At 34.0% G+C, this 57,671-nt stretch carries 49 protein-coding genes (1 of these 49 running past the window's edge); 32 read left to right on the plus strand and 17 right to left on the minus strand.

The annotated features are described in order from the left end of the window. Positions 1 to 256: 256 nt before the first annotated feature. The gene (locus ABXQ82_RS12565; protein WP_367060070.1) at positions 257 to 1,177 is read right to left on the minus strand and encodes a homoserine kinase; all 921 of its coding nucleotides are present in this window, start codon (positions 1,175 to 1,177) and stop codon (positions 257 to 259) included. A gap of 274 nt (positions 1,178 to 1,451) precedes the next feature. Next, the gene (thrA, locus tag ABXQ82_RS12570) at positions 1,452 to 3,896 is read right to left on the minus strand and encodes a bifunctional aspartate kinase/homoserine dehydrogenase I (protein ID WP_367060073.1); all 2,445 of its coding nucleotides are present in this window, start codon (positions 3,894 to 3,896) and stop codon (positions 1,452 to 1,454) included. A gap of 341 nt (positions 3,897 to 4,237) precedes the next feature. On the opposite strand from thrA, the gene ABXQ82_RS12575 reads away from it, so the two are divergent. Then, positions 4,238 to 5,815: an NAD(P)H-hydrate dehydratase gene (locus ABXQ82_RS12575; RefSeq protein ID WP_367060075.1), complete on the plus strand. Its 1,578-nt coding sequence runs from the start codon at positions 4,238 to 4,240 to the stop codon at positions 5,813 to 5,815. A gap of 49 nt (positions 5,816 to 5,864) precedes the next feature. Here the strand turns inward: ABXQ82_RS12575 and ABXQ82_RS12580 are convergent, their stop codons facing one another. The 6 genes from ABXQ82_RS12580 to ABXQ82_RS12605 form a co-directional block, all read right to left on the minus strand. Then, positions 5,865 to 6,902: a TlpA disulfide reductase family protein gene (locus tag ABXQ82_RS12580; RefSeq protein WP_367060078.1), complete on the minus strand. Its 1,038-nt coding sequence runs from the start codon at positions 6,900 to 6,902 to the stop codon at positions 5,865 to 5,867. A 71-nt stretch (positions 6,903 to 6,973) separates the two neighbouring features. Further along, on the minus strand, positions 6,974 to 7,834 hold the full coding sequence (locus ABXQ82_RS12585) for a substrate-binding domain-containing protein (RefSeq protein WP_367060080.1): 861 nt from the start codon (positions 7,832 to 7,834) through the stop codon (positions 6,974 to 6,976). Beyond that, positions 7,835 to 8,698: a nucleoside phosphorylase gene (locus tag ABXQ82_RS12590; protein ID WP_367060083.1), complete on the minus strand. Its 864-nt coding sequence runs from the start codon at positions 8,696 to 8,698 to the stop codon at positions 7,835 to 7,837. Further along, positions 8,688 to 9,629 carry a DUF1835 domain-containing protein gene (locus tag ABXQ82_RS12595; RefSeq protein ID WP_367060085.1) on the minus strand — a complete coding sequence of 314 codons (942 nt, stop codon included), beginning with the start codon at positions 9,627 to 9,629 and terminating at the stop codon, positions 8,688 to 8,690. Before ABXQ82_RS12595 ends, ABXQ82_RS12590 begins: the two co-directional genes overlap by 11 nt. Positions 9,630 to 9,632: 3 nt before the next feature. Next, on the minus strand, positions 9,633 to 9,962 hold the full coding sequence (locus tag ABXQ82_RS12600) for a translation initiation factor (protein ID WP_367060087.1): 330 nt from the start codon (positions 9,960 to 9,962) through the stop codon (positions 9,633 to 9,635). Positions 9,963 to 10,038: 76 nt separating this feature from the next. Then, the gene (locus ABXQ82_RS12605; protein ID WP_367060089.1) at positions 10,039 to 10,989 is read right to left on the minus strand and encodes a 2-oxoglutarate and iron-dependent oxygenase domain-containing protein; all 951 of its coding nucleotides are present in this window, start codon (positions 10,987 to 10,989) and stop codon (positions 10,039 to 10,041) included. 109 nt (positions 10,990 to 11,098) lie between these two features. On the opposite strand from ABXQ82_RS12605, the gene ABXQ82_RS12610 reads away from it, so the two are divergent. Both ABXQ82_RS12610 and ABXQ82_RS12615 read left to right on the plus strand, forming a co-directional pair. Next, complete coding sequence (locus ABXQ82_RS12610; protein WP_367060091.1) at positions 11,099 to 13,090, plus strand: dehydrogenase E1 component subunit alpha/beta; 1,992 nt, start codon at positions 11,099 to 11,101, stop codon at positions 13,088 to 13,090. Positions 13,091 to 13,128: 38 nt separating this feature from the next. After that, positions 13,129 to 13,533, plus strand: coding sequence for a hypothetical protein (locus ABXQ82_RS12615; RefSeq protein ID WP_367060093.1), 405 nt, complete (start codon positions 13,129 to 13,131; stop codon positions 13,531 to 13,533). A gap of 626 nt (positions 13,534 to 14,159) precedes the next feature. On the opposite strand, the gene ABXQ82_RS12620 is transcribed toward ABXQ82_RS12615, so the two are convergent. Continuing rightward, positions 14,160 to 14,717 (minus strand): biopolymer transporter ExbD, encoded by a 558-nt coding sequence (locus ABXQ82_RS12620; protein WP_367060095.1) that lies wholly within the window; start codon positions 14,715 to 14,717, stop codon positions 14,160 to 14,162. A 195-nt stretch (positions 14,718 to 14,912) separates the two neighbouring features. On the opposite strand from ABXQ82_RS12620, the gene ABXQ82_RS12625 reads away from it, so the two are divergent. Continuing rightward, positions 14,913 to 15,587 carry a hypothetical protein gene (locus ABXQ82_RS12625; RefSeq protein WP_367060098.1) on the plus strand — a complete coding sequence of 225 codons (675 nt, stop codon included), beginning with the start codon at positions 14,913 to 14,915 and terminating at the stop codon, positions 15,585 to 15,587. Between the two features lies 1 nt (position 15,588). On the opposite strand, the gene mgrA is transcribed toward ABXQ82_RS12625, so the two are convergent. Continuing rightward, positions 15,589 to 16,602 (minus strand): L-glyceraldehyde 3-phosphate reductase, encoded by a 1,014-nt coding sequence (gene mgrA / locus ABXQ82_RS12630; protein WP_367060100.1) that lies wholly within the window; start codon positions 16,600 to 16,602, stop codon positions 15,589 to 15,591. A 285-nt stretch (positions 16,603 to 16,887) separates the two neighbouring features. Here mgrA and ABXQ82_RS12635 point away from each other — a divergent pair, with 285 nt between their 5' ends. Next, positions 16,888 to 17,520, plus strand: a complete 633-nt coding sequence (locus ABXQ82_RS12635; RefSeq protein ID WP_367060103.1) for a DUF6088 family protein — start codon at positions 16,888 to 16,890, stop codon at positions 17,518 to 17,520. After that, on the plus strand, positions 17,517 to 18,521 hold the full coding sequence (locus tag ABXQ82_RS12640) for a nucleotidyl transferase AbiEii/AbiGii toxin family protein (RefSeq protein WP_367060106.1): 1,005 nt from the start codon (positions 17,517 to 17,519) through the stop codon (positions 18,519 to 18,521). The genes ABXQ82_RS12635 and ABXQ82_RS12640 overlap by 4 nt, the downstream gene beginning before the upstream one ends. Before the next feature lie 240 nt (positions 18,522 to 18,761). On the opposite strand, the gene ABXQ82_RS12645 is transcribed toward ABXQ82_RS12640, so the two are convergent. Continuing rightward, the gene (locus tag ABXQ82_RS12645; RefSeq protein ID WP_367060109.1) at positions 18,762 to 20,075 is read right to left on the minus strand and encodes a sulfatase-like hydrolase/transferase; all 1,314 of its coding nucleotides are present in this window, start codon (positions 20,073 to 20,075) and stop codon (positions 18,762 to 18,764) included. 158 nt (positions 20,076 to 20,233) lie between these two features. Here ABXQ82_RS12645 and ABXQ82_RS12650 point away from each other — a divergent pair, with 158 nt between their 5' ends. The 7 genes from ABXQ82_RS12650 (at position 20,234) to ABXQ82_RS12680 (ending at position 27,709) form a co-directional block, all read left to right on the plus strand. Further along, the gene (locus tag ABXQ82_RS12650) at positions 20,234 to 21,787 is read left to right on the plus strand and encodes a DEAD/DEAH box helicase family protein (RefSeq protein ID WP_367060112.1); all 1,554 of its coding nucleotides are present in this window, start codon (positions 20,234 to 20,236) and stop codon (positions 21,785 to 21,787) included. A 135-nt stretch (positions 21,788 to 21,922) separates the two neighbouring features. Beyond that, positions 21,923 to 22,609 (plus strand): hypothetical protein, encoded by a 687-nt coding sequence (locus ABXQ82_RS12655; protein WP_367060115.1) that lies wholly within the window; start codon positions 21,923 to 21,925, stop codon positions 22,607 to 22,609. A gap of 162 nt (positions 22,610 to 22,771) precedes the next feature. Next, positions 22,772 to 23,617: a DMT family transporter gene (locus ABXQ82_RS12660; RefSeq protein WP_367060118.1), complete on the plus strand. Its 846-nt coding sequence runs from the start codon at positions 22,772 to 22,774 to the stop codon at positions 23,615 to 23,617. 247 nt (positions 23,618 to 23,864) lie between these two features. Further along, the gene (locus tag ABXQ82_RS12665; RefSeq protein WP_367060121.1) at positions 23,865 to 24,965 is read left to right on the plus strand and encodes a Re/Si-specific NAD(P)(+) transhydrogenase subunit alpha; all 1,101 of its coding nucleotides are present in this window, start codon (positions 23,865 to 23,867) and stop codon (positions 24,963 to 24,965) included. Positions 24,966 to 24,972: 7 nt separating this feature from the next. Beyond that, complete coding sequence (locus ABXQ82_RS12670) at positions 24,973 to 25,281, plus strand: NAD(P) transhydrogenase subunit alpha (protein ID WP_367060124.1); 309 nt, start codon at positions 24,973 to 24,975, stop codon at positions 25,279 to 25,281. Further along, positions 25,281 to 26,660 (plus strand): NAD(P)(+) transhydrogenase (Re/Si-specific) subunit beta, encoded by a 1,380-nt coding sequence (locus ABXQ82_RS12675; RefSeq protein WP_367060127.1) that lies wholly within the window; start codon positions 25,281 to 25,283, stop codon positions 26,658 to 26,660. The genes ABXQ82_RS12670 and ABXQ82_RS12675 overlap by 1 nt, the downstream gene beginning before the upstream one ends. Next, entirely contained in the window at positions 26,660 to 27,709 is a 1,050-nt protein-coding gene (locus tag ABXQ82_RS12680) for a glycosyltransferase family 9 protein (protein WP_367060130.1), read from the plus strand. The genes ABXQ82_RS12675 and ABXQ82_RS12680 overlap by 1 nt, the downstream gene beginning before the upstream one ends. Here the strand turns inward: ABXQ82_RS12680 and ABXQ82_RS12685 are convergent. Beyond that, positions 27,706 to 30,078, minus strand: a complete 2,373-nt coding sequence (locus tag ABXQ82_RS12685; protein ID WP_367060133.1) for a TonB-dependent receptor — start codon at positions 30,076 to 30,078, stop codon at positions 27,706 to 27,708. The two genes, ABXQ82_RS12680 and ABXQ82_RS12685, sit on opposite strands and share 4 nt — an antisense overlap. Before the next feature lie 155 nt (positions 30,079 to 30,233). Here ABXQ82_RS12685 and ABXQ82_RS12690 point away from each other — a divergent pair, with 155 nt between their 5' ends. From ABXQ82_RS12690 to ABXQ82_RS12705, 4 genes are all read left to right on the plus strand, one after another. Next, positions 30,234 to 31,541 carry an MFS transporter gene (locus ABXQ82_RS12690; RefSeq protein WP_367060136.1) on the plus strand — a complete coding sequence of 436 codons (1,308 nt, stop codon included), beginning with the start codon at positions 30,234 to 30,236 and terminating at the stop codon, positions 31,539 to 31,541. Between the two features lie 72 nt (positions 31,542 to 31,613). Continuing rightward, entirely contained in the window at positions 31,614 to 32,162 is a 549-nt protein-coding gene (locus tag ABXQ82_RS12695) for a DUF4251 domain-containing protein (protein WP_367060139.1), read from the plus strand. Positions 32,163 to 32,323: 161 nt separating this feature from the next. Then, a complete protein-coding gene (locus ABXQ82_RS12700; RefSeq protein WP_367060142.1) occupies positions 32,324 to 32,947 on the plus strand; it encodes a hypothetical protein in 624 nt (207 codons plus the stop codon). A gap of 429 nt (positions 32,948 to 33,376) precedes the next feature. Then, positions 33,377 to 33,838, plus strand: a complete 462-nt coding sequence (locus ABXQ82_RS12705; RefSeq protein ID WP_367060145.1) for a cold shock domain-containing protein — start codon at positions 33,377 to 33,379, stop codon at positions 33,836 to 33,838. 79 nt (positions 33,839 to 33,917) lie between these two features. On the opposite strand, the gene rlmF is transcribed toward ABXQ82_RS12705, so the two are convergent. After that, positions 33,918 to 34,787, minus strand: a complete 870-nt coding sequence (gene rlmF / locus ABXQ82_RS12710) for a 23S rRNA (adenine(1618)-N(6))-methyltransferase RlmF (protein WP_367060148.1) — start codon at positions 34,785 to 34,787, stop codon at positions 33,918 to 33,920. Positions 34,788 to 34,985: 198 nt separating this feature from the next. On the opposite strand from rlmF, the gene ABXQ82_RS12715 reads away from it, so the two are divergent. The 8 genes from ABXQ82_RS12715 (at position 34,986) to ABXQ82_RS12750 (ending at position 44,414) form a co-directional block, all read left to right on the plus strand. After that, complete coding sequence (locus ABXQ82_RS12715) at positions 34,986 to 35,573, plus strand: hypothetical protein (RefSeq protein WP_367060151.1); 588 nt, start codon at positions 34,986 to 34,988, stop codon at positions 35,571 to 35,573. A gap of 47 nt (positions 35,574 to 35,620) precedes the next feature. Beyond that, the gene (locus ABXQ82_RS12720; protein ID WP_367060154.1) at positions 35,621 to 36,592 is read left to right on the plus strand and encodes a formyltransferase family protein; all 972 of its coding nucleotides are present in this window, start codon (positions 35,621 to 35,623) and stop codon (positions 36,590 to 36,592) included. Positions 36,593 to 36,612: 20 nt separating this feature from the next. Next, positions 36,613 to 37,167 (plus strand): tail fiber protein, encoded by a 555-nt coding sequence (locus ABXQ82_RS12725; protein ID WP_367060157.1) that lies wholly within the window; start codon positions 36,613 to 36,615, stop codon positions 37,165 to 37,167. A gap of 37 nt (positions 37,168 to 37,204) precedes the next feature. Continuing rightward, positions 37,205 to 37,759, plus strand: coding sequence for a tail fiber protein (locus tag ABXQ82_RS12730; protein WP_367060160.1), 555 nt, complete (start codon positions 37,205 to 37,207; stop codon positions 37,757 to 37,759). A gap of 35 nt (positions 37,760 to 37,794) precedes the next feature. Next, positions 37,795 to 38,808: a hypothetical protein gene (locus tag ABXQ82_RS12735; protein WP_367060163.1), complete on the plus strand. Its 1,014-nt coding sequence runs from the start codon at positions 37,795 to 37,797 to the stop codon at positions 38,806 to 38,808. A 14-nt stretch (positions 38,809 to 38,822) separates the two neighbouring features. Then, complete coding sequence (locus tag ABXQ82_RS12740) at positions 38,823 to 41,603, plus strand: T9SS type A sorting domain-containing protein (RefSeq protein WP_367060166.1); 2,781 nt, start codon at positions 38,823 to 38,825, stop codon at positions 41,601 to 41,603. Between the two features lie 151 nt (positions 41,604 to 41,754). Next, positions 41,755 to 43,092, plus strand: a complete 1,338-nt coding sequence (locus ABXQ82_RS12745; RefSeq protein WP_367060169.1) for a DEAD/DEAH box helicase — start codon at positions 41,755 to 41,757, stop codon at positions 43,090 to 43,092. Positions 43,093 to 43,100: 8 nt separating this feature from the next. Further along, positions 43,101 to 44,414, plus strand: a complete 1,314-nt coding sequence (locus ABXQ82_RS12750; RefSeq protein WP_367060172.1) for a DEAD/DEAH box helicase — start codon at positions 43,101 to 43,103, stop codon at positions 44,412 to 44,414. Between the two features lie 26 nt (positions 44,415 to 44,440). Here ABXQ82_RS12750 and ABXQ82_RS12755 read toward each other — a convergent pair whose 3' ends face one another. The 3 genes from ABXQ82_RS12755 to ABXQ82_RS12765 all read right to left on the minus strand — a co-directional run bounded on the left by ABXQ82_RS12755 (position 44,441) and on the right by ABXQ82_RS12765 (position 46,759). Next, positions 44,441 to 45,181: an acyl-CoA desaturase gene (locus ABXQ82_RS12755; RefSeq protein WP_367060175.1), complete on the minus strand. Its 741-nt coding sequence runs from the start codon at positions 45,179 to 45,181 to the stop codon at positions 44,441 to 44,443. 180 nt (positions 45,182 to 45,361) lie between these two features. Then, positions 45,362 to 45,931 carry a Crp/Fnr family transcriptional regulator gene (locus tag ABXQ82_RS12760; protein WP_367060178.1) on the minus strand — a complete coding sequence of 190 codons (570 nt, stop codon included), beginning with the start codon at positions 45,929 to 45,931 and terminating at the stop codon, positions 45,362 to 45,364. 75 nt (positions 45,932 to 46,006) lie between these two features. Next, positions 46,007 to 46,759, minus strand: a complete 753-nt coding sequence (locus ABXQ82_RS12765) for a slipin family protein (RefSeq protein ID WP_367060181.1) — start codon at positions 46,757 to 46,759, stop codon at positions 46,007 to 46,009. Between the two features lie 419 nt (positions 46,760 to 47,178). Here ABXQ82_RS12765 and ABXQ82_RS12770 point away from each other — a divergent pair, with 419 nt between their 5' ends. Together ABXQ82_RS12770 and ABXQ82_RS12775 are read left to right on the plus strand one after the other, a co-directional pair. Then, on the plus strand, positions 47,179 to 49,209 hold the full coding sequence (locus ABXQ82_RS12770; protein ID WP_367060184.1) for an IPT/TIG domain-containing protein: 2,031 nt from the start codon (positions 47,179 to 47,181) through the stop codon (positions 49,207 to 49,209). Continuing rightward, positions 49,209 to 50,372 (plus strand): IPT/TIG domain-containing protein, encoded by a 1,164-nt coding sequence (locus ABXQ82_RS12775; RefSeq protein WP_367060187.1) that lies wholly within the window; start codon positions 49,209 to 49,211, stop codon positions 50,370 to 50,372. Before ABXQ82_RS12770 ends, ABXQ82_RS12775 begins: the two co-directional genes overlap by 1 nt. A gap of 86 nt (positions 50,373 to 50,458) precedes the next feature. Here ABXQ82_RS12775 and ABXQ82_RS12780 read toward each other — a convergent pair whose 3' ends face one another. Beyond that, complete coding sequence (locus ABXQ82_RS12780; protein ID WP_367060190.1) at positions 50,459 to 50,761, minus strand: hypothetical protein; 303 nt, start codon at positions 50,759 to 50,761, stop codon at positions 50,459 to 50,461. 234 nt (positions 50,762 to 50,995) lie between these two features. On the opposite strand from ABXQ82_RS12780, the gene ABXQ82_RS12785 reads away from it, so the two are divergent. The 5 genes from ABXQ82_RS12785 to ABXQ82_RS12805 all read left to right on the plus strand — a co-directional run. Continuing rightward, on the plus strand, positions 50,996 to 53,284 hold the full coding sequence (locus tag ABXQ82_RS12785; protein WP_367060193.1) for a leucine-rich repeat protein: 2,289 nt from the start codon (positions 50,996 to 50,998) through the stop codon (positions 53,282 to 53,284). 149 nt (positions 53,285 to 53,433) lie between these two features. Beyond that, a complete protein-coding gene (locus tag ABXQ82_RS12790; protein WP_367060196.1) occupies positions 53,434 to 55,620 on the plus strand; it encodes a tetratricopeptide repeat protein in 2,187 nt (728 codons plus the stop codon). Next, positions 55,620 to 56,357, plus strand: a complete 738-nt coding sequence (locus ABXQ82_RS12795; RefSeq protein WP_367060199.1) for a LytTR family DNA-binding domain-containing protein — start codon at positions 55,620 to 55,622, stop codon at positions 56,355 to 56,357. The genes ABXQ82_RS12790 and ABXQ82_RS12795 overlap by 1 nt, the downstream gene beginning before the upstream one ends. A gap of 79 nt (positions 56,358 to 56,436) precedes the next feature. Further along, entirely contained in the window at positions 56,437 to 57,636 is a 1,200-nt protein-coding gene (locus ABXQ82_RS12800) for an acyl-CoA dehydrogenase family protein (protein WP_367060202.1), read from the plus strand. Positions 57,637 to 57,665: 29 nt separating this feature from the next. Beyond that, positions 57,666 to 57,671, plus strand: the start of a protein-coding gene (locus tag ABXQ82_RS12805) for a Crp/Fnr family transcriptional regulator (RefSeq protein ID WP_367060204.1). Its footprint extends 591 nt past the window's final position; the window shows 6 of its 597 coding nt (coding positions 1-6); the start codon lies at positions 57,666 to 57,668; its stop codon lies beyond the right edge, outside the window.

The raw sequence follows: 57,671 nt of genomic DNA on the forward strand, positions 1-57,671 counted from the left end.
GTCTTCGTTTAATAAATCTTCTGGTTTCATAAGTGTGTAAAATTTAAAGTTAATAAAATAAAAAACTCAGGATTGAATTCAATCCTGAGTTTTTGAAACTTACACACTTTATGGGTTAGTGCCCAGCAGACACTTCCCGTCTCCCGTCACCGGTCTTCCGTCTTCCGTCAAATTATTTTACATTTTTTCTCCAACAGACACCTCCCGTCTCCCGTCATCCGTCTCCCGTCATCCGTCTTCTGTCATCCGTCTTCTGTCAAATTATTTTCACCCCCCCAGTATTAATCTTCGACACATGCATATCAAAATCAATTACTAAATCGGAATACACATTTTCAATCACTTCTTTAACTTTTAGTGCGACATCTTTTCCTTTACATATGGAAAAAATCGATGGACCTGAACCTGAAATACCGCAGCCTAAAGCACCTTCGGATAAGGCGGCATATTTTACATCTGCAAAAAGCGGAATAAGTTTGCTTCTATGGGGCTCTATAGCTACGTCGTGCAATGAATCTTTCATTAAGTCATAATCGCTTGTATGTAAGGCGTGCACTAAACTTCCAAGGTTTGCCCATTGCGCTATCGCATCGCTTAAATCGATTTTTTTTGGTAGTAAGCTTCTGGCTTCAGATGTTTTTATTTCAATTTGCGGATGAATGATGGTTGCATACAAATCATCTGGAGTTGGAATTTCTAAAATCTGTAAAGGCGACACACTTTTAACCAAAGTAAATCCACCAAAAAGGGCGGGAGCGAGGTTGTCGGCGTGCTCACATTTACTTGCGATTGCTTCTCCTTTTATCGCAAATTGGGTTAACTGTGTTTTGTTGAATGGCTTTCCTAATATTTCGTTCATTCCAAAAACACTACCAACGGCACTTGCAGCACTACTACCAATACCACTTCCAGGTTTTATGTTTTTATAGATTTCAATTTCAAAACCAAAATCAACATCAATCGCTTCATACATGGCCAATGCCGAAACACCTGCAACATTCAATTCCGCTTCAAAAGGCAAATCGAAACCTTCAATTTTAGTAATAAAAATTCCTTTTTTGTCGGTTTTTCTAATGACCATTTCATCGCCAACAGTGTCTAGGCAAAAGCCCATAACATCAAAACCACAAGCTACATTGGCGACTGTTGCTGGAGAAAATATTTTTATTTCGTTCATTTAATTATCTCTTTGTCATTCCCGCGAAGGCGGGAATCTCATAAAATTGATTTCAATTCAAAATTTACTCGTCTTTATTCTCTTCTCTTTATTCTCTTCTCTTTATTCTCTATTCCTTAGCCCCATTTCTTTCATTTTATTCCCAGGCTTTTATTTTTTATTTGTTTTTTACTCCTAACTCCTAACTCCTAACTCCTAACTCCTAACTCCTAACTCCTAACTCCTAACTCCTAACTCCTAACTCCTAACTCCTAACTCCTAACTCCTAACTGAATTAATCATTCCCCAATCTAATAATATCCGCAAATAATCCAGAAGCTGTTACATCTGCACCTGCACCAGCACCCTTAATAATCATAGGTTGTTGCGAATAGCGTTGTGTGTAAAACATCACGATATTATCGCTGCCTTCTAAATTAGAAAACGGATGACCTTCCGGGATTTCCTGCAAACTCACACTCGCTTTTCCATCATCAAATTTAGCGACATATTTTAACTGACAGTTGTTCGCTTTCGCGGAAGCATATAAACTTTGGTAATGTGCTTCGTCTGCAATTAAAGTGTCGTAGAAATCATCAACAGAATCGCTTTTTAATCCTGATGGCGATAAGAACGGTGTGTTTTCAATATCTTCTAAATTCATTGCGACACCACTTTCCCTAGCCAAAATTAAAATTTTACGCGCCACATCTACACCGCTTAAATCTATCCTTGGATCTGGTTCTGTATAACCTTCGGCACCAGCTTGTTTTACAACATCGTAAAACTTAGTGGTATCATTAAAATTATTAAACACATAATTTAAACTTCCTGATAAAACGGCTTGAATGGACGTTACCTTATCGCCCGAAGCAATTAAGTTATTTAGTGTATCAATTATGGGTAAACCTGCGCCCACATTGGTTTCAAATAAATATGGTGCGTTATATTTAAGCGATAATCGTTTTAATTCTTTATAGTTATTAAATTCACTTGAACAGGCAATTTTGTTACACGCTACAACAGCGATGCTTTCCCTTAAATATTTTGCGTATAGCCCTGCAATGTCTTTATTAGCAGTAACATCAACAAAAATACTGTTCCGTAAATTTAATGCTTTGGCCTTTTCGAAAAAGCCTTCCAAAGATGCTTTTTCGCCATTTGCCAATTGTTCTTTCCAGTTTTTTAAAGCGATGCCACTTTCACCAAAAATCATGGTTCTAGAATTTGATAATCCTGCAACGCGCAAGTTGATTTTAAGGTTTTCTTTTAAATACTTTTTTTGTTGATGAATTTGTTCCACTAATTTTTCTCCAACATTTCCAACGCCCGTAATAAATACGTTTAGTTGTTTTGTCATGGTTTCAAAAAATGCTTCATGCAACGTATTTAAAGCTTTTTTTACATCAGTTTCATCTATAACTGCCGAAATGTTTTTTTCTGAAGCACCTTGGGCAATCGCTCTAATATTTATGTTATTCTTACCTAAAGTGCTGAACATTTTTCCACTAATACCTTGATGGTTTTTCATGTTTTCGCCTACCAAAGCTATAATAGATAAATTGGTTTCAACAATTATAGGATCTATTTTATGAAGCTCAATTTCATTTTCAAAGGTAATATCAATAGCCGTTTTTGCGATTTCAACATCTTTTTCCTCTATACCCAAACAAATAGAATGTTCCGAAGATGCTTGGGTTATTAAAATCACATTAATTTTTTCGTTGGATAATGTCTCAAAGAGACGTCTTGAAAACCCAGGAATACCAACCATTCCAGTACCTTGAAGTGTTAAAAGTGCAATATTTGAAATATTGGAAATACCCTTAACAGGAGAACTGGACCCGTTTGCATCCTTAGAAATAATAGTACCTACCGCTTCTGGATCCATAGTGTTTTTTATATGAATGGGGATATCTAAATCCAACACAGGTTGCACCGTTGGTGGATAGAGTACTTTAGCACCAAAGTGTGATAACTCCATGGCTTCCTGATACGAAATAGTTTCGATAGGGTAGGCCTGTTTTACCAATTTAGGATTTGTTGTAAACATACCGCTTACGTCTGTCCAAATCTCTAATTGTTTTACATGTAAAGCTGCGGCAACTATAGCAGCAGAAAAATCTGAACCACCACGACCAAGCGTTGTTTGTTCTCCATTAGCAGAATTCGCCACAAACCCAGGAAGGATTGTGATTTTTTGTGCAGCAGATTTAAAATAGTCTATAATATTTTTGTTTGTATCCTTAAAATAAACTTCAGCTTTTGTAAAATTAGAATTTGTTACAACAAGCTCTTGGGAATTTTTACGTTCAGCAGAAAGTCCTCTGTTTTTCATTGTTTCAGCAATGATAAAAGAGGATAACAATTCGCCGAAACTTACCAGTTTATCTGATGTTTTAGGAGATAATTCATTAATTAAATAAATACCTTCCAGCAAACTTTTAAGGGCCTCTAATCTTTCTTCAACAAAACTTAAAATCGAGCTATTTCCGTTAGGGTTTAACTCCTTAATAATACTGAAATGACTATTTTTTATGATATCAAACGTGTCCTTAAAAGCCTCGTCTTTATTTTGTGCCTGTTGTCCAGCAAGCAGTAGTTTATCTGTAATGCCGCCAACTGCGGAAACCACACATACTACGTTACTGTCTTTTGAATAGGCATCTAAAATGTTTATGACTCTATTTATATTTTTTGAAGAACCTACAGAAGTTCCTCCGAATTTCAAAACCTTCATTTTTTAATGAATTGATAGTTAAAATAATTACTTGTGAAATTGCAATTAAAAAAATTGCAACAATAGCCCGAAGAATATATAATTAGTAACCCCAAAGGGTTGTAGTATTTGTAGTGAATCCATAAATAAAAGTAGTTCCTCTAAGATTAGAAGAACTTAAAACACTCATATTTTGATTTGATAGATTCATTATAATTATACAATATCAGCCCAAAAGTATTACATTTAGCCTAATAAAAAAACTAAAAACAATTTTTTGTAAAATTCTTATGGAGAACGTTTTTGATTTTAAGAAAACCAATGATATCTCCACAGAATTAAAAAATCAATAATATAAGTACATGAAGATATTTTCTAAAGAACAAATCTACGAAGGAGATAGGCTAACGGCAGAGCGTCAAAACATAACTTCAACAGAATTAATGGAACGTGCAGGCATCCAAATTTTTAATTGGATGCATATGCGGATGCAAGGTGCGCAAGTGCCTATCCATATTTTTTGTGGGATTGGTAATAATGGAGGCGATGGTTTGGTTTTAGCCCGGCATTTAATTTTAGATGGCTATAACGTGAAAACTTATGTAGTGAACTGTAGCGATAAGCGTTCGAAAGATTTTTTGGTTAATTACGACCGTATTAAAAATGTGACTAAAGAATGGCCCACACTTTTAAGTTGTCAAGAAGATTTTCCTGAAATGCACCCAGATGATATTATTGTTGATGCTGTTTTTGGAATAGGGCTTAACCGTCCCGTGGATGATTGGGTAAAAGGATTATTTATGCATTTTAGGACTAGTAAAGCATTTACGCTTTCGGTTGATATTCCTTCAGGATTACATACAGATGACGCTGTTGAGGATGAAGATGCTGTAGTTTGGGCAGGGTTTACATTGAGTTTTGCATCTCCAAAATTGGTATTCTTTTTACCTGAAACTGCAAAATTCACACTCCAATGGGAAATTTTGGATATTGGGTTAGATCCAGAATATTTGCACACCACGGAAACTGAAGTTGAGCTTATTGGAAAGCGTGAAATTTTACCTAATTACATGCCAAGAGATAAGTTTTCGCATAAAGGACAGTTTGGTCATGCATTAATTATTGGGGGAAGTTATGGGAAAATAGGTGCTGTTACCTTGACAAGTAGGGCCGCTTTGTCTGCTGGTGCTGGTTTGGTTTCTGCGTATGTTCCAAAATGCGGCTATGTGCCTTTGCAAGCGTCTTTTCCTGAAGCTATGGTAATTACCGATACAGATGAAGCGAAAATAACTGCCATTAAATTTGACATTGAACCTACCGTGGTTGCTTTTGGAATAGGAGCGGGGGCGGATACAAAAACAGTTAATGCTTTTGAAGCGTTTCTAAAAACGAATGAAGCACCATTGGTTATAGATGCCGATGGTTTAAATATTTTAGCGAAAAAGAAAGCATTATTGAAATTGTTACCAGAATTATCTATTCTAACACCGCACCCAAAAGAACTTGAAAGATTGGTTGGGAAATGGAAAGATGATTTTGATAAATTGAAAAAAGTAAAAGCTTTTACTAAAAAATATAAGCTTATAGTTGTTGTAAAAGGGGCAAATACGATTACTGCTTTTAATGATTCATTTTATATAAATACCACAGGAAACCCTGGTTTAGCAACAGCAGGAAGTGGCGATGTTTTAACTGGAATTATTACTGGTTTAATTGCCCAAGGTTATCATCCATCAGTTGCTGCGATTTTTGGTGTGTATTTACATGGGAAATCTGCGGATATTGCAGTTGAGGATTTTGGCTATCAAAGTTTAATAGCGAGCCATGTGATTGAGTATTTGGGCGAAGCATATATTGATTTGTTTAAGCAGCCAGAGCAGGTGCATCAGCCTCAGGAAGAACCTGACGAAACACAAAGGAAACAAAAACAGAAAAAATAAAAAAGTCGCAATTTGCGACTTTTTTTATGGAATCCTATTTAGTGTTAAACTATATATCCAATTCAGAAAATAAATCTTTCAATCCTGGACTCGAAGGTCTAGGTGCATCGGGATTTACAATATTTCCTGCTGGATCTATTAAGATAAATCGGGGAATGCCTTGAATCTTGTAGTCCAGTACAAATTGTGACATGCCTCCTTTAGGTGCAAATAATTGAATACCGCCTAATTGTTTATCTTTTATCATTTTTTTCCAATCTTCACGCGCTTTATCCCAAGAACCGCCGTGTGTTCTGTCATCATCAATGGACAAGCTTACAAACTGAATATTTTTACCATGGTATGCTTTCTCTAAACGTTTCAATGCTGGAATTTCAGCTTTACATGGGCCGCACCACGTAGCCCAAACATCAATGTAAGTGTATTTTCCTTTTAAATCGGATAATGACGTTGTTGTGCCATCATAATTTTCGTAATCTTCAAAAACTGGCGACGGACTTCCTTTTGATAAAGTCTCTAAAAGACCAACTCTTTCATCTAAAAATCTGTTATACATGGTTTTTAACTTTTCAAAATCGCTATCCGGACTTTTAAAAAATTCAGCCCCTAAATCTTTGTTTTTTTCTTTTAAATCTGCATATCCTTGGGTTAGGTTTTTTAAAACATCTTTAAGTTCTTCAGGAGATTTAGACATTAAATTCGCACTTAAATACTTTTTTTGAAGCAGTACATTTTCGGCATAAAAATTACTTTTATTGGCATCGTAACCAGTAAATTTTAAAGTCTCATCAAAATTATCAATATCAAATGCAACTGAAGATTCGGTATCATTTTTCAAATAAAGATTTCCAAATTCGTTGCCTAACTTAAAGGTGTATCTTCCTGCTTCAACTTTAAGGGTATCACTAAAAGTACCATCTTCATTAATCGTGATGTCTTTTTTAAAACCACTAGCTTGATTAAAAACCGTGAATTTAGAAATAGTGCCTTTGTTATCTATTTTTCCAGATAAGGTTGCATAATCTTTTGGCTCTGTTTTACAGGCTAAAATTGTTAGTATGGATAGTAGGCTAAGTAATTTATTCATAATCGATGTTAATTTTTAAAAGTGCAAAATTAAATAAAAAGGGGATTGTTTCATTGAATTTTAACACTAGTTTAGGTGTTTAGCGTATGTGTTAACGACTCATAATCAACTATTTTAGGAATAATATCCAAAGCTTTTAATTGTTTTTGAACATTCATAATAGTTGACTCGTCAATCAATTCTTGAGACCATTCGGTAATTTCCAACCATTCTTGAACATCTTCTATTTGTTGTTTGTAGCGGTTTGCAATTGTTCTGTCAATACTTGGAATATCCTTAAATTCTGAAGTGGTAGCATTTACAATTTTCAAAATAGTTTTAAGTATGTCTTCATCGTTTTTTATAAAATCTTCCCGAACGGCAATAACAAAACAGGGCCATGGCGACGGGCAATCATCAATGCGTCTAAAAACACCATTGTCAACTATGGGTTTGGTGGTGTATTTTTCCCAAAGGAAATAATCTGCTTTATTATTCGTAAGTCCTTCAATAGCGCCTTCCAAATTATTAATCACTTCAAAATCCAAATCTTTTTCTAAATTCCAATTGTTATTCTGGGCATTGATATAAGCCATTAAATGAGACCCCGAACCATAGCGACTTATAGCCGCTTTTGTGCCTTTTAAATCGTCATTTTTTTTATAAGGAGAATGGTCTGCTACATGCACACCCCAAATAAGTGGTGTTTCCACGAAAGTCTGCACTATTTTACTCGGGTTTCCAGCAATGATATCTTTAATGATGCCTTCGGTTAAAATGACGGCAATATCAATATCTCCGTTTCTTAAACCTTTGCACATGGCTCCCGTTCCTCCTGGGTAATCGTGCCACCTTAAATTAATGCCTTCGTCCTTATATTCTCCATTTTTTAAGCTTAAATACCAAGCTAAATTGAAATGCTCTGGCACACCGCCAATATTTACTGTCTTCATTTAAATGCGTTCTAAAGTATATGTAATTAAACGTTCTATAGTTTCGGTTGGATTAGTGCTAAAATCGCCAGTAGTACGATTTGCTATAATGGCGTTTAGTGATATTGCTTTATGCCCCAGTAGTTTCGCTAAACCATAAATGCCCGAAGTTTCCATTTCTAAATTGGTAACTCTTAATCCGTTGGAATTAAAACTATCAATTTTACTGTTTAAGTCTGGATTATTAAGCGGTAAGCGTAACACCCGACCTTGAGGGCCGTAAAACCCGTTTGCAGTAGCAGTAATTCCGTGGTGTGTTTTGTTACTTTTGAATTTGTCTATAAGTTCCTTGGAACCTTCAACAATAATAGGTTTTGCTTTGTTGCTATCCCAATTTGTTTGGGTAACAAATGCGTCTTCCAATTCTGGGTTTGCAATAGTTTCGGTTTGGTAAGCATGCAACATCCCATTAAAATCGATAGCGTGAGAACTGATTAAAAATGAATCTACAGGAATATCTTTTTGTATTGACCCCGAAGTGCCAATTCTTATAATATCGAGGTTTTTGAGTTTGTCGTTTACTGTTCTAGTATCAAAATTAATGTTTACCAGCGCGTCGAGTTCGTTTAAAACAATATCAATATTATCGGTTCCAATACCTGTTGAAATAACTGTAATTCGTTTGTCTTTATAAGTTCCTGTATGTGTTTTAAATTCTCGTTTTTGAGTTTCAAAATCGATGTTATCAAAATGTTTTGTTACTAGAGAAACACGATCTTGGTCGCCAACAAAAATTATGGTATCCCCAATATCTTCAGGTTTTAAATTCAAATGATAAATACTGCCATCTGGATTTAAAATCAATTCTGATGCTTTAATTGACATTAAACGGCGATTTAATGAGCTTGTTTTCAGACTTACTAAACTGAAAATCTAATTTTTTAACACCTCCAAAAACCATATCATTTTCAATGTCTTTTGAAAAATTATGTTGCCCAAGTAATGCTTCGTGTCCTTTTCTATTTAGCTCAATACTTTCATCTTTAATGGTGAAAAAGATACTTAAACGATTGATGATTCTTTCTAATTGTAAATCGATATACCCATAATAACCTTGATAATTTAAAGCATAGCCCAATAAATGATGTTTGGATTTAATCTCATTATTAATAACCAGATTAAGGATGTTGGTTTCCAAAATATTCAAGCCGGTTTTAGAATCTGGAAAACGCTCTAAATGTGCTTTTAAGCAATTACTTAAATATTTGAAAGAAGAACTTTTAACAATAAAAGGTTTTAAAAGATTATGGTCTTGTCCATTGTAAATTCCCCAAAGCGTGCCTGCTAAATCAATATCTTCTGGAGTCAATTTCACTTTATTTTTGTAAAGCTTCACAAGCTGATTGGATTTTAGTTCAGAGAAACCTTTTAAGCTCTTGCTTCCAGCAACTCTACCGCTAGAAACTAGGTAAATAGGTAAGTCTATGTGTTTTTGACGCAGTAGATTTATCACAGCAATCATATTAATATGACAAAACAAATCGTATTCAAACCACAATACTATTTCCGAATAGCGCTCTGGATTGGCCAACTGGCCCATTGCAAATTCAACTTTGTTTAAGTCTAATTCAATGTTGTAATAATCATTAAGAAAAGACTGTCTTAACCCAATAAATTCATCTGAATGAATAATTTCCTGTGTAGGCCCTTCGCATAATATTTCTTGCCAAGTGAGTTTCTCGCCTTCAATCTCTAATTCTTTTAAAACCCCGGTGAGATTGCCACCATTGGTAATATGTAATGTTTGCGTTTCCATAATTTATCCTCCAACCCGTTTTACTGCAAAGCCTTTGTCTTTTAGCATTTGCATTATTTTATCTCTATAATCTCCCTGAATGATGATTTTATCTTCTTTAAAACTCCCGCCAACGCTTAATTTGGTTTTAATCTCTTTGGCTAAAGCTTTAAAATCTTCTGCAGCACCAGTATAGCCTTCTAAAATTGTAGTTGCTTTGCCCTTTCGTTTTTCGTATTTACAAATAATGGGATCATCTTGCATCCAAATATCCGAAGCGTTGTTTGTTGTTTCATCAGCCTCTTCTGGAGTATGTTCTGGGAAAAGGTTTTTTAATTGGTCTTGTAAATCCATCTTTATAAGTTTACAGTCGCAGTCACAGTCTCAGTAATCACGATTTGCGACTGTTTACTGAGACTGTGACTGAAAACTATTTTTTTATCAATCCTAATTCAATTAAGCGTTCTGTTAAAAATTCGCCTGCTGTAATATCCTCAAATTGTTTTGGGTTGTTTTCGTCTATACATTCCTCTAAAACATTCAATTTCATGGCACTTATCGGGTGCATAAAAAACGGAATGGAATATCTTGAAGTGCCCCAAAGTTCCTTCGGCGGATTCACAACACGATGAATCGTAGATTTTAGTTTATTATTAGTGTGTCTTGATAACATATCGCCAACATTTATCATTAATTCGTCAGGTTCTGCAATGGCGTCAATCCATTCGCCTTTATGGTTTTGCACTTGTAAACCTTTGCCTTGAGCGCCCATTAATAATGTAATTAAATTGATGTCGCCATGTGCGGCAGCTCTTTCAGCTTCTTTAGGTTCCTGCGTAATTGGTGGGTAATGGATCGGTCTTAAAATTGAATTTCCGTTGTGGATATAAGCGTCAAAATAAGTTTCTTCCAAACCTAAATGTAACGCTAATGCCCTTAGTACATATTTTGCTGTTTTTTCGAGCATTTCATAAGCCTGCTTGCCAATTTTATTAAATTCAGGCAATTCCTTGACTATAAGATTACTTGGATATTCTGCTTTTAATTTTTCATCATCTTCAACATACTGTCCAAAATGCCAAAATTCCTTTAAATCGCCTTCTTTTTTACCTTTTGCGCTTTCTTTTCCAAAGGAAACATAACCGCGCTGACCAGCAATTTCAGGGATTTCATATTTCTTTTTAATGGCAACTGGTAAATCAAAAAACCTTTTAACTTCTTTATATAAATTTTCAACTAGCGCTTCATCTAAAAAATGACCTTTTAGGGCCACAAAACCAATATCTTCATAAGCTTTTCCTATGGCATCAACAAAATCTTGCTTCTTAGTTGTGCTATCAGAAGTAAAATCACGCAAATCTACACTTGGGATGGAATTCATAAAGAAATGATTAAATAGATTGAATCACAAATGTACAAAAGATTGTAAAGAATTTGAATAGATTAAAAGCGGTCTTTTTGTTCTATATTTGAAATATTAAATGATACTGATGCACAATCTAAACTTCAATTATAACATTGAAAAGCTAAAAAAAGACACATTAATTGGTCTTTATACAAACATGCTGAAATCAAGGTTGATTGAAGAAAGAATGCTTGTATTGCTCCGTCAGGGGAAAGTGAGCAAATGGTTTTCTGGGATTGGACAGGAAGCCATTTCTGTAGGTGTGACCCTGGCATTAAATCCTGAAGACTATATTTTGCCAATGCACCGAAATTTAGGTGTTTTCACTACTAGAAACATTCCGCTTTATAGGTTATTTGGACAATGGCAAGGCAAAGCGTCTGGATTTACTAAAGGAAGAGACAGGTCTTTTCATTTTGGAACACAAGAGTACAATATTGTTGGGATGATTTCCCATTTGGGACCACAGTTGGGTGTTGCAGATGGTATTGCTTTAGCTTCAAAAGTGAAAAGCAAAAATCAAGTCACAGCAGTATTTACAGGAGAAGGAGGTACTAGTGAAGGCGATTTCCATGAAGCCTTAAATGTGGCTTCCGTTTGGCAATTGCCAGTTTTATTCTGTATTGAAAACAATGGATATGGTTTGTCAACGCCGACCAACGAGCAGTATAATTGTGAAAATCTAGCCGACAGAGGATTGGGTTACGGCATGGAATCCCATATTGTTGATGGAAATAACATAGTTGAAGTGTATTCCAAAGTTTCAGAAATAGCAGAAAGCATCCGCGAAAATCCACATCCTGTTTTAATTGAATTTAAAACGTTTAGAATGCGAGGGCATGAAGAGGCGAGTGGTACAGAATATGTCCCCCAAACACTTTTAAGCGCATGGGAAACTAAAGATCCTATTTTAAATTTTGAATCCTTTTTACTGAATGAAGCTATTTTAAGTGAAGCTGATAAAACTAAAATTAAAGATGAAATCATTGCTGAAATACAAGAACATTTAGAGCTTGCATTTAATGAAGAAGATATTATTCCAAATGAAATAAAAGAATTAAATGATGTGTTCAAATCTTTTGAATATGAATCAATTACTCCAAATAATAATTCAAAAGAAATTAGATTTATTGATGCTCTTTCCGAAGGTTTAAAACAAAGTATGGAACGCCATAATAATTTGATACTCATGGGACAAGATATTGCGGAATACGGTGGCGTTTTTAAAATTACCGAAGGTTTTGTCGAGGAATTTGGAAAAGAAAGAGTTAGAAATACACCGATTTGTGAATCGGCAATTGTAGAAACGGCTATGGGTTTATCAATCGCGGGCATCAAAAGTGTTGTAGAAATGCAATTTGCGGATTTTGCATCTTCGGGATTTAATCCTATTGTAAATTATTTGGCAAAATCCCATTACAGATGGGGACAAGAAGCCGATGTTGTGATAAGAATGCCTTGTGGAGGTGGCGTTGCTGCGGGCCCGTTTCATTCGCAAACCAATGAAGCTTGGTTTACCAAAACCCCCGGATTAAAAGTTGTCTATCCAGCATTTCCTTATGATGCTAAAGGTTTATTGGCAACTGCTATTAACGATCCAAACCCGGTATTGTTTTTTGAGCATAAAGGCTTGTACAGAACTATTAAAGAAGATGTGCCAACCGATTATTATACATTACCCTTTGGAAAAGCATCAGTTATTCAATGCGGAAATGCTATTACCATTATTAGTTATGGCGCAACGGTTCATTGGGCGTTGGAAACCCTAAGCAATAACCCAGGAATTTCGGCAGATCTTATTGATTTGAGGACGTTACAACCTTTGGATACTGAAACCATTTATACTTCGGTTAAAAAAACAGGACGCGCCATTATTCTTCAAGAAGATTCATTATTTGGTGGGATTGCTAGTGATATTTCAGCATTACTAATGGAACATTGTTTTGAGTATTTAGATGCACCGGTTAAGCGTGTTGCAAGTATGAAAACGCCAATACCTTTTGCGAGCCAATTAGAACAACAGTATCTTTCTAAGAATAGATTTGAAGTGGCGTTGAAGGCATTATTAGAGTACTAGTTTTAATTCTTTATCTTTAAAAGAACTAAAACCATGTTTTGAAAATTTTCCCATTACTTATTTTACTAGTGCTTTTTAATTGTAAGAAAGCAGAAGATAGCTTTAAAGATGCCTTCAATTGGCATTCAAGAACAGTTACTGCAACAGCCTATAATTCATTAGCCTATCAAACCGATTCAAACCCAAATATTACTGCTTTTGGTGATAGTTTAAAACCCGGAATGAAATATATAGCCGTGTCTCGGGATTTACAACGACTGGGTTTAAAACACAATACCCCCGTAATCATTGAAGGATTAGAAGGGGTATATCTCGTTAAAGACAGAATGCATTCGCGCTGGACAAACCGCATTGATATTTACATGGGCGTGGATGTAAAAGCTGCAAAAGAGTGGGGCAGACGAAAAGTTTGCATTGATTATGGGATTCCTAAGAAAAATTAAGTGCTTGACAAAAATTAAATTAAGCTTCAATACATAACAGTAAAAATCACACCTTCTTAGAAGGTGGCTTTGAATTGCCCCTAAAAGGGGCTTTTACAAACTATAAGCAAACAAAATGGCTGCCTCTGGTTGAAACAAAAAATACAAACGGTTTCATTTCAGGCAAAGCCATATGAACATGACCACCACCAAAGGAGGTGGTTTTTTAAGATGAAATAAATTAGAGTAAAATTGAGAGCTTCATAAGTTTTTAAACCCCGAAGGGGTTGCATGTATATAGACTAATTGTTTTTTATGTTCGACCCCGATGGGGTCGTATCTTTTTTAGTCATAGATGTTATAAATATGTGAATCCATCGGATTCATGAATGTTATAAATTAAAAACTCCGAGGATTTTAGAATGTGTTTACCCAATCTAAATAGGTTTGTTTTTTGAACTCCCTAAGCTTAGGTAAAGGTGTATTTTAATGCGTATTAATACCCTATTAAAGTTGAAATGCTATAACTGCAAATCTCTAATTGTCAAACCCCGAAATTTCGGGGCTAACAGGTCTAGGAGTTTATCAAAGAGAACTTAATGACTCTTTTTATCTATTTTCTTTATCTATTCTCATTTATCTTTATTTCATCTCGTTTCTGCTTCCGAAAGAATAAAAGGATAAGCATCCTTAACCTGTTTCAACTCGTCTTTTGTTAAATTATCAATTTGTTTGTTGAGCACTTTTTCAGCATAAGTTTTACGTAATTCAAAATAGGCTTTAGTGAGTTCATCCTGTACTTCAATAAATTGATTGTAATTTGAGTTTCTATCGGTTTGCAATGAAATTACTGCTTTACTTGGATTGTCAGATGATGTTTCGTTTTTATTACCATTACAATAGGTGCAACTTCCATCGCCATTATTGTCTAAAAAAGTCTTTGCTAAATCTTTAATGTCGTCCACAGTAGCTATTTCGTTATCGACCATAATTTCATTTTTAGCGTTTATGGCAATTTTCAGAATATTCCGTTCGGCTATAATAGAATTGCAATCTATTCCGGGAGGACATTCTTTGGGAAGTTGTCGATTGATGCCTGTGTCCTTCGGAATTGCGGCAGTGACCAAAAAAAAGATTAATAATAAAAATGCGATGTCTGCCATAGATCCGGCATTTACTTCTGGGCTTGAATTTGTACGTCTCATGATTTTTATGTTTTTGTTAGACAATTGTTAATGCCATGTTAAAACACAAAAACGATACCATAAAAATCAAATTCTATTTAGGAACAGTTATTGTTAACATAGTTATAAATTTTGAAAGGTAGAGGGCTATGTTTAAGATAAAGAAATATCTTTGTCACATATTTCGATGCTTTTAAAACACAAAGTAGAAGAATAATGAGATTTTTAATTACTTGTTTTATAGTTATTGTTTTTGCGGCAAGCGGAAACGCACAAATAGATTCTAAGAAAAATTCTGGTATCATAATACCCGCAATAGAAGCTCCCAAAGATTCATTGGATAACAAAAAAATAGTACCCGAAGAACCGAAAGAAAATAATCAATTTGATGGTGTTTCTGCTCCAAAAGTAGTGGGTAGGCTAGAATTTCCTAAAAAGGAATTTTCAATGTTTCCACAGGAAGAGTTTAAAAATCCTGGGGAATTATACACCAAGAAATTGGACAAACTAGAAAAGGAATTGTTGCCAGAAGGCCATGGCTTAAATGCAGGAATTAAGGAAGATGCTTATTGGGGGGATTATAGAACTACTTCTAAGTCAGTAACCATTTTGGTTCGGGACCATTCTGCTATCGATGGGGATTTGTTACGTATTTTAGTAAACGATGATATCATTCAATCCAATATTTATTTGACTCAAAATTACAAAGGCCTTAAATTAGATTTGATAGATGGGATTAATAAAATTGACTTTTTTGCTATAAATACAGGATCATCAGGACCTAATACCGCAGAATATAAAATTGTAGATGAAAATGTAAAATTAATTTCAAGAAAAGTATGGGCTTTAGCTAAGGGTGTTAGAGTGACTTTTATTGTTATTAAGGAATAAATTACCTTACAATCCCATCAATCAACTGCAACTCTTCATTAGTAAAACTCAAATAATCCAAAGCTTTAACATTTTCCTTTAACTGATTGGAAGAACTAGCACCAACTAAAACAGATGCCACTTGTTGGTGTCTTAAATTCCAAGCAATAGCCATTTGTGATAATTTTTGGTCACGACTTTCGGCAATAGCATTCAGTTTCTGAATTTTCTCAATATTACTATTAACGGTTTCTTCGTTTAAATACGTTAAATTTTTAGCAGCTCTGGAATCTTTTGGGATGCCTTTTAAATATTTATCGGTCAACATGCCTTGTGCTAAGGGCGAAAATGTAATACAGCCCACGCCGTTTTTTTCTAAAGTATCTAGAAGTCCATCTTCCACCCAACGGTCAAACATGGAATATCTCGCTTGGTGCAGTATAAAAGGTACATTGAGCCTTTTTAAAATCTCTGCTGCTTGTTGTGTTTCTTTGGGTTGGTAATTTGAAATGGCTACGTACAATGCTTTTCCTTGGCGCACAATATCTGCCAAAGCACCCATGGTTTCTTCTAAAGGTGTATCAGGATCTGGTCTGTGATGATAGAACACATCTACATAATCCAATCCCATACGTTTTAAACTTTGGTCTATACTAGCCATTAAATATTTGCGAGACCCTAAATTACCATAAGGTCCAGCCCACATATCATAACCTGCTTTTGTGGCTATAAATAATTCATCACGGTAGGATTTAAAATCTTTTTTAAAAATGGTGCCGAAATTTTCTTCAGCAGAACCATATGGAGGGCCGTAGTTGTTTGCTAAATCAAAATGGGTAATTCCTAAATCGAATGCAGTTCTTAAAATCTCCCTGCCGTTTTGGATGTTATCTACAAATCCGAAATTATGCCAAAGCCCCAATGAAATAGCGGGTAATAACACACCGCTTTTTCCAGACCTTTTGTAGGTCATTGTATTATAGCGTTCAGATGAAGGGGTATATGCTGTGGTTTGGGATTTATCGTTGATTTGCATGCTGTTCTGTTTTTTTCAAAAGTAAAAATTAATTTTTGAGTAGGGTAGGATGAATAGCTAATTTTGTGCAACACTTGATAAAAAGTAATGAAACGATTTTTTGTCAGGGAATCATTAGAGCCAATATTATTAATATTTTGTTTATAAAATTTATTATAATTCTTTCAAATACATTGATTCTCATTTTTGAAACAAATAACTTATGTAAATTATGAAGGAAACATCTATTATAAATTAATTAAATCAAGATTTCTTATTGTTATAAATATTTACTAAATTTATAACATGAATAAAACAAGAAATCACCCTTTATCCGTTAAAAATAAGATAGTTAAAAGTATTAAAAACTATAAGCGTGGAAAGATATTTTTCCCAAAAGATTTTATCGAATTGGGAAGCACAAATGCAATAAATAATGTATTAAACAAGCTAGAAAATGATGGTTTTTTAATTCGTCTTGCCCACGGAATTTACTTATATCCAAAAAACGACAACATTTTAGGGATTCTTTTTCCTTCAATGGATGAAATTGCAAAAGCGATCGCCAAGCGAGATAAGGCTAAAATTATTCCTACGGGGATTAATGCTCTAAACAAGCTAGGATTGTCAACTCAAATACCTATGAATATTGTGTATTTAACCGACGGTTCACCACGAGATATACAAATAGAAAATAGAAAAATAAAATTTAAAAAAACTACACCGAAAAATCTTGCTGTTAAAGGTGAAATATCAGGTTTAGTAATTCAAGCACTTAAAGAAATTGGTCAAAAAAATATTACTGAAGAAATTATTCAAAAAATTGAATCTATATTATCAAAAGAAAAAGTTGATTTAGTAAAACATGACGCAAAATTAGCACCTGCTTGGATAGCAAAAATATTTTTTTCAACACTAAACAAAAGACTGGATAAATGAAAGAATGGTTTAATTTAACTCAAGATAGACAAAAAACAATTATAGCTCAGGTAAGTGCTAAAACAGGTCTTCCTTCTTTTGCAGTAGAAAAGGATTTTTGGGTAACTCAATGCTTAAACGCAAGTTTTAACTTGGAAGTTTCCTCTAATCTTATATTTAAAGGTGGAACATCACTTAGTAAGGCATGGAGCATAATTGAAAGGTTTTCAGAGGATATTGATTTATGTATTAACAGAAAAGTATTAGGTTTTGAAGGAGAACTAAGTAAAACTCAAATTTCAAGATTAAGAAAAGCTTCATGCAAATATACCAGTACCGAACTACCCAAGTTATTAGAAACTGAACTTTTAAAAAATGGTCTTAAAACATTTAAGATTGAAGTCCGAGAAACAAATGATTCCGACAAAGACCCTCAAGTAATAGAAATTCATTACAACTCTATAACTGAACCAATTCCCTATATGCTTCCAAAAGTAATTGTTGAAGTTGGAGCTAGATCATTAATAGAACCAACAGAGAGTAGAGAAATTCAATCTTTAATAGGTATCCAATACCCAGAACAAAAATTTTCAGGCATACCATTTTCTATTCCAACCGTCCTGCCTAAAAGGACTTTTTTAGAAAAAATATTTTTATTACATGAAGAATTTCAAAAAAGAGATGAATATATTAGAACAGAAAGAATGACTAGGCACCATTATGACTTGGAAAAACTAATGGATACTGAGCATGGAATGGAAGCATTATTGGATGAAGATTTATATTCAATTATTGTAAAACATCGATCCAAGTTTAATCTACTTCGTGGTCTTAATTACTCTAACCATTCACCAGAAAAAGTTTCTATTTTACCACCAAAGGGGAAACTAAAAGAATGGAAGAATGATTATGAAATTATGAGGGAAAGTATGATCTATGGTGAAAGTTTAAATTTTGAAGGACTAATTGATAGAATTACTGAATTAGAAGTGAGATTGAAATCATGTAAATACAGGCTCTAATAGCGTAACTATTAATTGATAATCAAGTATTTAATTTAAAATTCTAAAGGTTAAATTTTGGTTCGTTTTCTTTTGCTAACTTTAGTGCTTAAACCACGTAACTTTCTTAGACAACAACGTTAAATAAACCTACACCAAACAAGTCAACCTTAAATTCAAAACCCAACCCAAGCAAACACACGCGCTAGGGATTGAAACGGCGCCCAAATAAACCAAAACCCTCTAAATATTTCAAAAAACCTAATCCCTAATCTCCTGAACCTTTGCCGTCAAAACATCTTTTATTTCAGCATCAGCACTACTTAATGGTAATTGATTTGCATTTAAAAGATTCGGGTTTTCTAATGGGTTATTTCCTAAATTGTATAAAGCTTCGGAACCATCGCTGAAATAAATGTATTTGTGGGTGCTGTTTCGGATGGTGTAATCGTCGTTTTCTGAATAAACGTAATCGCGATTCCCGGTACTTGAAGTAGTGCTCAATAATTCTTTAAAACTTTTGCTATCGTTAATTTCTGTGGTGCCCGTGCCTGCTATATCTGCGATGGTTGCAAATAAATCTGTAGCGTTTATAAGTGCATCCTCTGAAGCATTGGCCCTGGTAACGTCTTTACCTGAAATTACCATAGGCACATTTACACCACCTTGGTAAATACTGCCCTTGGCACGTCTGCGATGGTGTTCTTGGACAACTTGTCCCGGTGTGCCGTTATCACCAATAAAAATGATAATTGTATTTTCTTTTTCTTCTGCTGAAAGCGAATTTATCAATCTTCCCATTTCTGTATCCATAGCTTCTATTGCAGCCATATAATAGGGTAGTGGGTTTGCGTTGATACTCGCATCATCTGAAGCTAAAGTACCTTGGGAATGTAAATTATTTGGTGGTACGTGAAAAGGTGTGTGTGGTGCATTGTATGCCAACCATAAAAACCATGGTTTGGTTTGTGCGCCAACCCAGTCTATGGCTAAATCGGTAAATTTTGTGGTGGTATAGTCGGTTGACGAGCTTGTTGTACCGTTTGTATTTAAAGTCCAATCAAAATAAGACCTGAGTCCGCCACCACTAAAACCAGCATAATAATCTACACCCATATCGTTTGGATGATTTAGGTCTGTGGATAAATGCCATTTACCAATTACGGCGTGTGCATATGCGTTATTTGTGTTCGTATCTAAATATTTTTGCAATGAAGTTTCGGAAGTGGATAATACATCATCAACTGCCAATACGTTGGTTCTAAAACCATATTTTCCAGTAATAATAGTGCCTCTAGATGGTGTACATACTGGGTTAGCCCATAAATTATTGAATTTAATCCCAGAATTCATCAAGCTTTGAAGATCGGGCATATTTGGTTTGATGTTACCAATATTATAGCCTGGAGTTGCGTCTAGACCCATATCGTCTGCGATAACCAGCAAAATGTTTGGAGATGTGCTTTCAGGGTTTTCCATTTCCATGTCGTCATCATCATCGCTATTCGCCTCTGGATTAGTACTACAAGCTGTAAAAGTCAGTAGTGCTAAAAAAATATAGAAGTACTGTTTCATGGGTTTTGAATTTAAGGTCATGTTATTTTAGATGTGCTTTTAAAAATAAACTTGCGGATATAAACATAAATAGTTGAAATTCCTTAATAACTTTAAGTCCAATCCTCTTTATAATACCCGATAAAGGTGTTATTTTTGCAACTTACCAAAATTTAAGTATGGCGATTTCGAAAATAGAACTGCAAGAGCGAAAAACGGGGAAAGATTTATATAGTTACCAAAAAGGAGCGATAGATAAAATTTTTAAGAGTTTTGAAGAGTCTCCTGAAGATTATCACTTATTATATCAATTACCAACTGGTGGTGGTAAAACAGTCATTTTTTCTGAAATTGTTAGACAGTTTTTAAAAACCCATAAAAAGAAGGTGCTGGTAATGACGCACCGTATTGAATTGTGTAAGCAAACCTCTAATATGCTTACGGAATTTGGTGTGATAAATAAGGTGGTGGATAGTAAGGCAGATTTAAGCGATCAAGCAGATTATAGCTGTTTTGTAGCCATGGTTGAAACCTTAAACAATAGGCTGAATGATGATAAACTGGATATTTCTGATATTGGTTTAGTTATTATTGATGAAGCGCATTACAACTCCTTCACAAAATTATTCAAGTTTTTTAGTCAGTCGTTTATTTTAGGCGTTACCGCAACACCTTTAAGTTCTAGTATGGAATTACCGATGACGGATAATTATGATGAACTTATTGTAGGTGAAACTATAGAATCTTTAATAGAACGGGGGTTTTTGGCGCGCGCCGAAATGTTTAGTTATAACGTAGGTTTAACATCGCTTGTAGTTGGGGCAAATGGAGATTATACGGTAAAGTCTTCAGAAGATTTATATACCGATAATGATATGTTGAGTAAGCTTTTACGAGCTTATGAAGAACGTTCTAAAGGCAAGAAAACACTAATTTTTAATAACGGTATTACAACGTCTTTGCACGTTTACGATACCTTTAGAAGAGCAGGTTATCCTGTGGCACATTTGGATAATACCAATACCAAGAAAGAGCGTGCCATGATTTTAAAATGGTTTAAAAAGACTCCTGATGCCATTTTAACTTCCGTTAGTATTTTAACCACGGGATTTGATGAGCCAACTGTTGAAAGTATCATTTTAAATCGTGCCACAAAATCGTTGACCTTATATTATCAAATGATTGGTCGTGGGTCTCGTGTTTTAGAAAATAAAGACAAATTCTCTGTAATTGATTTGGGAAATAATTTCCACAGATTTGGGCCTTGGGGAGATAATCTGGATTGGCAACGGATCTTTAAGTCACCTAATTATTATCTGGATGCGATTTTAAGTGATGAAGAATTAGAGAGCAATTTTAGATATGAAATGCCGGACGATTTACGTCAGGAGTTTGCTAAATCTAAGGATGTGTATTTTGACATTCAAAAAACGTATGTGGAGTCCATTAGAGCAGGAGAATCCTCTAAAGTGGTTTTAGAACGTTCTATAGCGCAACACGGAAGAATCTGTATTGAAAATAGCGAAGATGTTTATGATGCATTGGCTTTAGCAAAAAAATTAGGAGATGATATTGACTTCAGGGTAAAGCGTTACACCAAGTGCATTAGTAAAAGTACGTTTAACTTTGTGGAGTGGTTAAGAGGGGAATACCGTAAAAAATTGAATTCCTATTTGCGTGTGAACTTTGATGAAGTTTTTGAGGAAATTCATGGGTATGCGCCTAAAGAATAATTTTGTGTGTTGAACTGGTTTAAACTTTTTGAAGTTAAAAGGAAAATTATACTAAGCCACGTATTTCACTAATATTCACTATTTTTTTTAAATCTTTTAGGAGTTAAAGAGACTTAGCATTCATTTAAGAAAAAAATGACAGAAAGAGAAATTAGGAAATATATTGACCGCCTGAATAACAAAAAAGGTCAAGAATCAATTTTTACTCGACCAATTAGCGAAACTGTTGATGTTGGAAAAGTATGGCGTGAACAACCAAAACAAAAAGACTCCGTTAGCAGTTTTAGCTCATCAAGATTCTTTTTTATAAAAAATACTTTAGGAGTTTATGTCGGTGCTGTATTAGATATGGATTATGACTTACATTGGTACGTTCTTCCAAAGCAAAGAAAGAAAGGGATTCTAACAAAATCATTAAAAGAAACAATTTTACCTTATCTCTTTTACGAAAGAAAGGAACAAAGAATAACCATTGAAAACGGAAGGGGAGTCAGAGAAAAAAACTATAACAATTCTTTAAAAGTTGCATTAAATTTAGGATTTAAGCCAATAAATAAAGAACAAACTAAGTTTATATTAAAAAAATCTGAATTTGATTGGAGTGTTGAAAATCTAAATGAAGAAGATAATTTGATTGAAGAAGATAGAATTAAAATACTAAAAAAACGTATAAATTATGCTTCGAAAATCTTACTAAAAATTAGTGATGAACTTTTAATGTCATATGCGAATGACAAAGAATTACTTGAAGTTTCAAGAAAAGTAAAGGATTATACTTGGAAAATAGAAGATCTGATGTGGGAATATAGAAAGAACGAATAAAACCGAAATACCTACAATAAATGCTTAACTTTAAACTAAATATTAGTTCCAAAAATTCTAATAAACTAATTTTACATTCCCTGAAAATCTTCGATTTTATAGCCGCACAAATCTTAAACTAGCCAATACCTACGTAACAACTAAGTTTAATCCTACTAACATTTGGAAATTAAAAACGCCATAAAATTCATGCTTTTCAGCACTTTGGCATTTGCATGTATGAATGGTATTGTGAAACATTTGGTGCATATGAATGCATTTCAAATTGTGTTTTTTAGAGCTTTTAGCTGCTTGTTTTTTACCTTCGGATTTCTTCTGAAAAATAACATTCCAATATTAGGAAACAAAAGAGGGTTACTCATAATTAGAGGTTTAGTTGGTTTGACTTCAATGGCGTTGTTCTTTATGTCCACCAAATACTTACCCATTGGTACTGCGGTTTCATTACGCTATTTAGCACCCATTTTTGCTGCAGTTTTCGCTATTATTTTTCTAAAGGAAAAAATGAAACTTTTGCAATGGTTGTTTTTTGCCATGGCATTTTCAGGTGTTATTATATTGAAAGGATTTGATAAAACTTTAAGTGGTTATGGCTTACTATTAATTTTTATATCCGCGATTTTTAGTGGCTTGGTTTATATCATTATTAGCAAAATAGGTAAGGACGATCATCCCGTTGTTGTGGTTAACTATTTCATGGTTATTTCGGCTATAGTTGGTGGTGTGTTATCCATAAATAATTGGGTGCAACCCGTTGGTAAAGAATGGTTTTTGTTATTAGGACTTGGGTTCTTTGGGTATTTCGGACAAGTATATATGACGAAAGCATTTCAATCTGCCGCAACAAACCTAATAGCACCTTTAAAATATTTAGAAGTTATTTTCACGTTGCTTTTAGGAATCACATTGTTTAGTGAAGTCTATTCTTTTTGGAGTTTATTGGGTATCGCTTTAATCATTTTGGGGCTTGTTTTAAATGTTCTGCATAAATCAAAACAAGTAAGTTGAGTTTTCATCGTCAACTATTGAAAATGCCCAGTTCTACTTTGCTATAATAATTATTAATTTTATGAAATATTTAAAATTGAATGTATCATATCTATTGTTAAAATTTTTTCAATGATTAGATACTAACAATAAACTATCTTCAAAAGTATTTTAGTTTTAATTAAAAGTAGGTGCTTTTGGCTATATTTGTGTCTTGATTTTTGAATAACTTAAAAGTCAACTCTAACCAAACTAACTCATATCCAAAATGAAGATTGGTATTCTAAAGGAAACTCAAAAGGGCGAAAAACGGGTTTCATTATCTCCAAATATTGCAAAGCAATTAATAGCAAAAGGATTCCAAATCATAGTTGAAGAAGAAGCTGGTAAAGGTTCTTCCTATAAAGATTCTGATTTTACAGCTGTTAATGCCAGTATAGAAAAACGAGGTGTTGTATTTAAAGAAGCGGATGTTTTAATTAAAATCAATCCTTTTGATGACGAAGATTTAAAACTGGTTGATAAAGGGCAAATTTTAATCAGTCAGCTGTATCATAAATCAAATCCTAAATTAATTGAAGCTATTGCGGCAAAAGGCGCTACTGCATTTTCTATGGATGCCATTCCGCGTATTTCAAGAGCTCAGGATATGGACGTTTTAAGTTCGCAAAATAATCTAGCGGGTTATAAGGCTGTGATTCTTGGTGCTTATGAAATGACCAAAATTTTCCCGTTAATGATGACTGCTGCCGGAACTATCACACCTTCAAAAGTTTTGATTTTTGGTGTGGGTGTTGCAGGTTTACAAGCTATTGCAACCGCCAAAAGATTGGGTGCAGTAGTAGAAGCCACAGATATTAGAAGCGAAACCAAAGAACAAGCAGAATCTCTGGGCGCAAAATTTATTTCTGTAGATAATGAAGGCGAGGAATCTGAAGGTGGTTATGCTAAAGAAGCTTCAGAAGACTTTGCTAAACGACAAAAAGAAGCTGTTAATAAATCTTTATTTCAAGCCGATTTAGTCATTACAACGGCAAATATTCCCGGTAGAAAAGCACCAACTTTAATTACCAGGGAACAAGTTGAACAGATGAAAAACGGAGCGGTAATCATAGATCTAGCTGCTGCACAGGGCGGAAATTGCGAGTTGAGCAAACTTAATGAAACAGTTATCATAAATGGTGTCAAGGTAATTGGAACTACCATTGCTCCCGAAAGTGTAGCAACTAATGCAAGTGAATTGTTTGCAAAAAACATCTATAATTTCCTTGTGCATTTAACAGAAGATGCCAATTTTAAATGGGATTTGGAAGAAGAAATAACAGATGAAACCCTCATTGTAAAAGACGGTAACATCCGAAAAAACTAAAAAAATCATGGAACAGATCATTCAATTTATTAGTGATAATTTACAAATAGTCTATATACTTATTCTTGCCATTTTTGTTGGTGTAGAAGTGATTAAAAGTATCCCTGCCGTTTTGCACACACCGTTAATGTCTGGCGCAAACGCATTAAGTGGCGTTGTAATTGTAGGTGCTATTTTGGTAATGTTGCATGCCAGTCCAGACGACTATGTAGCTTTAACATTAGGTTTTATCGCTGTTGTATTAGGAATATTAAATGTTGTGGGAGGTTTTGCCGTAACCCACAGAATGTTGCAAATGTTTAAAAAGAAAAAATAATGAGTGTTTTATTAAGTGTTATATATTTAATTGCAACGGTTACATTTATCGTCGGTTTAAAACGATTAGGGCATCCAGATACTGCTAAAAGCGGAAATACTATAGCCGCAGTAGGAATGGTAATTGCGATTGTTGGAACTATTTTTATCCACGATTTAGAGGTGGCACCAATCATTTATATTCTAATTGGAGCTGCAATAGTTATAGGGTCTATCATAGGTTATTTGATCGCTATTAAGGTTGAAATGACAAAAATGCCTGAACTGGTGTCTTTGTTTAATGGTTTTGGTGGCGCAAGTGCTGCTTTAATTGGTCTTGTGGAATTCAGTAAAAGTATAGAAGACTCATTACAGGCTATTACCGTAATTTCAGCGATAATCATTGGAGCAATAACCTTTTCAGGAAGTTTAATTGCATGGGGGAAATTGAATGGTTCGCTAAAAAGTGTTGTGAAAATACCCCAGTACAACCTTATTAACAATCTGTTTTTTATTGGCATTATTACTCTGGCTGTTTTTATGATTGCAACAGGAAATCATAGTCCGTTATTTACGTATGGTGTTTTAGCGGCAGGTTTAGTATATGGCATTTTGTTTGTGTTGCCTATTGGTGGTGCCGACATGCCCGTAGTTATTTCATTATTAAACTCTTTAACTGGTATTGCTGCTGCTATTACCGGAATTTTATATGATAATATGGTCATGTTAGTTGGTGGTATTTTAGTAGGTTCTGCTGGAATTATTCTAACTGTAGCCATGTGTAAAGCAATGAATAGAACTTTAGGTTCTGTTATTTTTGGAGCTTTTGGAGCAACCGCTGCAATTGAAGGATCTAATAAGGAACTAGGCACTATAAAAAGCACAACAGCTAGTGATGCCGCAATTATGATGAATTATGCAACCAATGTGATTATTGTTCCTGGATATGGATTAGCTGTAGCCCAAGCGCAGCACGTCATTCACGAATTGGAAGAACTATTGACCAAAAAAGGGGTTAACGTAAAATATGCCGTTCATCCTGTTGCAGGAAGAATGCCCGGACATATGAATGTGTTGTTGGCAGAATCTAATGTAGATTACGGTCTGTTAATTGAAATGGATGATATCAACCCTCAATTCACAAATGCCGATGTTGTATTGGTAGTAGGCGCAAATGATGTTGTAAATCCTGCAGCACATAACGATCCTTCTAGTCCTATTTATGGTATGCCTATTCTGGATGTTGAAAATGCAAAACATATAGTTGTGAATAAGCGTAGTATGAATGCAGGTTATGCAGGTATTCAAAATGAATTATTTTATAACTCAAAAACGTCTATGCTATTTGGGGATGCCAAAGCTGCATTAACTGATTTAGTGAGTGAATTAAAAAATATGTAATGGGTTTTAACGGTTGGATAAATGGTAAACGGCGCAAAATCATGCATGCCATAACCAAAAGGGTTGGGAGTTCTTATAAAGAACCAACTGCCGAATTGGGAAAAAGCATCACAATCAAAAAGGTGTTGATTATTAGACCCAATCATCGGTTGGGCAATCAATTATTGACCACACCATTAGTTCAAGAAGTAGAAAGCACTTTTCCCGGTTGTAAAATAGATTTATTTGCTAAAGGTGGTGTTGCTTTCCCTGTTTTCGAAACTTATAATTCTATTGATAAAATTTATAAATTACCCAGAAAACCTTTTAGCGATTTATATAAATACGCAATGTGTTGGGTGTCTATTAAGCAGAAAAGCTATGACATGGTGATTAATGGAGATAAAGATTCTTCATCTGGAAGATTACTGACCAATCTCGCAAAAGCACCTTTAAAAGTGTTTGGAGATGTACATGAAGATATACAAAAAAAGTACGATGATTATCTGCATATATCTAAATATCCTATTTATAATTTAAGACGCTATTTAAGCAAATTAGGATATCCGGAAAACAGCAATCCGCTGCCTGTTTTGAATATAAAATTGACCAAGGATGAGATTTCCAATGGCAAAAATATTTTAGAGGATTTGGTAAAAAATCAAAAAAAAACCATTTGCATTTACACCAATGCCACGGCAGATAAATGTTATTCCGAGGAATGGTGGGAAGCCTTCTATTCTAAATTAAAGGAAAACTTTGAGGATACTTATAATATCATTGAAATGCTTCCGATAGAAAATATCTCAAAAATAAACTTTAAAGCCCCAAATTTCTATAGTAAAGACATTCGGGAAATGGGAGGGATTATTGCAAATACGTCAATTTTTATAGCTGCTGATAATGGTGTGATGCACTTAGCAAGTGCTACTCTTACACCAACGGTTGGATTATTTTCAAGAGACAATCAAGTTGTTTACGGCCCATATGGAAATAGGAATATAGCTTTAAACACCAACATAAACACTCAGGATGATTGTATTAAAGCAGTTAAAAAAATATTGAGTTAACGCCTTTGTCCCGAAAATTCCATAGCCTCCCCTTTACCAAATCCATAACTGATACCAAAGGTTATAAAACGTCCACGGCGTCTGCTATTGAATAAATAGAAGTTGGGTTGGTTGGTAACACTTTCATTTACTCTTGAAGCAAACACATCACGAATGCTCAGATTTAGAATTGTTTTTCCCTTGAAGATTTTCTTTCTTAAACCAAAATCCATAAATATATTTTCAGCAATTTCTTGTTGTAATGTTTTATATTTTGATCTGTAATTTCCAGATAGTTCTACATCAAATTTGGCTGGCAACTTAAATTTTGATGTTAAACGTGTTGACCATTGGTTGCCGCTAAAATCAAATGTTGTCATTTCAAAAACGCCCGATCTATCAAAATAGTTCATATTAAAATCGCCATTCATTGAAAACCAATCAATAGGCGCATACTTTCCATTAAATTCAAAACCTGTAGTAGTGTTAGTTCCAATGTTTTCAGGGCGGGAAATACTAACGTTATTTTCGAACACAGAAATTCGCTCCATAACATCGGTAGTTTTCCTATTATAGATACTGAAACTAAACGATGCTTTATCTAGTTTTTTTATCCCCGTAAATTCATATGAATTCGTGAATTCTGGTTGTAAATCTGGATTTCCAGTAGAAATACTAAAGTTGTTTCTAATGTTTGAAAACGGATTTAAACTTCTTAAACCGGGTCTATTGATACGTCTTGAATACCCAAGTTGTAGCGAAAAATCATCTGATATTTTATAGGATGCATGTGCGCTTGGAAATACATTGGCGTAATTGTTTTTATTATTTTCACTTGTAGTTTCAAGCAAAGTATTAATGTTGGTGTCTTCTAATCTTAATCCAAATTTAACACCCCATTTTTCACCTTCAAAAGCAGCGGTAGTATAGATGCCCAATACTTTTTGGGTAAAATCAAATAGATTGGTTAACTCAGGAACACTTACCCAATCACCGTTTATAAAATCACTAACTTCAAAATCATTGCCAACTATATTAACTACATATTGCGCACCAGATTCGAGTGTATATTTTTCCAAAAAAGGATGAGTGTAATCCAGTTTAAAAGTATATTCTTCTAACTTATAATCTGTTCTCGATTTCTGCCTAAAATCAGGGATATCGCCAACTGTGGTATTATTTTGAAATTCTGAAGATTGGTCTTTTCTAAAAGAACTTCCTAAAGCACTAAACAATAACGTTTGGTCCTTATGTCTTTTGAAATTTTTAATATACTGCAATTCATAGCGTAGTTTCGGGTTGGTAGCTTCAGTACGTTCATTTCTAATCCATTTATCAATGTTGTTATCCGCTTCTTGTTCAAAATTTGAAGTAGCACCTTGCGTTTCGTTTTCATAAGCATAAGAACCAGAAAGGGTTACAATATTCATTTTATCAATATGATAATCTGCACCAATAAGAATATTACTGAACTTTTCATCAAAAGCACTTTCTCCAATGCTCGTAATAGATCGGTTATTCACTAAATCCCTATTAATTGTTTTACGTTCATCCGGAAACGTTCTCAAACCAATTCCCATTTGACTAAACAGATTGAATTTTTCTGTGCGTTTATTTAAACTCAGCCCAAAACTGTTACTGTTTGGCACACCAAAATTTAAGGTTGCAGCACCATTCAATCCTCGTTTTTCAGATTTTTTAATCACAATATTGATAATCCCTGAAGTGCCTTGGGCGTCATACTTTGCTGAAGGATTTGTGATCACTTCAATCTTTTCAATCATATCTGCGGTGATAGTTCCTAAGGCGTTACCGTCGTTGCTGGCAATAACAGATGGTTTGCCATTAATTAAAATCTGAACACCTTGACTCCCTCTTAAACTCACGTCGCCTTCAATAGTTACATTTACTGAAGGCACATTATTAAGCACTTCAAAAACACTCGCTCCAGTAGAACTTAAATCTTTTCCAACATTAAAAACACGTTTATCTAATTTGAATTCTGTTTGGGATTTTTCCGCGCGAACTACAACTGCATCAAGTCCTTGTATGTCTTCTTCAAGAACAATTGTTCTTAAATCAATAACTCCATTTTCAATTTTGAACGCCCTAAAAGTTTTAGAGGTATAGCCCATAAAACTGACTTCTATATAAAAATTAGAAGCTTTTGTTTTAAGTAAAAAATTGCCTTTAGCATTTGTTATCGTTCCGGTTATAGCTTTTTTTGACGCGATATCTATGACAGAGATTGTAGCATATGCGATGGGTTGTTTTGTTGCATTTTCAATGACTTTTCCAACAATTTCAAGTTCTGGATTTTGCGCACAGACGCATTGAAAACTACTAAAAACTGCTAGGAATATAAAAATTATGAATTTGTTGATTTTCATTGCATAAAGCACAAATGTTGAATAGTAAATATAAGTTATTGCGTTGAAATAATTGATAATTTATGAATATGGAAACCGCTTTATACCTTTAAATCTAGCTCCTAAAAAGGGGGAAGTTATTTATGAAACAACTACTTTTGAAACTTACTTTTTAAATGATGCCAAACCCAAATAAATTCTCCTTTATAAATCCTAAAAAATCCCCAGTATTTTATGGATATATTGTTTTGGTTATCGGTAGTGTTGGGATACTGGCAAGCATTCCTGGACAAACCGTTGGTGTTTCGGTTTTTACAGATCCTGTAAAAGATGCACTTGGTTTAACGAGAAACCAATTTAGTAATGCTTATATGATTGGCACACTTTTAAGTGCCTTTTTTGTGGCTAGGGCAGGAGTGCTTTTTGATAGATTTGGCGCTCGTTATGTGGCGTTTTTTGCTGCTTTCTTTTTAGGGATTTCATTACTGTTATTTTCAATAGCGCTCAAAATTAGCCAAGGTATCAAATTGTTTCTTGGGTTTGAATCTTGGATCATTCCGTTCGTTTTAATCACTCTTTTATTTTTTGCTATTCGGTTTTTTGGACAGGGTGTATTGACCATGTCTTCTCGAAATATGATCATGATGTGGTTTGATAAAAATCGCGGGAAAGTGAACGCCATAAGTAGTATTACCGTTTCTTTGGGGTTTTCTAGCGCTCCGATTTTTATTAATCAGCTTGTAGATAATAATGGATGGGAATTGAGTTGGCAAATTCTGGCATTGTGTTTATTCATTTTTAGTTTTTTTATCATTCAGTTATATCGAAATACACCTGAAAATTTTGGATTAACACCAGACGGTAATTCTAAGAAAAAAGTACAAACTAAAACTATAAAGGTTGAAAAAAACTTCACTTTAAAGGAAGCTAAAAAAACCCGCGCCTTTTGGATGATAGGTTTAACACTGGCATTCAATAGTTTTTTTATAACGGGGTTTACATTTCATGTGGTGTCCATTTTTGGGAGTCAGGATTATACAAAATCCCAAGCCATTACTGTGTTTTTGCCTATTTCTATAATTGCAATTATAGTGTCAACGTTGTGTAATGTTTTAAGTGATTATATACATCATAAAATCTATTTGTATTGCATGCTTTTAGGGGGATTCTTAGCCTCATTTGGACTTTTGTTTTTAGCCAATACCTTTGGTGTATATCTATTAATTTTTGGACTGGGATTGTGCGGAGGTTTATTTGCAGTTGTAAATGCCGTAACATGGCCCCGTTATTTTGGACGCAACTATTTAGGATCTATTACAGGGAAAGTTATGAGTTTTTTGGTGATTGCAAGTGCCATTGCACCAAGTCTATTTAGTTATAGTTTTACACAATTGGGGTCTTATTCTTTTATTGGTTATTTAACCATTGGGTTTTTAGTGTTCTTAACTATTGGTGCTTATAAAGTTCGTAACCCACAACATTAAAAGGCTTATTTTAACTATTTATTAGCAACTACTTTTAAGGAGTTTTTGTATTTTAAGATGAAAAAATAAAACATGAGATTTTTATTAGCATTATGTTTGATGAGCTTTATGATGGTGTCATGCAAATCATCAAAATCTACAGCTACTTCAGCAGAAATAGAAGCTCTGGGAACATTGGTAGAAGCGCAAAAGTTCATAATAGAATCTGAGTGGGCATATCCTCAAGCTACCAATGCCATGTCTCAAGTGCTAAATTCTGGATTGTTACCTCCCGGTAGTAATTCAGGTGCCATTAATTTAATAGGAAATGCTAATTTCTTAAAAATATCTGGAGATAGTATTTATTCTTATTTACCCTATTTTGGAGAACGACAAATGCAAGTGGCCTATGGAGGAATGGATAGTGCTATTGAGTTTAAGGGGGTGATGGAAAATTATACTGCAACTAAAAATGAAGATAATAGTTATACTATTTTGTGCGAAGCCAAAAGCAATTCTGAAAATTTTAATGTCATGATTAGACTTTACCCAAATCTTAAAAGCGAACTAAATTTAAGAGGTGCATCTCGATTTCAAATTCAATACTCTGGAGAAGTTGAAGCTATTTCAGAAATGAAGTAGCACTAAATCTTAAAATCAAAATATTCAAGGATTTTACCGATGATTTTTGCGGTTCATGATAGCGCTCGTTCATTGAACGTAATTTTTTAGCGTTCATACGGTTTTTTGTGTTGCATGCATGTAGTTGATTAGTTTTGAGGTGATTATATAAACATCGCCCCATGAAAAATTTAATAACACTTATTAGTTTAGCTAGTTTTTTAACTGTTTGCCTTAGCGGTAATGCACAAGAATTAGCAGATAATGCATCACAGAACCTCCATGACTATAAAAAGCGCCATGCTATTTATGACCATTCTGAAGCGCAATTAAATAACACAGACACCATTCCTGGTTTTGAGACGTTTTCTGAAAAGCTCTTGATTTCTGGAACCATATACAAAAGTGATGGGGTTACTCCAGCAAGCGGTGTCATTCTTTATATTTGTCAAGCAGATGAAGATGGCGATTATAATTCAACTAAAGTTAACGGCAAAAGAGTTGTAAAACATAGAGGTTGGGTTAAGACCGATGCAGATGGCCGTTATACATTCTACACATTTGTACCGGGTAATTATTGGGGCAGTAAAACATTAAAGCAAATACATGCTGTTGTAAAAGAACCGAACAATACTGAGGAATACGCCATTAATCATTTTGTTTTTGATGATGATCCATTCTTGAGAAAATCGTGTAGAAAAAAGATAGCAAAACGTGGTTTAAATAATATTTTGAAATTGGAAAAAAAGGATAGTTTACTTATTGGCAAACGTGATATTACATTAAAATTGAACGCCGCTATATAATCGGATTATTTATGTTTAAAAAAGCGTCTTAACTCTTAGGTTGAGACGCTTTTTTAGTTATTGGTCTTTAGAAAGGAGATTGTTGTTTACAAAGTCTCTGTGGGTATTTCAAAATTACCTTGTGCAAAAATGGTTCCAGCTTGATTATCCTGTCTTCTATGGAAAATCCTCAAATTGCCTGAATAAATTGAGCAATCGCCGTTAACACTGATATCTTTTATATCTACAAATCCTTCTTCAGACAAGTATCATTTAATGTGAAAATTAAAAAAAGACGAGGTTTACATGAAAATGAAGTCCTATTTTCTTCATTTAAATTATATTAATTAGTAATTTTGGTTTTTAATATTCTAAATGGTATATTTTGAATATATTGAGGTGCTACATTCCTTAAAAAGCATCACAAAAAATTTAATTTAAAAACAGTACATGGCAAAATCGCAACAGACCTATAGTAAAAGTGAAAAAGAAAAAAAGCGTTTAAAAAAGCGAGAGGATAAGAAGAAGAAGATGGAAGCGCGCAAACTTGAAAAAGAAGAAGGTGGAAGCAAGGGTATTGAATTTGCTTATGTAGATCATAACGGGCATTTAACGGATACACCTCCAGATCCTTCTTTGAAAATAAAAGTAAAAGCAAAGAATATAGAAATTAGTATTCCTAAAACTTTGGAAGGCGATAAGGAAGAAGTGGATTATGTTAGAAAAGGAACAGTTTCATTTTTTGATCCATCTAAAGGCTTCGGATTTATTATAGATTCTGAAAATCAAGAAAAATACTTTACGCACGTAAGTGGTTTAGTGGATGAAATAGTTGAAAATGATAAAGTAACGTTCGAACTTGAAAAAGGACAACGTGGTATGAATGCCGTAAAAGTTACTTTAGTTAAGTAAGTTCCATACTTTATAATATATACTGAAACCTACTGCTTTTTAAGTGGTAGGTTTTTTTATGCCGAAAACTTAAATGTGACTAAAACCACCACATTATAAAACGGCTTTTTTTATTGCCCTGCGACATTGGAATAATATGATAATTGGCTTTTGCTTTTTTGAGTTGTTTTTCAATCTTTGGAAGATTCTCGGCTTTCGCAACTAAACTTGTAAATACTTTGACTTGCTGTTTAAACAAGACACTTTCCTTAATGAGCCGTTTCATAAAAAGCGCTTCTCCTCCGTTACACCAAAGTTCGTTGGATTGTCCTTCAAAATTAAGTAAGCTATTGTTATCGTTTGCACCACCTAGATTATTGCGTTTTCTAAGAGCACCTTTTAATGCTTCTTCCTTAGAACCATGAAAAGGCGGATTGCAAACCGTAAAATCAAATTGTTCATTTGGTTTTATACAGTTCTTTAACAAAAAACTCTTGTTGTCTTGATGCCGAATTTTAACTTTTTCCTGTAGTGCTTTAGTCTGTTTTATATTGGTTTTGGCTATTTCTACAGCTTTTAAATCGCTTTCGGTACCAACAATTGTCCAATTAAAATGTTGCGCCCCTAAAATACAATAGATGCCATTGGCTCCTGCACCAATATCCAATCCGCGAAGTTTATAGTTTGGATCTAGATTAAATTTTTCTGAAAGTATATCTCGCAAATGCAACAAATAATCCAACCGACCAGGGATAGGAGGGATGAGATAGCCTTTTGGTAAATCATACAGTTCTAGTTTAAAATCGGCAAGGAGTATTGCTTTATTCAATTCATAAACGGAGGATGAATCACTAAAATCTATGGTCTCTTTATCTGAGGGATTTAAAATGATGTGTTTTCGTAGTGAAGGGTGGTGTTTAACCAATCGTTTAAAATCATAACCTTTTTGATATGGGTTTTTTGGGTGCATATTGCAAAGGTATGGGATTTAAAGACATTCAAGTATTAGCATTCTAATTTCAGTATATTAAAGAGTTAAAAAAAAAAATTAAATAACCGTATAAATTTGTAGGTATTCTTTGATTAATACCGTATTTTATCGTTATATTTGGTAAATAATAGGAAATTATTTTCTTTCAAGACCAAACTAACCCTAATATAATTACTCATGAATAGACGATTTTTTTTAACAACAGGAGCCTTAGGTTTAAGTTCTGTATCCGTTTTTCCTTCATCGATTGTTCAAAATAACAATTTTGTTTCTCTTGCAGATTTCGGAAAAGGATTTTATAGTTTGTATAAAAAAACCACTCAACGATATGTAACATCATTATCAAATTCTTTTATAGAAGCACATAAAGAAATACTAATAAGTCTTACTAATAAAGGTTATGTTTATAACAATCTTGAAGTTACGGTATTAGGCGAAAGTTGTTTTATCATCCCCTTAAAGAAAAGTTCAATGTTGGGTTTTAATTCTAAAGAGCTTGCTATAATCATAGAAAAAGAAGAAGGTGGTTTTTCACATTATATATTAAATGAATACCAAAGCATTGGGTTAAATAATTTTATTGAAAATTTTGATAAAAATATAGAAGTATCAAAACTGGATATTAATGTGTTAAAATTTATTACACCTGTTAAAGTCCTTAAAGAGTCTATAGGAAAAGAGAGTGTGTTCGCATTTGAGAATGCGTTAAAGAACAAAATTGTATTGAGAAGTTCTTCTAAAAAGCAATTGGTGAGTATAAGTTAAATATTTTTAGACTAGTATGTTTTAAAGATTAAAACACCCAACACCTTATGAAAACAATTTTAATAGGCAGTTTCCCTACATGCTTATCTCTATTTAAACACTTAACTGATACACGACAGTTAACAGCAGTTTGTTTTGAAGCATCCAAAAACGAAGCTGAAAACGAACAGTTTTGGATGGATTCAATTCAAAATGAAGGTTATAATTCATTTGTAATAGATAAGAATAACATTCATAATGAATTTAAAGATTGGCTTAAAAAAGAAGCAGCAGAATTAGTTTTAGTATGTGGGTTTTCCTTGAAAATTCCGAAAGATATTTTAGATATTCCAAAGTACGGATTTTTAAATATCCATTTTGGGAAATTACCAAGTAACAAAGGACCTAATCCAATATTTTGGTCTATAAAAAACGGTCATAAAACAACAGCAATATCAATTCATAAAATAAATGAACATTGGGATTCCGGCCCTACTGTTTTAGAACATCCTGTTAGTATTATAATGGGCGAAACCGCAGGGATGGTCAATTCTAAAATGAGTTTTATGCTCGGACAATTAATTCAAAAAGCGATTGATAGAATTAATAATCAAGAAGTAGTTAATGTTCAAGGTAGCACAATAAAAAATTGTTATAATAAGCGTCCTAATGCTATTGATAAAAGTATCAATTGGGAATCTCATACAGTGGATGAAATTGAAAACTTAGTAAATGCCTGTAACCCAACTTATGGTGGAGCAACCACATACTATCAAGGCTCGATAATGAAAATAGTAGAAGTTTCTCCTGTTGCTGATTATATGCCATTATTGGGTAAGATTTCTGGAGAAATAATTCATGCGCATCCACAGGAAGGTTTGTATGTATGCTGTAAATACGGAAAATTATTAAAACTAAACATAATTAGTTCTGATGTAGGAACGCTCACAGGAACTAAATATGTGCACTTGGGTATTCAGCCAGGGCATAGATTTACAACCACAAGTGAAAATAGTAACAAAGAAAGTATTAAAATATAATTAACCAAAAACAATAAATTATGGAAGGAACAATAGGAGAAGTTCGCATATTTGCGGGCAATTTTGCACCTAGGAGTTGGGCATTTTGCGACGGACAGCTAATAGCTGTTTCTCAAAACACCGCCTTATTTTCAATTTTAGGCACCACTTATGGGGGTGACGGAAGAACTACTTTTGCCTTACCTGATCTAAGGGGACGTGCTCCAATTGGCCCTGGAACAGGTCCAGGTTTACCAACTTATAGATTGGGAGAAAGAGGTGGCATATCAACTAATATACTAAACACTACACAAATACCTTCGCATACACATACAGGTGTTGCCAATGTAAGTTCAGGAAATGCCACCCAAAATTCAGCAACCTCAGGAGCCTCAATTGCAACTCCAGGCACCGGGGGAGGAAGAAATTTCACGCCAACAGCAGGGTTCAACACCTCCACACCAGATGTTCCATTAAACGCAAATTCTGTAGTTGTTGGAAACACGGGAGGAAATCAGCCGGTAAACAATATGCAGCCTTTCCTAGCGTCATATTACATCATATGCATGTTTGGGGTTTATCCGTCTAGAAGCTAGAAAAATTTATAATAAATCAATTTAAAAAACAATAAATATGGAAGGAACAATAGGAGAAATACGCATGTTTGCTGGAAATTTTGCCCCTAGGACATGGGCGTTTTGTGAAGGACAATTATTATCAATTAATTCAAATCAATCCTTATTTTCAATTTTAGGCACCACTTATGGCGGAGACGGAAGAACCTCTTTTGGTTTGCCAGACCTTAGAGGTCGTGCTCCAATTAGCCCAGGAAATGGCCCAGGATTGCCTACTTACCGACAAGGGGAGAAAGGCGGTGCATTTACTAATACATTGAACATAACGCAATTGCCGTCACATAATCATATAGCAGCTGCCCAAGTGAGTTCAGGAAATGCCACCCAAAATTCAGCAACCTCAGGAGCCTCAATTGCAACTCCAGGCACCGGGGGAGGAAGAAATTTTACACCAACAGCAGGGTTTAACACCTCCACACCAGATGTTCCATTAAACGCAAATTCGGTAGTTATTGGAAATACTGGAGGAAATCAATCTGTAAATAATATGCAGCCTTATCTAAGCATACATTTTATTATTTGTTTACAAGGTGTGTTTCCTTCAAGAAGCTAATATTCATTTTAACCAAAAACGATTAATCAATTAAATTGAAAGATAAAACTCAAATACTGCATAGTATAACCAAAAGGATATTAATAACTACAACCGAAAATGAGGTTGAAGCTGTAAAGCACCTTAATGAATTTTATACTCAATTTGAAACTAGTGATGATATTGAAGGTGATATACATTTAACAAACGGTATTGCGCTGTCTAAAAAACATGCCGCCGATTGTATTAAAGATTATAAAAGAACAAGTAGGTTTTTAAAAGGTGTGTATAAAGCAATAGTTTCATGTGCTGAAAATTTCCCTGATACCGAACTAAATATTTTGTATGCGGGTTGCGGCCCTTACGCAACTTTAGTATTGCCGTTACTCTCATTTTTTAAACCAGAACAGTTAAATATAACATTACTGGATATTAATAAAAGTTCTATTGAAAGTATAAAACGCATCGTTTCTGAATTGAAAATGGATAGCTATTTTGGCGATATAATTGTTGCAGATGCTACCACATATAAATATCCTGAAACATTAAACTTACATTTAGTGATTTCAGAAACCATGTTTAATGCCTTAACAAAAGAACCACAAGTTGCGGTTACTGATAATTTGGCACCGCAACTCATAGAAAAAGGAATTTTAATCCCTGAAGAAATTGACGTCTCCATGGGCTATTCCTTCTTTTCTAAAGAACCATTTTTGAACCAATTTGATAATGAGTATTATGTTTCAAATACGACAAATAAACCTATAGAAAGAGACGCACCAGAAACATTATTCGTACTCAATAAAAAAACATCTAAAAATGTAAAATTGGTTGACTCAAATTATTTTGAAAGTAGATTATTTACCATTCCAACAGACTTTCAAAATAAACCAGACATTTGCCTTTACACCAGAATAAAAATATTTGATTCCATTGATTTACAGAATGAAGACTCCCTAATTACTAATCCGTTCTGTATAGCATCATTATATAATTTACCAAAGGAATCTAAATTCAGAATTAACTATAATATTAAAAACAGCCCTAATTGGGGAGTAACCATTTATTAAAACCAAAAGCAATCATGAAAAACAATTACTTAATCTTTTTTTTAACCAGTACCTTATCACTATTTATAGGACAGGCACAAACCGAAACGTTTGAAGGCCTATCGAACAATGCTTCTACATTTACGAATAACTCCCAACCCTTTGAAACCGTTGGAGGATTCCGGGTCCAAGCAGGTTTCCCTGGCACAGGTGCAAGTGGGTCCAACAAATATTTGGATAACGATTCTAACATTGGCGCAGGTACTTCTTATTCAATTAAAACAACCAATAACGCATTGTTTACCGCAAAAGACGTAGATATTTTTCTATCTGTTGATAGTGGCGTAACTGTAGGCGGTAGTGGCGGTGTTATTATTAGAGGAAAACAGGGTGCTGCTACAGTATTTACAATTACAAAAAATACTGGAATTCCAACAACGTTTGCTCCAGACAATGGATTTTTTAACGTTGACTTTGCAACCGAAGGCGGGGTGGATAATAGTGAAAAAAATATAAATACACTAGAATTTGAACTCACAGGAAGTTTTGTATATATAGCTGTTGACGAATTTTCCTTTGGACCAGAATTTGTTGTTGCGGATACCGCACCTCCTTTTGTACAAACGATACTAGTTGCTGGTACACCAAATACGACGGATGATAGTGTTGATTTTACGGTTACGTTCAATGAAAATGCCAGTAATGTGTCAACGGACGATTTCGTGTTAGATGGTTCTGGGACTGCAACTGGAACTATTTCAACGATAAGTGGTTCTGGCTCTGTTTATACAGTAACGGTAAATGGTATTTCTGGTGAAGGTACGCTCAGTATAGATTTATTGGCTTCAACAAATATTATTGACGATTTAGGAAATGGAAATGGTACAAATGGTAATACACCTGCTTTTACGGCAGGAGAAAACCATACGGTATCCGCATGTTTTTTAGAATCCTTCGAGAACTTCGGTGTTTCAGCTAGTACATTTACCAGCAATGGTTTACCATTTGTTTCAACAAACGGTCTAGATGTTTTTAATTTAAGCAATGCTGGAGCAGGTAGTTCTGACCAATATTTAGATAATAATGGAACTGGAGGTGCTACTTTTTCTGTAAAAACAAGTGGCGGTGAATTATTTACAATGAAAACTGTAGATCTATACTTATCATCAATTGCCAATGGATCAAGCCCTACTAACAATGGTACATTAACCATTAACGGAAAAGTTGGAAATACAACAGTATATACAATTTCGAAAAGTACCGGTTTCCCAACAAGTTTGGCAAATGGCGATAATGGATTTTTTAATTTGAATTTTGCCACAGATGGCGCTTCAAATTTTACAACTGTAAATGTTGATGAAATTGAAATTGTGTTAGGAGCTTCTTTTATATATCTAGCTGTAGATCATTTCGAATTTTGTGAACAAGGCCTTGTAGATTCATTTGCTCCAGAAGTAGAAAGTATTGCAGTTGTAGGTACTCCAACATCTATTGCTTCAACCGTAAACTTTTTAGCGACTTTTAATGAAAATGTAGTGAATGTAAGTGCAGACGATTTCACATTGGTAACCACAGGAACAGCAACTGGAAATATTACTGGTGTTACAGGTTCAAATAACGCATACACAATAACAGTTGAGACTATTGATGGCGAAGGTACCATAGGCGTAAATCTAAATGGAGGCACAGATATCCAAGACGTATTGGGTAATAGCGGTGTATTAGCTTTTACTGGAGCATTACATACTGTATCTGACTGTGTTGTTGAGACTTTTGAATCTTTTACAGCTACAGACGCTAGTTTTACAAGCAACGGAATAGTGTTTAACACAACAAATACCTTAGCTGTTTTCGAACTAAATGGAGCTGGTACAAATGCTTCAGATTTCTTTTTGGAAAATGGCACTAAGGCATTGGGCACTTATGCCATCAATTCAACTAACGGAACACTATTTATAGCAAACACCGCGCAATTATATGTTTCATCAGATGCAGCAGGGCTTCTTCCTACAGATGATGGAACGCTAAGCATTCGAGGTGTAAAAGGGGGCAGTACGGTTTTTACCATAGATTTAAATAGCGGAAATACAACATTTCCAACATCATTGGCTCAAGGAAATAATGGTTTCTTTCAAGTTGATTTTGCAACTGACGGCGCTGCGGATTATAGCGGTATAGATATTGACAAATTAGAAATAGAATTAATATCTACATTTGTATATTTAGCTGTTGACGATTTCGGGTTCTGTTTAGACACAACAAGTCCTAGTGTTGCTATTAACTCTGTAGAATCTTCTCCAACGGGAGCAAATCCTATTCCTATTACGGTTACATTTTCTGAACCAGTAACAGGATTCGACATGGGAGATCTTGTGGTAACAAATGCTACTATAAACTCGTTTTCTGGTTCAGGAGACACTTATACGTTCAATATAGTGCCAGTAGCAAACGGAACTATAACAGTTGATATTAATAGTGACGTCGCTGATGACGCATCTGGTAACGGCAATACAGCTGCGACTCAGTTTAATATTGATTTTGATAGTACATTAACTAATGTAGATGTAGTTTTGGAAAAAGGATTAACCATTTATCCTAATCCTGCAAATACTGTCATTAATATCTCCAATACAGCAAATTTGGAATTAACAGGACTTCAATTAATTGATGTTCAAGGAAGAACAATTCGTTCACAAGAAACAAATCCAAACGATGCTATTCAGGTTATGGATATATCTGAAATTAATTCAGGAATTTATTTCATTAAAATAACAACTGATAACGCTTCTTTAGTAAAACAGGTTATTATCCGATAATTTTTGAAGATAGTTTTATAAATGAAATCCGAGCTCTTAAAATGGCTCGGATTTTTTTATGCATAACGTTTACTTCATTTGAAGCAAAAATTGCATTCCAATTTAAACGATTCTCGAATTCCGTATGATTATCTTTGTACAAAATAATTTTATGTCAAAATCATTTTCCGATTTAGGGATTAATCTGCTATTGCAACAAAGTTTAGCCGATTTAAAAATTACAGTTCCAACCGATATTCAAGAAAAAACAATTCCAGTTGTTTTAAATCAAACCAAAGATGTGGTGGCTTTGGCAAAAACCGGTACAGGTAAAACTGCCGCTTTTGGGTTGCCGCTAATTCAGGGTATAGATACTGAAAATAATGATATTCAAGCCGTAATATTAGCACCAACAAGAGAATTGGGGCAACAGATCTATAACAATTTAGTTTCCTTTTCAGCAAACATCCGTACTGTTTCCATTGCAGGTGTTTTTGGAGGTATTCCTATAAAACCTCAAATTGAACGTTTAAAATCTGCGACCCATATTGTGGTGGCAACTCCCGGACGACTAGCCGATTTGATAAAACGTAATGTCATAAAAATTAATAACATCGCTTATTTTATTTTAGATGAAGCAGATGAAATGGTAAGCGCTCACAAGGAAGGTTTGGATAGTATTATCGAAGCGCTTCCAAAATCGCGACGTACTTTGTTGTTTACTGCGACTATGCCCGGAACCATAAAACAATTGGTTCAAAATTACATGTCCAAACATGTTGTTCACATAGAAGCAGATATGGCTACCGTTGGACATCAAGGCATCGATCATCAATATGTGGTTGTAGAGCCCATTGAAAAACTTGAAGTTTTGCTTCATTTTTTAAATTCGAAGGAAGGCAAACAAGGTATTATATTTTGTAAAACCAAAGCTGCGGTTAATAAATTGGCAAAAAAACTGGCCATTAATAAATTCTCATCCGGAGCACTTCACGGTAGTTTATCCCAAGGTATTCGCGACCGTATCATGGGACAGTTTAGAGAAGGCTATATTGATATTTTGGTGGCCACCGATTTGGCTGCTCGTGGAATCGACGTTAAAGACATCGCCTATGTAGTTAATTATCATTTACCAGATACTTATGATGCCTATGTTCATAGAAGCGGACGTACAGCAAGGGCAGGAGCAAAGGGGCTCTCGTTAAGCATCATACAACAAGAAGAGATTGACGATATTCCAGAATTTGAAAATGAATTGGGTATTGTCTTTAATGAATTCAAAAAAGCAGATGCCCAAAGTATAGAAGAGAACAACGGATTAATATGGGCGAAAAAAATATTCAAGACGAAACCCAATAGAGATATTTCAGAAGATTTTAAAGCGAAGATAAAAACGATATTTCATCATTTAACAAAAGAGGAATTAGTTGATAAAATATTGGCTAATTATTTGGCACAATCTAAAACGGCGATTCCAAAATTAGAGGATTCCAAGAAACATAAAAAGTAGCAACCGTTATGGCAAATAGTATCAAAGACCAACAGGATATTTTAGGGAAATTGAATATCCAAGGGTTAAACCCCATGCAAAAAGAGGCTATTTCTATAATAAAGAAAACTGCGAATACTATCTTATTGTCTCCAACAGGAACGGGAAAAACATTGGCTTTTTTATTGCCAATTATTAAAACTTTAGATCCCGATAGTGATGATGTTCAGGTTTTGATTTTAGTACCCACACGAGAACTTGCGATACAAATTGAGCAAGTAGTGCGTAATATGGGTACAGGTTTTAAAGTGAATGCGGTTTACGGAGGCAGACCCATATCAAAAGATAAGATTGAAATCAAGCATAATCCTGCTATTTTAATTGGCACACCAGGGAGAATTTTAGATCATTTTGATAGCGGCAGATTTTCAAAAACGACGATCAAAACTTTGGTTTTAGATGAATTTGATAAGTCATTGGAAATAGGTTTCGAGGTAGAGATGAGTGCTATTTTATTAGAATTAACTCATTTAAGTAAGCGCATATTAACATCTGCAACACAAGGAGTTACAATTCCGTCTTTTGTAAAATTAACAGATGCTAAAACGATAAATTATTTAGATAAAAAAGCAAGCACACGTTTAGCAATACAAACAGTTTCATCTCCTGATAAAAACAAATTCACAGCTTTATTAAATCTGCTACTACATTTAGGAAACCAACCCGGAATCATTTTTTGTAATTTTAAGGATAGTATTGGTCAAGTGAGTGCTTTTCTTGAAAAAAATAATATAAGTCATTCCTGTTTTTCTGGAGGTATGGAACAGAAAGATAGAGAGCGTGCTTTAATAAAATTCAGAAATGGTAGCAGTCAGATTTTGTTAGCTACAGATTTGGCCGCTCGAGGTATCGATATTCCAGAACTAAAATTCATTATACATTATGAATTGCCGCTTCATAAAGAAGAGTTTATCCATAGAAACGGAAGAACAGCACGGGTAAACGAAAAAGGAACTGCCTATATTCTGAAATGGAAAAACCAAAAATTACCAGATTTTATTGATGCCATTACAGAAGCAGATATTTCAAAAAAAGCACCAAGTTTAGTACAATATTGGGAAACGCTTTTTATTTCTGGGGGAAGAAAGGATAAAATTTCAAAAGGTGATATTGCTGGACTGTTTTTTAAGCAGGGACATCTTACTAAAGATCAATTGGGTACCATAGAATTAAAACAAGATTGCGCCTTTGTTGCTGTTCCTAAGGCAGAAGCTGAAAACTTGGTACATACACTAAATAACAGTCGGCTTAAAAAGAAAAAAGTACGGATTTATGTGCTATAGTATTTTTTCTATTGAAAAATAAAATACTATTTCTTAACAGGAATTGGTTTCAACTTAATCACACCAAAGGCATTCAACACTTTTATAATCAAATAGGTCATATCGATCTCATACCATTTTACTCCAAAATTAGGACTACTTGCGTACTTATGATGGTTGTTATGATAACCTTCTCCCATCATTAAGAAATCAAAACGGAACAGGTTTTTACTTGTGTTTTTCATCTTAAAATTCACATAACCATAAATATGGCCAAACCAGTTGATAATCACACCATGAATAGGAGCCATCATAAAAGTGATAGGTAATAGCAACCATTGCCACCACGACGTCACAAAAAACGCAAAGAAGAGAATATAACCAGTTATCCAAAGTAATCTGGAAAACCGAGAACTCGCAAAATTATCAAAGCTTTTCCATTGTGGTACGTTTTTAGTAAAACGAGGGTCAACTTCAATACGTCCTTTATTAATATCTTGATATATGGTTTTTGTTTTCCACATCATCGCAAACATATTAGCATCATAAGACGGCGAGTGTGGATCTTTTTCGGTGTCCGTATAGGCATGGTGCATGCGGTGCATAATCCCATAACCGTAAGCACTTAAATAACTAGAACCTTGAAAAATCCAGGTTAAAATAAAAGTAATCCGTTCCATGGTTTTCGACATGGTAAATACCTGATGTGCAGCATAGCGATGCAAAAAGAAAGATTGAAAAAACAAACCTCCATACCAAAGTACTAAAACGAAAAGAATGATAACCATAATTATTTTTTTGCAAAGATAAGAGCATGCAATGTACAAAACAATGAACCTAGATTAATTAAATGCCATTATTTATTTTAACAACAAGCGTTTTGAAAAGTTCCAAATACCAATAACTAAATTCCAAAAGCTTAGCCAGAGCGTTGGAATTTGGGATTTATTTTTTTGAAATTTTAGTTTTCATAATCTTTTTCTAATCCTGCTTAAGGCTTGTGCAGTCACACCAATATAAGAACTAACATATTTTAGCGGAATTGACTTTAAGAGTTCTGGACGGTCTTTAAACAATTTCATATAGCGTTCCTCAGCCGTAAGATTCAATAAGTTTTGTTCCCGTTTGGATTTTAACAAAAAGAGACGCTCTGCAGTTAATCTGCCAATAAGGTTTCCTATTTGGGTATTGTTATAAACCGCTTGTAAATCATTGTAAGAAATACTAAAAAGAGTCGTTTCAGTCAATGCTTGTAGTTCATAAGCTGAAGGTGTCTGCGTTAAAAACGAATCATAAGCACTCACAAATTGGTCTTTAAAGCTAAAGCCAAAAGTGATTTCCTTTTCAGGGTTTTCTTTAGGAATAAATAAGCGTACAACACCAGATTCAATAAAGGAGATATGGTTTTCTATGTCATTCAATTTTAAAAAAACGGTTTTCTTCGGAATCACACGACGTTGTAATTTCGACGTAAAAAACTCCCAATCCTCATTAGATATCGTTGCTATTTGATCTAAGTAATCTTTTATTTGTTCCAAATATTTTTTTAATCTTGTGATTCAATACACAAATATAAGGATTCATGTCACCTAATAAAGTGATTGGTTATCCCATTATTTAACAAGATTGGATTTCTTTTTTTTAACAGGCAATACTTCTTCTGGAAACGGAAAGAGTATGGTTGAATTTTTTTCTGCTGCAATATTCGACAAGGTTTGATACAGACGTAGTTTTATAGCAGAAGGCGACTGATCTATCAGTTTTCCTGCCTCCAGCAACTTGCCTGCGGCTTGTTCTTCAGCTACGGCCAGAATAATTCGAGCCCTACGGGAACGTTCTGCCTCAGCCTGGTTTGCCATCATACGACGCATGTTCTCGGGCAATTGAATGTCTTTTATCTTTACATCGTTAATTTCTATACCCCAATCTTTGGTTTCTTGCTCAACGATTTCTTTTATGTTTTTACCCATTTCCTCTCGTTTGGAAAGGATGGTATCCAATTCCACCTTACCACAAACATCCCTAAGTGCAGCCTGTGCCAATTGGGTAATCGCAAACTTATATTCTTCAACTTCCAAAACAGCTTTTTCAGGATCGTTAATTTTAAAAAACACAACACCATCTATGCTACAGGGCACGTTGTCTTCCGTCATAACTTCCTGTGAGTCAATGTTGAAGGTAATAACTCTAATGTCAACAATTTGGATGGTTTCAATAAAAGGAATAATCCATCGAAACCCAGGTTTCAAGGTTTTTATATATTTTCCGAATCTAAATTTAATAGCTCTTTTGTATTCAAAAATAATTCGAATACCAGAAACGAGAAATATTCCGATAATAATAGCGAGAATGCCGAACCGGTTCATATTACAAATGTATTAAAGGTTACCCTTTGTGCATTTGTTTATTAAAAAGGACGAAAATGCACAACGGGTTAAAGGTTATATATCTATACAATTATGAAAAGTCAAAGAACCTAATGAACACAGTTGTTTATTGGGTCTTTGCCTTATTAAAACTAAATCTTCAATTGAGTTTTAAACTTCAATTAAACGATGACTATGGCGCATCCTAAAATTACGAATTTTTTAGGTAAAAACCACGTTTTAAATGCCGAATATTCCTTATTATGAACACTTTATACATATGATTTTCAAAATATGAAACACCCACGAGATATTTAAATACTGAAAATGTACTTTACATCGAAAAATTCATTCTGTAAGAGTTTTATATAGTTATATTTGTCGGATTAAAGTTTTATATTAGAAAACCAGGTGTAAAAATGAAAAAAATAATTTTATACTTTACAATAATAATGGCGTTTTCATCATGCGATAAAGACGAGAATCTACCGCCAAATAACAATGGTGTAGCTATTAAAACCTTATCTCATAGCATTAATAAAGATGGAGGAGTTACTTTGGCTGGTGAAATTAATAATGTAGAATTACCCATAGATTACGGTTTTTTAATAACTACGGAAAAAAACGGAACATATACGGGTCTTAATTTTGCAAACATTAAACTTAAAACAGGTGTTTTTAACGGAAAGTTTTCCATAGATTTTAATAGTGATCTTAGGGATGGAATAACTTATTATTACAATACGTTAGCGTTAAAAAATGGCCAATATATCTATGGCGAGGAAAAATATTTTTTTTCAAATGGAAGTGCCTCTCCCCAAATAAAATCAATAGTTCCAAATAAAGCCCATTTGGGCGATACCATAGTAATAAATGGACTTAATTTTTCAAAAAACCCTGAAGTATCTTTTAATACTAGGCAATCTAAACTACTTATTAAAAGCGATACTTTAATAAAGTGTATTGTTGCAAATAACCATAATTATAACGCAGATAAATTACCAAACCTAGAATTAAAAATAAAAAGCTGGACGCAAAACGAAACAGTTACTAACGAATTTGCTTTGCATACCCCTAGAGTAGATTCTATAAGGCCTTTTGAAGCTTTCCCAGGAGACACTATTACAATTTATGGCGATCATTTTTCTAGAGAACCTTTTGGTAATCGTTTAATTATTCCGGGGAACTCACCTTCACATGCATACCCAAAAGTTATTAAAGCGAGTCAAAAAGAACTGGAATTTGTAATACGAGGAATAAGTGCTTACCGACCAACCATCGAAATTGAAACCCAACATCAAAGTATTGAGGTAAAAAACAAATTTAAACACGCGTTGCCAACCATTACCGGTTTTTCAAAAAACAAGGTTAAATATGGCGATAAATTAGTGGTTTATGGTTCCAATTTTCCAAGACATAATAGTTATACCAGAGATACTCTAAAGTATAAATTTGGTTCGAAACAGTTAGGGTTTTTCGAAACCTACAGAGATAGTTTGGTAATAGACATTTTAGAAGGCATTGATTATGATGATTTTATTATTAATGGATTGTCTATTAACTTTTTTGGCCATGACACTAGTTATAATGAAGACATTATTTTAGATGAAAATTATGTTCGTTTATCCTTTAATCAAGGTAAAGATATCTCTTATGGAACTATAGGGGAAGATTTATATGCGCTTTCTTATTCATATTCTTACGCCGATAAGTATTTAGCTAAACTGAATAAAGAAACCTATTATTTTGATCAATTATATCCTGATGACCCTACTGGTAAAGCTCCAGATGGATTATATTTCTCATTTTATGGCTCTAAGTTTTATTCGTTTATTAACGATGCTGGAGAAATAAATTTTTATAGTTATGACATTTTTACAAATGAAGAAAAAAAACTTCAAGCATTTCCTGGAGAAAGAAGATTCAACGGATTTAGTGCTGTAGTAGGTAATTATTTGTTTTATGGATTAGGTGCTGATAATATAACAAATGATGGTTTAGACAATATTTGGCGCTATTCCTTTTCTGATGATACATGGGAGTTTGTCCTAGATTTCCCAGATATAGAATCTTATGATACAGCAAAGGTAAAACCATTGACTTTCTCAATTGGTTCAAAACTTTATATAGGTGGTGGTCAACCAGGTTCTAGAACACAACTATTGGATTTCTGGGAATTAGATACCAACACTAATGTAGTTACTAGAAAAAGTGATTTACCAATACCTATTTCCCAAAGAATAGAAGGTTTTAGCTTATACAACAAAGGTTTTTTCGACTTTAATAGTGTAACATATATTTATAATCCTATAAATGATCAATGGTCTGAAAAGGAAACAGGAATGAATTTTAATTATTATAATCAATACATGCTTAAAACAGAAGATTTCATTTACAGCAAAGAATCCAATAGTGTAATTAAAATTAAAAAATCACATTTTAACGAATAATGAAACACATCTTTATAAAATTTAGTTTTTGCATATTAATACTCTTAAACTTTGGTTGTGATGGAGAATCTGAAGGTACGCTTGTTCCAACAGCCGTTATACCACAAATTAAAACATTAGAGGAAGGTGGTGTAGAATTAATAGCAGACTTTCAAAATTTCGCAAAAGAAGATGAATTAGGATTTCAAATATCTAGCGACCAAGGTTCAGAAGAATATATCATATCAAATCCAAAAACAGGTAGGAATTCAATTCGTATAACAACAGGCTTGTATCAAGATAAAAGATATTTAAGCAATGCATTTATAAAAACCAGTCATGACTTTTTCTCGAGTCATTCAAAAGAATTTTATGCCTCATCAGGTAGCTATGTCCCAAAAATTAAGACCATCACACCATCCGTTGGGTATATTGGTGATTTAATAGAGGTTCATTTTTCTGAAAAAATACCTGGAGCTCAAAAAAAAGATTTCAATATAAAACTTCATTTACAAGACGCTGAAATTATTGATATAGTTGATGAGCAAAAAATTATATGCAGAGCTCCTAAATTTTTATCAAATCATTTATATTATAGATATACTTGGGCAAAAATGTCAATTACTTATTTAGATAAAGTTGTGCCAAGCAATTATGAATTTAATATTAAGGCGCCCAGAATAGATTCGGTAAGCCCAAAATTCATCGATTGGGGTGGCGAAATAATTATAAAAGGCGATTTTTATAAAGAAGGCTATCCACCCGATTTTTTTACTGTAAACATTAATGAGGTACCGGTTACAAAAATAACCAAGATTACTCCAAATGAAGTGCGTCTTGAAGTCAGTATTCATATGTTTGTTAATAATCCTAAAATTCTTTTGGGGAGTAATAATCGTGGTGTTGTTGAAACCAATACGTTTCGTTATTATGCTCCTGAAATTACATCGTTTCAGCAAGGCGCTATAGGAGATGAAATTGAAATAATAGGCAATTATTTTTGGCCTGCCTCTTATGTAAATGAAGTTTATTTTGATGATTATAAAGCTGAAATAATTAGTGGAGAATCAACTAAATTAGTTGTTAAAGTTCCAAATGGCACTTATGCTGATAATAAGGCCATATTAAAAGTAAGTACTACAGATGAGTTAGTGTCTGAGCTTAAAGAATTTGTTTTTAAATAATTTTAGTTATGAATTAAAAAGCGAATGTTTAAACTAAACTTTATGGGAAATTTATCTACAACTTTTTCAAATTCTAATAAACCATCTTAACAAAAAACGTGGGGAATTAACCATGCCCAAACAGGCGCCGTAATAAAGCCTGCAATGATATCCATAATCTGCTCTTTGGTGGAGTTTGTACCTCCATTATATTTTTGAAGCAATTCTAAACCTACAACCAAAGCTAAGCATATAGTCAACCCAATCCATACATTAAATAATGCAACAGATATTGCAATAATTATAAAATTGATAAAATAGCCCCAGACGAAGTGCACGTATTTATCATGATGTTTCTTGGATTTACGTTGTCTAGTTTCTAAAAATGTAATTAAAAATTTAAACTTCATTATAGTGTTCAAGATTTTTTGTGCAATGACAATTTTGGTCTTAATATAAGATTAAAATATTGAAATTTCAATCATAAGATTGTTCCCAAAATACCAATTGAGGAATATGCCATAACGCATATTAAATCAATCAAAACGCTTATTGCTTAAAACCCTTCAGAAAAACATTCCCTATATCGTGGTGTGCTTTATACAGCTACTTTGGCGTTTTATTAACCCAAAAACAAATCAAAAATGAAAAAAAATCTACTTATTTTAATGGCCTTTTGTATGTCTATAATTGGATATTCGCAATCGGTTGGCGATACCTTTGTTGACAATTTTATAACCTTCGAGATTACCTCACTTTCACCTGATGAGGTTGAAGTCCACGGCTATGACCATAATAATGGTAGCACAGATGTGGTTATACCTGCTTCAGTTACTAATAGTGGTACAATTTATAATGTTACTAGCATAGGGAATGACGCTTTTGATTACACCGGGCCAACAGGCAAAATAACTAGCGTTACGTTTACTTTACCCAGTAATATTGCTACCATTGGAAATGAAGCCTTTCGAGATCAAAATTTAACCACGGTAACTATACCTTCAAGTGTTATCAGTATTAGCCAGTATGCTTTTTGGCATAATAATTTAACAAGTGTTACTTTAGAAAATGGTATAGAAAGCATTGGTGATCATGCTTTTTCAACAAATCAAATAGCTAGTATTAGTATTCCAGATAGTGTTACTAGTATTGGTCAATTTGCTTTTCAAAGCAATCAATTAACTAGTGCTACACTCTCGAATAATCTTATCACTATTGGCTCAGCTGCTTTTAGTCAAAACCAACTACAAAGTATTGTTATTCCAAATAGTGTTACTAGTTTTGGTAGTGCATTTAGTTCTAATCAATTAACTAATATTACATTCCCTAGTGGTATTACGAATATTGATGTTGGCGCTTTTCGAAGTAATAATTTAACTCATGTTACTATTCCTAGTACTGTTACAAATATTGAGAACACTGCTTTTAGGAATAATCCGTTAGCAACTGTAACTTCCCAAGCCACAACACCTCCAACTATATTTACACCAGGTATTAATGATTCGTTTTGGAATCGTTCTGCTATTGATTTAACGATTCCAATAGGAACATCAGCTGCCTATGCTTCTGGAGGTTGGACAGGTTTTAATTCGGTGACTGAAGCAAGTCCATTAGCTGTGGGTGATACTTTTGTTGTAGATTTTATAACCTATGAAGTTACTTCTGTAGCTCCAGATAACGTCGAAGCTATTGATTATAATATGGCTGGAGGTACTGTAGTTGATATACCTGCTACTGTTTCCTATAGTGTTTCAAATTATAATGTTACTAGTATTGGAATTAATGCTTTTGCACAGAAACAACTCACAAGTATTACAATTCCTAATGGTATTACCAATATTAAACATCATGCATTTAACAGTAATCAACTGACAAGTGTTATAATACCTGAGAGCGTAACTGATATAGATTATTTGGCTTTTACACTAAACTCTATAAGCACAATTGTTTCATTAAGTACTACACCACCTACTATATCTACATTAGCTGGAGGTACTTTCGGCGTCTCTAACCGCAGTAATATAAATCTAGTTATAACCAATAATACTACTGATGAGTATGTTACTGATAGTGGTGCATTATGGACAGGGTTTAAAATGGTTTTTGAAGCAACCTCTCCAACGACTGCTGAAGTTTCAAATTACGACCCTGCAAATGGTACTAATGTAGTTATACCTGCAACTGTTACAGCAGGTTCTATCGTGTTTGATGTCAATAGAATAGAAAATTCTGCATTTGAAAATATAGGCTTAACGAGTGTTTCTATTCCTAATAGTGTTACAGAAATTGGAATTTCTGCTTTTGAATTAAATAGCTTAACTAGTGTAACGATTCCAGATAGCGTTACCCTCATCGGTACAACGGCTTTTGCAACTAATTCTATTACTAATCTATCATTGGGAACCAATTTAACAGATATTGGCCTTGGTGCTTTTGTAGGTAATAATTTATCTAGTGTTACTATTCCTGGTAATGTTACGTTTATCGGTTTGTTAGCTTTTGGTAATAACCCATTAACTAGCGTAACTTCTTATGCTACAGCGCCACCAACAATTACCACAGGTACTAATGATACTTTTGCTTTTAACCGCAGTAATATTGAATTACATATTCCACCTGGTACTATGGGAGCATACGTTACAGATCCAGGGGCTTTGTGGACTGGCTTTAACCCAGTTACTCAAGACGCTTCATTAAGTACTTCTGATTTTGAAGTAGAGAACGGTATAAAAATTATAACCCGTAACGATGAATTAAAGATAATTTCATCAGGAAGTGCAAACCTTAAAGGCTATAACATTTACAATATATCTGGTGCTAAAGTGAAAAGTGGTTCAGAAAGCAGTATCACTATTGATAATTTATCTCATGGTATCTATATTTTACAATTGACTTTTGATACCGGGAAACTCGTTAAAAAGTTTGCGAAGTAAACAAATATCCGTTGCTGTATTATTTAACCAACCGCAAGTTTTTAAAAGGCTTGCGGTTTCTGTTTTACGGCATAGCCTTCTTGGAAAATTCCTCAAATTAATTTTTCCACCATACTATACTATTAACAATTAAATCGTTATTTAGCTTTATGAAAATCGCAAATGCATTTTTTGTTTTTTTGATGCTTAACTTATGGATCCAATCTCCCGTTTTTGGTCAAGGTGTTAAAATAGATAGCCTTAAAATTGAATTACAGAATCACAAAGAAAAAGATACAACTAGAGTGAATCTTTTAAATGAACTAGCATTTTCTTATTTCAGTAAAGACATACTAAAATCCCTTGAATATTTAGAAGAATCAAATGCCTTAGCTGAAGTAATTCAGTTTAAAAAGGGCAAAGCCAGAAGCATTTACATAAAAGGTATTACAGAAGCCATACAATCAAATTATGAACAAGCACTTTTACATTATAGTGAAGCGTTGCAATTGTATGAAAACATTGATTTTAAAAAAGGGATAGCCGACTGTTACAATGCTATGGGTATTACCTTTAAGAATAAAGGAGAGCTAAGAAAAGCAGTGTCATACTATGAAAAGTCAATTATAATAAAGGAAGAAATAGGAGGTGATGACCTATCGGCCAGTTTATTGAATTTAGGAGCCTCTTATGATGTATTGGGGGATTTTGATAAGGCCATTTCATATCTAAAAAAAGCGCTTTCTATTGCTAAAGCAAATAAAAATGAGCAAAGGGTTGCTTATAGTCTAAATAATTTGGGTACTGTGTATTTGAATCAGGGCAATTACCCACTTGCCCTAGAGCACTTTAAAGAATCTTTGTACATCGATGAAAAGCTTGGAGATAGTTTAGGTATTGCCAACCACTTGGCCAACATAGGGAGAGTATATAAGACCCAGAAGCACTATGATAAGGCAATGAAGTACTATGAAAAGGCCTTAGAAATGGACAAGCGGATTGATAACAAAAGAGGAATTGCTTCAACACTTAATGATATAGGTATCATACATGAAGAGGATGGTGATTACACAAGAGCTCTTGACCATTATGTTGATGCGTTGCGCATATGTAAAGAAGTTGGCACAAAAACCGAAACTCCTTATATTCTCATTAACACAGGCGAGGTTTATTTGGCATTAAATGATTATAGTGCCGCAAATAAATACTTTACGTATGCCAAGAACGTAAGTATAGAAATTGAAAACAAGCAGACATTATGTGAAGCCTATATTGGGCTGGCAAGAACATATGCGAACCAAAAAGATTATAAATATGCTCTGGGCAATGCGCTAAAAGCAAAGGAAATTTCCAAAACATCTGGTTTTTTGAATTGTCAAAAAGACGCTTCAGAAATTCTTTCCAAGATTTATAAAGCAAAAGGCAATTACAAGGATGCACTCGAGAGTCACCAGCAATTCAAAATATTGAACGATAGCCTTTTTAATAAAGAAAACGTTCAAAAAATTACCCAATTAGAATATGAGTACAAATACAAACAGCAATTGGACTCTGCCAGTATTAGAGAATTAAAACTTACAAAAACAGTACAAACGACTTCTCAAGATTTAGAGAAATCACAACGGAATTATTTGTGGGCTATTATTGGTGTTCTTTTGGTTTCAATACTTTTAGGGGCAATTATTTTCTATCAAAAATATAGAAATATCAAAGCGAAAAACGAAAATATTGTAACAGAGCAAAGGTTGTTGCGCTCTCAAATGACCCCACATTTTATATTCAACTCATTATCTGTTTTACAGGGTATGATCTTAAATAAAGAAGACAAAAAATCGATATTCTATCTCTCTAAATTTTCAAAACTATTACGGATTACTTTAGAGAATTCAAGAGATAAAATGGTGTCATTATCCCAAGAATTAAAAGCCATCCAAAATTATCTCACCCTTCAAAATTTGGAAAATGAAGCCTATCAATATACTGTTTTGGTTGAGGATACAATTGATGTTCCTATATTTGAAATTCCGCCCATGCTCATTCAGCCGTTTGTAGAAAATGCTATTGAGCACGCGTTTATAAATCAATCAGAAAATAGAAAAATTGACGTTCGTTTAACGTATTCAAACAAACAATTAATCTGTACGATTACCGATAACGGGATTGGAGTTGATGCACAAAAGGAAACTAAAAATCAACATAAAAAATCGTTGGCAACCACGATTACTTCCGAACGTTTAAAAATGCTATCAAAAGAATTTAACATGAAAAGTTCCATAACTATTGAAGACAGAAAACAATACAACAAACAAGGCACTATGGTAACGTTGGTAATTCCCCATAAAATAATCGTAGCATAATGAAGACACTCATTATAGAAGATAAGGCATACATTAGAAAAGGGCTTCTCAATTTGTTAGCATTAATAGATTCTCAAGTAGAAGTAATAGGGGAGTGCGCTTCAGTAAAAAATGCCGTTATAGTTGCTAATGCCTGCAAACCAGATTTGATTTTTTTGGACATTAATCTTTTGGATGGAACTGCTTTTGATTTTTTGGAGCAAACAGAACACCTGGCATTTAAAATTATATTCATCACAGCTTATGAGGAGCATGCCTTAAAAGCTCTAAAAATTGGTGCAGTGGATTATATTTTAAAACCTGTAGATGTAGAAGATTTGAAAGTGGCTTTGCAGAAAGTTAACAGCTTGCCCGTTGCAATACAAAAGCAACAGATCAAGACCGTAAAAGACGTTTTGGGCAACGAGGATTCCAAACTTATATTATCCCTCCACGATAGCTTTCAGGTCATCGATTTAAACGAATTACTGTATTGTGAGTCTGATAAAGGATATACCACATTTTACTGTAGCGACAACAAAAAATACATGGTCTCAAAAACCCTAAAGGAATTTGAAGAACGCCTTACAGACGCTAACTTTATTCGTCCGCATCAATCGTTTATGGTTAACTTAAAGTTTATAGATAAATATGAAAAATCAGGAATTATTTATTTAAAAAACGGAAAGAAAATCCCGGTATCCTCTCGAAAAAAAGAACATTTTGTGAGGTCTTTTTTAAATTGGAACAATAACTAAGCCTCAAGTTTCTTTTAATGTCTTAACTTTAATCAAAATATATTTCTACTATCAGAAATACATCAAAAGATGGAGCTTTATGTTACAAAATGTTTTAATAGAACGCGAAATATACGCATCAGAAGAACATAAAATGATGCAACAAATGATTCAGGATTTCATTAAGAATGAAATTTTAGATCATATAGAAACATGGGAAAAAAATGGGATGGTGTCGCGAGACATTTGGGAACGTGCCGGAGAATTGGGTTTGCTATGTATCGATATGCCAGAACAATATGGAGGAAGCGGTTTAGATTTCAGTTTTAGTGCTTTATTTATTGAAGAATTAGGAAAAGAAGGCATAACCGGACCAGGTTTTTCATTACACTCAGATATTGTTGCGCCATACCTATTAAAGTATGGCACCGAAGTACAAAAGCAAAAATATCTCCCTCAAATGGCCACGGGCAAATTCATTACATCTTTGGGAATGACAGAGCCTAACTGTGGTAGCGATCTTAAAGCTATTAAAACATCCGCAATAGACAAAGGCGATCATTATTTGGTAAACGGACAAAAAACCTTCATCACGAATGGGTATATGAGCGATATGTCCATCGTAGCCGTAAAAACCAATCTTGGAACAGAAAAAGAAGGCGTGTCTTTATTGATTATGGAAAGCAATTCTGAAGGTTTTGAAAAAGGCATCCCTTTCCATAAAATAGGTATGAAAGCCCAAGATACTTGCGAATTGTTTTTTGATAATGTAAAAGTGCCGAAAGAAAATTTATTGGGACAAGAAGGATTGGGTTTTAAAATTATGATGACCGAATTGGCCAGAGAGCGTTTAACAGTTGCGCTTAATGCTATTGGTGGGGCAGAAGGCGCCATCGAAAAAACCATAGCATATACCTCTACAAGAACCGCTTTTAAGCAACCCATTGCCAATTTTCAAAACACACAATTTAAATTGGCGGAATGTGCTTCACAATTACAAGTACATCAAGCTTTTTTAGACCGCTGTACACAATTATTATCAACCCATCAACTTACTGCCGAAAGTGCCTCAATAGCAAAATATTCCGCAACGGAAATGCACAGTAAAGTAGTAGATGAATGTTTGCAACTTTTTGGAGGTTATGGTTATATGTGGGATTACCCAATTGCCCGTATGTATGCTGATAATCGCGTAGCCAGAATTTATGCAGGCACCAATGAAATCATGAAATTATTGATTGCTCGTGGGTTGTTTAAGGAGTTGTTTAAAGAGATGAAAGCCATGAGGAAAAAACAATGAAAATTTTAGATTCTGTTTATATATAAATCATGATT

The sequence above is a fragment of the Algibacter sp. 2305UL17-15 genome, from assembly GCF_040720935.1.
Classification (GTDB): domain Bacteria; phylum Bacteroidota; class Bacteroidia; order Flavobacteriales; family Flavobacteriaceae; genus Jejuia.

Bases quoted from the DNA above. Each gene is read 5' to 3' on its own strand.
- ABXQ82_RS12620 (WP_367060095.1), bottom strand. From the start codon at position 14,717: ATGAGACGTACAAATTCAAGCCCAGAAGTAAATGCCGGATCTATGGCA.
- ABXQ82_RS12725 (WP_367060157.1), top strand. From the start codon at position 36,613: ATGGAAGGAACAATAGGAGAAGTTCGCATATTTGCGGGCAATTTTGCA.
- ABXQ82_RS12780 (WP_367060190.1), bottom strand. From the start codon at position 50,761: ATGAAGTTTAAATTTTTAATTACATTTTTAGAAACTAGACAACGTAAA.
- thrA (WP_367060073.1), bottom strand. From the start codon at position 3,896: ATGAAGGTTTTGAAATTCGGAGGAACTTCTGTAGGTTCTTCAAAAAAT.
- ABXQ82_RS12755 (WP_367060175.1), bottom strand. From the start codon at position 45,181: ATGGTTATCATTCTTTTCGTTTTAGTACTTTGGTATGGAGGTTTGTTT.
- ABXQ82_RS12800 (WP_367060202.1), top strand. From the start codon at position 56,437: ATGTTACAAAATGTTTTAATAGAACGCGAAATATACGCATCAGAAGAA.
- ABXQ82_RS12675 (WP_367060127.1), top strand. From the start codon at position 25,281: ATGAGTGTTTTATTAAGTGTTATATATTTAATTGCAACGGTTACATTT.
- ABXQ82_RS12685 (WP_367060133.1), bottom strand. From the start codon at position 30,078: ATGAAAATCAACAAATTCATAATTTTTATATTCCTAGCAGTTTTTAGT.
- ABXQ82_RS12740 (WP_367060166.1), top strand. From the start codon at position 38,823: ATGAAAAACAATTACTTAATCTTTTTTTTAACCAGTACCTTATCACTA.
- ABXQ82_RS12795 (WP_367060199.1), top strand. From the start codon at position 55,620: ATGAAGACACTCATTATAGAAGATAAGGCATACATTAGAAAAGGGCTT.
- ABXQ82_RS12695 (WP_367060139.1), top strand. From the start codon at position 31,614: ATGAGATTTTTATTAGCATTATGTTTGATGAGCTTTATGATGGTGTCA.
- ABXQ82_RS12595 (WP_367060085.1), bottom strand. From the start codon at position 9,629: ATGGAAACGCAAACATTACATATTACCAATGGTGGCAATCTCACCGGG.
- ABXQ82_RS12585 (WP_367060080.1), bottom strand. From the start codon at position 7,834: ATGAAGACAGTAAATATTGGCGGTGTGCCAGAGCATTTCAATTTAGCT.
- ABXQ82_RS12635 (WP_367060103.1), top strand. From the start codon at position 16,888: ATGAATAAAACAAGAAATCACCCTTTATCCGTTAAAAATAAGATAGTT.
- ABXQ82_RS12670 (WP_367060124.1), top strand. From the start codon at position 24,973: ATGGAACAGATCATTCAATTTATTAGTGATAATTTACAAATAGTCTAT.
- ABXQ82_RS12765 (WP_367060181.1), bottom strand. From the start codon at position 46,759: ATGAACCGGTTCGGCATTCTCGCTATTATTATCGGAATATTTCTCGTT.
- ABXQ82_RS12770 (WP_367060184.1), top strand. From the start codon at position 47,179: ATGAAAAAAATAATTTTATACTTTACAATAATAATGGCGTTTTCATCA.
- ABXQ82_RS12640 (WP_367060106.1), top strand. From the start codon at position 17,517: ATGAAAGAATGGTTTAATTTAACTCAAGATAGACAAAAAACAATTATA.
- ABXQ82_RS12565 (WP_367060070.1), bottom strand. From the start codon at position 1,177: ATGAACGAAATAAAAATATTTTCTCCAGCAACAGTCGCCAATGTAGCT.
- ABXQ82_RS12580 (WP_367060078.1), bottom strand. From the start codon at position 6,902: ATGAATAAATTACTTAGCCTACTATCCATACTAACAATTTTAGCCTGT.
- ABXQ82_RS12680 (WP_367060130.1), top strand. From the start codon at position 26,660: ATGGGTTTTAACGGTTGGATAAATGGTAAACGGCGCAAAATCATGCAT.
- rlmF (WP_367060148.1), bottom strand. From the start codon at position 34,787: ATGCACCCAAAAAACCCATATCAAAAAGGTTATGATTTTAAACGATTG.
- ABXQ82_RS12690 (WP_367060136.1), top strand. From the start codon at position 30,234: ATGATGCCAAACCCAAATAAATTCTCCTTTATAAATCCTAAAAAATCC.
- ABXQ82_RS12750 (WP_367060172.1), top strand. From the start codon at position 43,101: ATGGCAAATAGTATCAAAGACCAACAGGATATTTTAGGGAAATTGAAT.
- ABXQ82_RS12720 (WP_367060154.1), top strand. From the start codon at position 35,621: ATGAAAACAATTTTAATAGGCAGTTTCCCTACATGCTTATCTCTATTT.
- ABXQ82_RS12665 (WP_367060121.1), top strand. From the start codon at position 23,865: ATGAAGATTGGTATTCTAAAGGAAACTCAAAAGGGCGAAAAACGGGTT.
- ABXQ82_RS12790 (WP_367060196.1), top strand. From the start codon at position 53,434: ATGAAAATCGCAAATGCATTTTTTGTTTTTTTGATGCTTAACTTATGG.
- ABXQ82_RS12745 (WP_367060169.1), top strand. From the start codon at position 41,755: ATGTCAAAATCATTTTCCGATTTAGGGATTAATCTGCTATTGCAACAA.
- ABXQ82_RS12605 (WP_367060089.1), bottom strand. From the start codon at position 10,989: ATGAATTCCATCCCAAGTGTAGATTTGCGTGATTTTACTTCTGATAGC.
- ABXQ82_RS12715 (WP_367060151.1), top strand. From the start codon at position 34,986: ATGAATAGACGATTTTTTTTAACAACAGGAGCCTTAGGTTTAAGTTCT.
- ABXQ82_RS12705 (WP_367060145.1), top strand. From the start codon at position 33,377: ATGGCAAAATCGCAACAGACCTATAGTAAAAGTGAAAAAGAAAAAAAG.
- ABXQ82_RS12575 (WP_367060075.1), top strand. From the start codon at position 4,238: ATGAAGATATTTTCTAAAGAACAAATCTACGAAGGAGATAGGCTAACG.
- ABXQ82_RS12730 (WP_367060160.1), top strand. From the start codon at position 37,205: ATGGAAGGAACAATAGGAGAAATACGCATGTTTGCTGGAAATTTTGCC.
- mgrA (WP_367060100.1), bottom strand. From the start codon at position 16,602: ATGCAAATCAACGATAAATCCCAAACCACAGCATATACCCCTTCATCT.
- ABXQ82_RS12645 (WP_367060109.1), bottom strand. From the start codon at position 20,075: ATGAAACAGTACTTCTATATTTTTTTAGCACTACTGACTTTTACAGCT.
- ABXQ82_RS12650 (WP_367060112.1), top strand. From the start codon at position 20,234: ATGGCGATTTCGAAAATAGAACTGCAAGAGCGAAAAACGGGGAAAGAT.
- ABXQ82_RS12590 (WP_367060083.1), bottom strand. From the start codon at position 8,698: ATGTCAATTAAAGCATCAGAATTGATTTTAAATCCAGATGGCAGTATT.
- ABXQ82_RS12600 (WP_367060087.1), bottom strand. From the start codon at position 9,962: ATGGATTTACAAGACCAATTAAAAAACCTTTTCCCAGAACATACTCCA.
- ABXQ82_RS12785 (WP_367060193.1), top strand. From the start codon at position 50,996: ATGAAAAAAAATCTACTTATTTTAATGGCCTTTTGTATGTCTATAATT.
- ABXQ82_RS12610 (WP_367060091.1), top strand. From the start codon at position 11,099: ATGCACAATCTAAACTTCAATTATAACATTGAAAAGCTAAAAAAAGAC.
- ABXQ82_RS12775 (WP_367060187.1), top strand. From the start codon at position 49,209: ATGAAACACATCTTTATAAAATTTAGTTTTTGCATATTAATACTCTTA.
- ABXQ82_RS12625 (WP_367060098.1), top strand. From the start codon at position 14,913: ATGAGATTTTTAATTACTTGTTTTATAGTTATTGTTTTTGCGGCAAGC.
- ABXQ82_RS12700 (WP_367060142.1), top strand. From the start codon at position 32,324: ATGAAAAATTTAATAACACTTATTAGTTTAGCTAGTTTTTTAACTGTT.
- ABXQ82_RS12655 (WP_367060115.1), top strand. From the start codon at position 21,923: ATGACAGAAAGAGAAATTAGGAAATATATTGACCGCCTGAATAACAAA.